Origin of the sequence: Amaricoccus sp. (assembly GCF_017993425.1) — a bacterium.
In the GTDB taxonomy this organism is placed as follows: Bacteria; Pseudomonadota; Alphaproteobacteria; order Rhodobacterales; family Rhodobacteraceae; genus Amaricoccus.
Genome location: NZ_JAGOMQ010000031.1, coordinates 1 through 51,878 on the forward strand (window position 1 = coordinate 1; position 51,878 = coordinate 51,878).

Sequence of the window (51,878 nt, forward strand, 5' to 3'; positions counted from 1 at the left end):
TGGTGATGCCGCGCGCCTTCTCCTCCGGAGCCGCGTCGATCTGGTCGTAGGCCTTGTACTCGCCGAAGTACTTGGTGATCGCCGCCGTCAGCGACGTCTTGCCGTGGTCGACGTGCCCGATCGTCCCCACGTTAACATGCGGCTTCGTCCGCTCGAATTTCGCCTTCGCCATCCTTCGGCTTTCCCTTCCTCGGGGCCGGCCATGGGCCGGCCTCCTCCGCGAATGCGCGCGGAGATAGTGTCAAACGCCCCGGAGCGCAAGCGGCGCGTGCCGGCCGCCCGGGGCTCGGGGGCGGTTCCGAAGGAGCGACGGAGCGCCCTTGCGCTCCGGGAGTCGGTCTCCCCGCCCGCGAGCGCAGGCGGGGCCCCGGCGCGCCGTTGCGCGCGTTCTCCTCCGCTTTCCCTGCAACCCCCAAGCGGCGGGGAACCTGCACGAGACGGGAGGGGAGAAAGAAGAAGGAGAGGTTGGATTGGTAGCGCGGGCGCCGACGGGCGGGCGTTCCAGCGATTGCCGCCCCGGCCCCCGCCGGCGGGCGGGGCGGCCGGAGCGGGTCAGGCGGCCGCGGCGCGGCCGCCGGAGAACTGGTCGTAGGCGCGCAGGGCGTCGGCGGCGTACATCAGGGCCGGGCCGCCGCCCATGTAGACGCACATGCCGAGCGTCTCGGCGACCTCCTGGCGGCCGACGCCGAGCTCGACCAGCGCCTTGGCGTGGAAGCCGATGCAGCCGTCGCAGCGCTGGGTGACCCCGATCGCCAGCGCGATCAGCTCCTTGGTGCGCTCGTCCACCGTGCCGGCGGCCGTCGCCGCCTTGGACAGGGCGCCGAAGCCCTGCATCGTCGCGGGCACGGCGCGGCGCAGCTCGGCGGCGTAGGCCGAGATGCCGGCGGTGATCTCGCGATAGTCCTTGGGGTTCGCCACGATTTTCACTCCATGGGCTTGTGATTTCACGAAAGCATAATATGATAGAAATGCGAAATGTAAAGGGCCGGCCGCGATGGACGTGGAGACGATGGCGACGGGGATGACGGAGCGGGCGGGCGTGGTGGCCGCGTTCCTGAAGGGGTTGGCCAATCCGCACCGGCTGCTGGTGCTCTGCGCGCTCGCGGAGGGCGAGAAGAGCGTGGGCGCGCTGGTGGCGGCCACCGGCGCCGGCCAGACCTCGATGTCGCAGCACCTCGCCCGCCTGCGGGAGGAGGGGATCGTGGCGGTCCGGCGCGACCATCGCACGCTTTACTACCGCATCGACCATCCGGCCGTTCTGGAGCTGATGGCGGTGCTCTACCGCAACTTCTGCGCTGAAAGGAAAGAGCAATGAATGCAACCCCGGTTTCCGCCCGCGAGGCGGCGCGGTGGATCGCGGACGGCGAGGCCGTCCTCGTCGACGTGCGCTCGGCCGAGGAGTTTCGCGCCGGTCATGTCGCGGCGGCGCTGTCGCTGCCGCTCGACACGCTGCCCGGGGCGCTCGACGCCTTGCAGCTGCCGGCCGGGCGGAAGCTGGTGTTCCAGTGCCAGCGCGGCGCCCGCGGCGAGGCGGCCTGCGTCGCCACGGAGGGGACGGGGCGGGCGCGCTACAACCTCGAGGGCGGGCTCGACGCCTGGCGCGCCGCCGGGTTGCCGGTGATCGGGGAGGGGGCGGCGGCGCTGCCGCTGTTCCGGCAGGTGCAGATCGCCGTCGGGTCGATCGTGCTGGCGCTGGTGCTGGCGGGCTTCCTCGTGGCGCCGGCGTTCTTCGCGCTCGCGGGCGCGATCGGGTTCATGCTGGCGCTGGCCGGCGTGACCGGGTGGTGCGGGATGGCGCTGCTGCTGCAGCGGGCGCCGTGGAACCGGCCGGCCTGAGCGGGTCGCGGGGCGGGGTTGACTGCACGAAACTGCACGAATATGCACGATCCTGCACGAAATCTCCCGAGTCGTCCCCATGCTGACTTCCGAACGACTGGCCGACATCGAGCGGCGGCTGACCGTGCACGGGCGGGTGGTCGCCGCCGATCTGGCGCGGCTCTACGAGACCTCCGAGGACACGGTCCGCCGCGACCTGCGGGCGCTGGCCGCGCAGGGGCGGTGCCGGCGGGTACATGGCGGGGCGCTGCCGCCGATGCCGGCGCGGGGGCCGGTCAGCGTGCGGGCGGGAATCGCCTCGGCGGCCAAGGCGGCGCTCGGCGAGGCGATGGCGCGGCTGGTCGAGCCGGGCTCGACGGTGTTCGTGGACGCGGGCTCGACGACGCTCGCCTGCGCGGAGCGGATGCGGGTCGCGGCGACGGTGATCACCCATGCGCCGGCGATCGCGGCGGCGCTGGTCGAGAATCCGGCGGTGCGGCTGGTGACGCTCGGCGGGCAGGTCGATCGGGAGGTGGGCGCCGCCACGGGCGCGGGGGTGCTGGCGGCGATCGAGACGATCCGCCCCGACCTGCTGCTGCTCGGCGCCTGCGGGGTCGACGCGGAGGCGGGGATCACCGCGCAGTCGGTGGAGGACGCGGCGGTGAAGCGGGCGCTGGCGGCGCGGGCGGGGCGGGTCGTCGTCGCGGCCGACGCGGGCAAGCTCGGGACCTCGGCGCCGTTCGCGGTGGTCGACCTCGCGGCGATCGACGTGCTGCTGATCGAGGCGGGGACGCCGGCGGAGCGCAAGGCGAGGCTCGCCGCCACCGGGGTGGCGCTGGTCGAGGTGGAGACGGGGCGATGAGCGACGCGGCGACGGAGGGCGGCGCCCTGCCGGGGCTGCTGCCGCGCGAGCGGCTGGCGGTGTCGGGGCTGTTTCTCGCCAACGGGTTCTTCGTGGGCAGCTGGGCGCCGCGGATCCCGTCGTTCAAGGCCGATCTCGGCATCTCGGAGGGCACGCTCGGGCTGATGATCCTCGCCTTCGGGCTGGGCTCGCTCGTGGCGATGCCGCTCGTCGGGATGATCGTGGCGCGGGAGGGATCGCGGCGGGTGGCGGTGGTCGGGGCCTTCGCCACCGCGCCGCTGATGGCTCTCATCTCGCTCGCGCCGGGCATCTGGGCCGCGGCGGCGGCGCTGGCGCTGACCGGGGCGCTGGTGGGCGGCGTGGACGTCGCCATGAACGCCAACGCGGTGGCGGTGGAGCGGCGGATGGGGCGGGCGATCATGTCGTCCTGCCACGGGTTCTGGAGCCTCGGCGGGTTGATCGGGTCGGCCTCGGGCGGGGTGCTGATCGGGCGCGCCGGGGTGTGGGGGCATGCGGCCGTGGTGCTGGTCGCGATCCTCGCGGTGGCGGCGCTCGCCTCGCTCGCGGCGCTTCGCGACGCGCCCGAGGCGGCGGGGCCGGAGAAGGGCGCGCGGTGGGGCGGCGCGGCGCGGGCGGCGTTGCTGCCGGCGGCGCTGCTCGGGATCGTGGCGCTGTTCTCGATGACGCCGGAGGGGGCGGTGCTCGACTGGAGCGCGCTCTACCTGCGGCAGGAGCTCGGGGGCTCGGTCGAGGCGGCGGGGCTCGCCTTCGCCGGCTTCTCGGCGACGATGGCGCTGATGCGGTTCAGCGGCGACCTGATCCGCGACCGGTTCGGGGCGGTGACCACGCTCAGGGTCAGCACGCTGGTCGCCGGCGCGGGGATGCTGCTCGCCGCCTTCGCCGACGGGGTGGCGGGGGCGACGCTCGGGTTCGCGGTGGCGGGGCTCGGGATCGCCAACATGGTGCCGATCGCCTTCTCGGCGGCGGGGAACCTGCCGGGGCTGCCGCCGGGGATCGGCATCTCCATGGTGACGTTCATGGGCTATTCCGGGCTCTTGTTCGCGCCGTCGCTGATCGGGTTCATCGCCGAGCATACCGGGCTTGCCGCGATCTTCGCGGGGCTGCCGGCGCTCTATATCGTGGTGCTGGCGCTGTCGGGGCTCGCGCGCTGGGCGGACCCGGCGGAGCGGTAGCCGGGCGAGGGGCGGCAGGCCCCAGGGGGCGCGCTCAGGCCTCGATGAGGGCGCGCAGACGGGCGACGCCGTGCGCCACGAGGTCGGCGTCGCCGCGGGCCTCGACGTTGAGGCGCAGGAGCGGCTCGGTGTTGGAGGTGCGGAGGTTGAAGCGCCAGTCGGCGAAGGCGAGGCTGAGGCCGTCGGTCTCGTCCATGGAGAGCGCCTCCGGCTCGAGCGCGGCGCGGACGCGGGCGACGGCGGCGGCGGGGTCGCCGAGGCGGAAGTTGATCTCGCCGGAGGAGGGAAAGGCGGCCATGCGGGCGGCGAGGATCTCGCCGAGGGAGCGGCCCCGGCGGCTGACCAGCCCGGCGACGAGGAGGAGCGGGATCATGCCGCTGTCGCAGCAGACGAAGTCGCGGAAGTAGTGGTGCGCCGACATCTCGCCGCCGTAGACGGCGCCGGTGTCGCGCAGCGCCTGCTTGACGAAGGCGTGGCCGGTGCGGGCCTGGTGGGCCGCCCCGCCGGCGGCGGCTACGGCGTCGACGACGTTCCAGACGACGCGGGGGTCGTGGACGATGGTCGCGCCGGGGTCGCGGGCGAGGAATGCCTCGGCGAGGAGGCCGACGACGTATTCGCCGGGGACGAAGCGGCCGGTCTCGTCGAAGAAGAAGCAGCGGTCGAAGTCGCCGTCCCAGGCCGCGCCGAAATCCGCGCCGGCGGCGACGACGGCGGCGGCGGTGGCGGGCCGGTTCTCGGGCAGGAGCGGGTTCGGGATGCCGTTCGGGAAGCTGCCGTCGGGCTCGTGGTGCATCCGCACGAGCTCGAGCGGCGCGCCGCGGGCGGCGAGGGCCGCCGCGATGGCGTCGAGGGTCGGGCCGGCGGCGCCGTTGCCGGCGTTGACGAGGATGCGGAGCGGGCGGAGCGTGGCCACGTCGACGAAGGAGAGCACGCGCTCGACGTAGGCCGCGCGGGCGTCCTCCGCCGATCGGGCCGTCCCGCGGCGCGTGCCGGCGGGGACGGGGGCGCCGGCCTCGGCCAGCGCGCGGATGCGGGCGAGGCCGGTCGCGGCGTCGAGCGGGGCCGAGCCGCGGCGGACGAGCTTCATGCCGTTGTAGTCGATCGGGTTGTGGGAGGCGGTGACCTCGACGCCGCCGTCGGCGTCGAGGTGGGTGGTGGCGAAGTACATCTCCTCGGCGCCGCAGAGGCCGAGGTCGAGCACGTCGGCGCCCGCCTCGGTCAGGCCGTCGACGAGCGCGTCGAGGAGGGCCCGCGAGGAGGCGCGGACGTCGCGGCCGACGACCACCCGGCGGGCGCCGAGCGCGGCGACGAAGGCGCGGCCGATGCGGCGGGCCACGTCCTGGTCGAGCTCGGTCCCGAGCCGGCCGCGGATGTCGTAGGCCTTGAAGCAGGTGAGGGATCGCATGCGCTCGTCTCCGGCCGGAACGTTTCGCGTTCCCCGGGAGTCGGAGCAACCCCATGGTGCAAATTAACCGTTCGGGGAGGGGCCTGGAGGTCGAGTTCGGCGATCGCCCTGGACGCGGGCACGGGTTCGATGCGGCGCACGGCTTCTATCGGGAGCGGGGCAAGGGGGGTCTTCGATCTCGTCCGCGGCTCGCTTACGCTGCTGGCGGCCGCGCCGCTACTCCTGCTGACGGGGCCTGTGGCGCTCGACGGGGGGCAGACGATCTTCGCCGATGTGCGGGATGGGGCAGGGGGGCAGGCGGTTCCGGTGTCTGAAGATCCGAACCCTGCGCCACGATGTGGAGGAGCCGCTCAAGACGATCCTCGGGGGTCGCCGCGGCGGAATGGGCCGAGGGTGCGAAGCTGACGAACGACCGTCGCCCGCACCGCCGCGGCGCTGAAGACGGCGTGGCGGGCGCAAGTGACCGGCGCCGGCCACGGCCGGCGGCTGGCGAACGCGATCCGCGCCAACCGCTGCCCGCGGTCGGGGGAGTCGATCTCGCGCGGGGCGACCGTCTCCAGACGGTCTTCAAGGTCGAAGGCCGCTTCGAGGAGGATGGCGAGACCTGCTTCCGCGTGCCCTCGATGCCCAAGGGAGACGATAACGCTGGCATCCGGCGGCGCGAGCCGCATCATCTCCGAAGTCACTCGAGAGGAGGCGCGCCGTGCATTCGTGGCAATTCTGGGCCGTGCTCTCGGCATTCTTCGCGGCGCTGACGGCGGTGCTCGCCAAGGTCGGCGTGGGCCCGATCAACCCCGACCTCGCAACCCTCATTCGAACCGGCGTGATCCTGGCGCTCGTCGCCGCCCTGGTCGCATGCACCGGCCAGTGGCAGGCGCCGCAGGCCATTCCGGCGCGCACCTACCTGTTCCTCGTGCTCTCCGGGTTCGCGACGGGCGCCTCGTGGCTCTGCTACTTCCGGGCGCTGAAACTCGGTGACGCCTCGCGGGTGGCGCCGATCGACAAGCTTAGCGTCGTCATGGTCGCGGTGATCGCGGCAGTCGTGCTCGGGGAGCGGCTGTCGGCGGTAAACTGGCTCGGCGTCGCGCTGATCGGCACCGGAGCGGTGCTGGTCGCCCTGAAGGTCTGATACCGGACTCGCTTGATCTGTTCCGTTTGGCCGACGGATCGACAGGCCCGGGCGTGTCGACGTTGATCGGGTGGAGAATGACGGCATAAAGAAAATTGCGGGCGTGCCTGCCTGTCCTCGGAATTTGCGCGCAAATATATTTCGAAATATTTTGAATATGAACGGTGAAAATCATTGCATCGTTGTCAGCGCCGCATTTCGCGGCGCCGTGTGACTCACTTCGAGGTTCCGCCGTCCCCGCTGGTGCCGCTCCGCGTCGAGCCGGGTGACATGCGCATGTCACCCGGCGGGCGCCGTCGCGGGACGGACCTTGCCGCTCGGCAGGGGGGCGACGCGGGGAGGGAAGGTCGGGATCGTGTCAGGGGGTCTCGATGCGCAGGGCTCCGATGAGACGGTCGCGCTGGCGGAGGGCGGCTCGCGCCGCTTTCGGGTCGGCCGCGGCGCAGGCGTTGATCAGGCATTCGGCGGCGACGACGAAGGCGCCGATGCTGTTCGAGAGGAAGCTCGAATCGTGGTCGACGAGGATCGCCGCCCGCGAGGTGGCGACGAGGGGCGAGGTCGGGCGATCGGTGAGGGCGACGGTGACGAGGCCGCTGCGGCGCGCGACGGCGGCGACCTCGGCGACCTGGGCCGAATAGGGGGCGCAGCTGGTGGAGAGCAGGACGTCGCCCGGCGACAGCGCCGCGAGGCCCTCGGCGACGCCGAGGCCGCCGTTGTCGAGGAGCGCGACATCGGAGCGGATCATGCGCAGGCCGTAGACGAGGAAGCTCGCGACGGAATGGAACTGGCGGATGCCGTGGACGACGACGCGAGGCGCCGAGACGAGAAGCGCCACGGCGGCGTCGAAGGCGGCCTCGTCGAAGCGGTCGATGAAGCGGTCGATGTTGGCCTGGTTCTCGTGGCAGAGCCGCGTCGCCGCCGCCCGGGACGAGGAGTCGCCGCTGAGCGCCGACGCGGCCCGGCGGGAGTAGAAGGCGCCGGGGGCGGTCATCGACGCGGAGAGGAGCACCTGCTGCAGGCCGGGGAAGCCCGGGTAGCCGAGGGCGGTGGCCAGGCGGGTCAGCGTCGAGGGGTTGACCCCGAGCGCCTCGCCGAGCGTGGTGATCGAAAGGAGGGCAGGGTCGCCGACCATGTCGAGCATCCGCCCGAGCGCGTCCCGGGCCTTGGCGCCGAGCGAGACCGCCGTCTCGCCGCGGGCGATGGCGACGGCGAGGGCGCGCAGCTCCTCGACGGTCTCAGGCGGTCGTTCCCGCGTAGGCGGCCGGTCCGTCGGCATCGTCATGGATCCTCCACTCGATCCCACGGTCCTCGACGGTGAAGAGCGCCGTGGCAAGGGTGTTCTCGTGGTCGGGATCGTCCGGCGCGTCGCGGCGGATCGGCAGCCCGGGACCGCCCGTGTCGCGAAGGATCGCGAGCGGCTCGCGGCCCTCCGCGACCAGCGCATCGCCGCGCGCCTGGCGGTCGCCGGAGGACTGCGTGACGATCTGGGCGCCGGCGTGGCGCAGCGCGTGGTTGGCGTGGAGCGCCGGGGTCGTGACCTCGGCGATGACGGTCTCGCCGCCGCCGAACTCGACGGAGAGGATGCGCCGGTCGCGGCGGTGGGTCAGGGCGAAGTGGAAGCCGCCCGAGGCGGGCGCGTCGCGCAGGAAGCTCTCGGCGGCGTCGAGGGTCTCGCGCGCGAGGAGGGCGCGGCCGATCGCCATGCGCGGGACCTCCGGGTCGACGCCGGTCAGGCGGATGTTGTTGACCGTCTGCACGAGGCCCGCGTCGGTCCAGGCGAAGGTGTGGCCGGGGATCGAGCCCGGGTAGCAGAAGCCGCGGAAGCCGGGCGCGCCTTCCGGGGCGACCTCGGCGATGAAGCAGGCGCCGCGGAAGAAGGGCAGGCCGTCCTCGTTGTGGGCGAGGACGGGCGCCGGGCCAGGCAGCATCACGGTGGTGCAGCCGTCGGGCGCCGTGGCGCGCAGGTCGCCGCGGCTGTTCCAGGCCATCACCTGCGCGAAGGGCAGGCCGAGGCCCTCGGCCAACCCCTCGATCTCGGCGTGGACGGAGGGGAAGCGGGCGCGCGTCGCCTCGGCGAGGCGGGCGACGCGGGCGGCGTGGCGCGGCGCGGTGATCTCGGCCCAGGGGGCCGAGGGCAGGAGATGGCGGTGGACGGCGTCGCGGCCGGCCCGGCCGAGGGCGCGGCCGATCTCCCGGGGCGCGCCGCCGAGGCGGACCCAGCCGAGGCTGCGCTCACTCGACATGCTGGAGGAAGTCCTTCAGGCGGTCGCTCGGCGGGCGGGAGAGGATCTCCACGGGGTGGCCGTCGACGGAGATCTTGCCGTGCTCCATGAAGATGAGCCGGGTGCCGACCTGCCGGGCGAAGGACATCTCGTGGGTGACGACCACCATCGTCATGCCCTCCTGCGCGAGGCTGCGCATGACGTTCAGCACCTCCTGCTTCAGCTCGGGGTCGAGCGCCGAGGTCGGCTCGTCGAAGAGCATGACCTTGGGCCGGATCGCAAGCGCCCGGGCGATGGCGACGCGCTGCTGCTGGCCGCCGGAGAGCGCCGAGGGCACGTGGTTCGCCCGCTCGGCGAGGCCGACCTTGCGCAGGAGCTCCAGCGCCTGCGCCTCGGCCTCGGCCTTGCCGAGGCCGCGGACCTTGCGGGGGCCGAAGGCGACGTTCTCGAGCGCGGTCATCTGCGGGAAGAGGTTGAACTGCTGGAAGACCATGCCGGCCTCCTGGCGGATCTGCCGGAGCTGGCGCGCGCCGGCCTTGACCGAGATCCCGTCGACGACGAGGTCGCCGCCGGTGATCTTCTCCAGCCCGTTGATGCAGCGCAGGAGCGTCGACTTGCCGGAGCCGGAAGGGCCGATCAGCACGACGACCTCGCCGACGTCGATCGAGAGGTCGACCTCGTCGAGCACCGTCAGCGTGCCGAAGTGCTTGGAGGTCTTGTGGAACTCGATGATGCTCACAGGATCCTCATGCGCTTTTCGAGCAGCCGCAGGATCAGCGTCAGCGTGCCGGTCATGACGAGGTAGAGGACGGCGACCGCGGTCCAGATCTCGACCGCGCGGAAGTTCGACGCCATGATCTCCTGGCCGGTCCGGGTCAGCTCGCCGACGCCGATGACGATGAAGAGCGAGGTGTCCTTGAGGCTGACGATGAACTGGTTGCCGAGGGGCGGGATCAGCCGGCGGAAGGCGAGCGGGCCGACGATGTAAGCGAGCACCTTCCACTGCGGCAGGCCGATGGCGAGGCCCGCCTCGGTCAGTCCCTTGGGGATCGAGAGGAAGGCGCCGCGGACGATCTCGGCGATGTAGGCGCCGGCGTTGACGACGATGGCGAGCACCGCCGCCGTCATCGGATCCATGCGCACGCCCGCCAGCACCGGCAGGGCGAAGTAGAGGAACATCACCTGCACGACGATCGGCGTGCCGCGGATCAGCTCGATATAGGCGAAGGCGATCGCGTTCAGGACCGGCCCGCCATAGGCGCGCATCAGGCCGGCGATCAGGCCGAGGATCGTGCCGCCGACGAGGCCGGCGGCGGCGATGAAGATGGTGATCCTCGCGCCGGCCATGAGCTGCGGCATGAAGGACGGGATGACGGACCAGTCGATCTCCAAGGGGCGGGCCTCCGTGGCATTGGAAACAGGGGGCGGCCCGGCCGCCCCCGGGGAGGCGTCAGCTCGCCGGCTTCACGCCGAACCACTTCTCGTAGATCGCGTCGTAGCGGCCGTCGGCCTTCATGGCGGCGAGCGCCTCGTTGACCTTGGCGGTCAGCTCGCTGCCCTTGGGAAAGCCGATGCCGTATTCATGCGCCATCATCTGCTCGCCCACGGCCTTCACCGCGCCGCCGCCGGCGGTGGCGATGTAGTAGAGGACGTTCGGCGTGTCGTGCATCGCCGCGTCGACGCCGCCGGTGCGCAGCTCGAGATAGGCGTTGTCGATGTTGGGGAACTTGCGGAGCTCGGTGTCCTTGAAGTTCTCCTCGGCGTAGTCCGACGACGAGGTGCCGGTCTTCAGCGCGAGCTTCTTGCCGGCGAGGTCGGCGTAGCCGGTGATCTCGCTGTCGGCCGGGACCATGAGGAGGAGGCCGCTGTCATAGTAGCCGTCGGAGAAGTCGATGACCTCCTGGCGCTCGGGCTTGATGGTGATCCCGGCCAGCGCGACGTCGACCTGGCCGGTCTGGAGCGCCGGGATGATGCCGGCGAAGTCCATCGGGCGGAGTTCGTAGGTGACGCCGATCTCCTGGGCGATGGCGTCCCACATGTCGATGTCGAAGCCGACGTACTTGTCGCCTTCCTTGAACTCGAAGGGCACGAAGGCGGTGTCGATGGCGACGACGAGATCCTGGGCGCGGGCGGTCCCGACGCCGAGGGCGAGCACGGCGGCTCCGACGAGTGTCACGAGGCTTTTCATCGCGGGGTTCCCTGTTGCTGTGCGGTCTGATGCGGGCGCAAATCGTGTCCGGCGAGCGCAAATAAGTTTGCATGAATCGCCCATTCGTGCAAGTTATTTTGCGAGACCTTCCTGCTGCGCAAGAGGATGACAGCCGTGCCCGACCACGTCTTCGGCCGTTCCACCAAGGGCGTCCTGCCGACCGCCGTTCGGGGCGACGGCTGCTACATCGTCGATTCCGCGGGCAAGCGGTATCTCGACGGCTCCGGCGGCGCGGCGGTGTCCTGTCTCGGGCATTCCGACGCGAAGGTCCGCGCGGCGATCCGCGGCCAGCTCGATGCGCTCGCCTTCGCGCATACCGGCTTCTTCACCACGGAGGCCGCCGAGTCGCTGGCCGACCGCCTCGCCGCCGAGGCGCCGGCGGGGCTGGAGCGGGTCTATCTCGTCTCCGGCGGGTCGGAGGCGATGGAGGCGGCGCTGAAGCTCGCGCGGCAATACATGGTCGAGACCGGCCAGCCCGGCCGCCACCGGGTGATCGCCCGCCGCCAGAGCTACCACGGCAACACGCTCGGCGCGCTCGCCGCCGGCGGCAACGCCTGGCGGCGCGCGCCCTTCGCGCCCTTGCTCGTCGAGACGAGCCATATTTCCCCCTGCTATGCGTATCGCGAGCGCCGCGAGGGCGAGAGCGTCGAGGCCTACGGCCTCCGCGCCGCCGACGAGCTCGAGGCCGAGATCCTGCGCCTCGGGCCGGAGACGGTGATGGCCTTCCTCTGCGAGCCGGTGGTCGGCGCCACCGCCGGCGCCGTGCCGGCCGTCCCGGGCTACCTCAGGCGCATCCGCGAGATCTGCGACCGGCACGGCGTCCTGCTGATCCTCGACGAGGTGATGTGCGGCATGGGCCGCACCGGCCACCTCTTCGCCTGCGCCGAGGACGGCGTCGCGCCCGATATCCTCGCCATCGCCAAGGGGCTCGGCGCGGGCTACCAGCCGATCGGCGCCATGCTTTGCACCGGCGCGATCTACGACGCCATCGCGGCCGGCAGCGGGTTCTTCCAGCACGGCCACACCTATATGGGCCATCCGATGGCCGCCGCCGCCGCCGGGGCCGTGCTCTCGCGCCTCCTCGACGACGGCGTGCTCGCGCGCGTCCTGCCGCAGGGCGAGAAGCTCGACGCCGCGCTGCGGGCCGAGCTGGGCCAGCATCCGCACGTGGGCGACATCCGCGGCCGCGGGCTCTTCCGCGGCGTCGAGATCGTCGCCGACCGCGAGACCAGGGCCCCCTTGGACCCGGCCCGCGGCGTGAACAAGAAGATCAAGGCCCTCGCCTTCGAGGCCGGCCTCATCTGCTACCCGATGGGCGGCACCGTCGACGGCGTGCAGGGCGACCACGTCCTCCTCGCGCCGCCCTTCATCATCGAGGATTCCCAGATCGACGAGCTGGTGACGAAGCTCTCCGGCGCCATCCGCGGCGCGCTCGCCGCATGACGCCGCTCGCCCGCATCATGGTGGCGCCGAACGGGGCGCGCAAGACCAAGGCCGACCATCCGGCGCTGCCGGTCACCATCCCCGAGATCGTCGCCTGCGCGAGCGCCTGCCACGCCGCGGGGGCCGACGGCCTGCACGCCCATGTCCGCGACGCCGAGGGCGGCCACGTTCTCGACGCCGGCCTCTACGCCGAGCTTCTGGTCGAGCTCGCCCGCGTCGTCCCTGCGATGCAGGTGCAGGTCACCACCGAGGCCGTCGGCCGCTACACGCCCGCCGAGCAGCGCCGCCTCGTCGAGACGCTGCGTCCGCCCGCGGTCTCCATCGCGCTGCGCGAGATCACGGCCGAGCCGGACATGCGCGTCACCACACGCTTCTTCCGCTTCTGCGCGGAGGCGGGCATCGCCGTGCAGCATATTCTCTACGATCCGGACGAGGTCGATCGCCTGGCGTCGCTCGTGCGGGACGGCGTCGTTCCCGCCGACGGCCTCCAGCTCATCCATGTCCTCGGCCGCTACACGCCGGGACAGGTGTCCTCGCCGGCCGACCTCGCGGCGCCGGTCGCGCGGCTCGCCGCGACCGGCCTTTCGGCCGACTGGGCGGTCTGCGCCTTCGGCCCGGCCGAGACCGCCATCCTTGTCGAAGCCTGTCGCCTGGGCGGCAAGGCCCGGATCGGCTTCGAGAACAACCTCCTGAACGCCAACGGCGTCGTCGCCACGGACAATGCCGAGCGCGTGGCCGAACTCGCCGATCGAGTTGGAGGGCGCGATCCTTCGTGATCAACGGGGCGGAAACGATCGCTGGAGTGGGGCGCTGCCAGGGAGCTGCCCGCCAGCCGGCCGGCGCACGATCAGCGGCTGCCTGCGAGGCGGGCTTCCGCGACACCGCCCACTTTTCAGGACGTTCCGGAGCTACGAGGGCGTAACGCCCGGGCATTGCAGGCTGGCGCTCCGCGGCGAAGTGGGACGTCCTGGATCGACCGTCGGCCCCTCTGGCGGGATCGTTGCTCGGTGGAAGGGCTTGCCGCGTGGGTTGCGGGCGCGCGTCGTCCCGCGGATCAGACGCGCTCGGCGAGGGTGGCGAGGGCTCGCGTCCGGTCTAGCGAACCGACCTGACGCCCGCCATCCAGCACCGGAAGCATACCGGTGGCCGCGACCAGCTCGGGCGCGATCTCGGAGATCGTGGCGTCGGCGCGGATCCCGCTGGTCGCCGTTCCGTCGTCCACCGGAGTCATCAGCGAGGAGACGCGGATGACGCGCGCCGGCGACACCTTGGCGACGAAGCGGCGGACGTAGTCGGTCGCCGGCCTTGTCACCAACTCCTCGGGGGTGCCGATCTGCACGATGCGGCCGCCCTCCATGATGACGATGCGGTCGGCGAGGCGGATCGCCTCGTCGAGGTCGTGGGTGACGAAGATCACCGTGCGGTTGTGCAGCTCCTGGAGCCGCAGCACCTCGGCCTGGAGGTCGGCGCGGATCAGCGGGTCGAGGGCGGAGAACGGCTCGTCGAGGAACCAGAAGTCGGGGTTGGTTGTCAGCGAGCGTGCGATGCCGACCCGCTGCTGCTGGCCGCCGGAGAGCTCGGCCGGGAAGCGGCCCTCGCGGCCCTGGAGCCCGACGGTCTCGATCAGCTCGCGGGCGCTGGCGCGGGCCTCGGCGCGGGGCACGCCCTGGACCTCGAGCGGGAAGGCGACGTTGTCGAGCGCGGTGCGGTTCGGGAGCAGCGCGAAGTGCTGGAAGACCATGCCCATGCGCCTGCGGCGGAGCTCGACCAACGCCTTTGGCCCGAGGGTCAGTATGTCCTCGCCGTCGTAGAGGACCTGCCCGGCGGTGGGCTCGATCAGGCGGGTCAGGCAGCGGAGCAGCGTCGACTTGCCGGAGCCCGAAAGCCCCATGATGACGAAGACCTCGCCGCGGAGGATGCGGAAGGCCGCGTCCTGGACCGCTCCGACGAGGCCGGCCGCCGCCAGCGCGTCCTGGGTGCGCGCGGGGGAAGGGAGCTGCCCGAAGGCGGCGGCGCCGGGGCCGAAGACCTTCCAGACGCCGCGCGCCTCGAGCGCGACCGGGCGCGGGGCGAGATCGGTCTCAGACATGAAGCGTCCCTTCGTGCCGGGCCGCGCGCGTGGCGGCGGCCTTGAGGAGTGCGTCGAAGACGAGGGCGATGCAGGCGACGCAGAGGCCGGCGACGATGCCCGGTCCGGTCTGTCCGCGGGAGAGGGCGGTGAAGACGTCCTGCCCGAGCTCGCGCGTGCCGACGAGCGCTGCGATGACCAGCATGGAGAGCGCCATCATCGTCGTCTGGTTCACCCCGAGGAGGAGCGTCGGAAGGGCCGCGGGCAGGCGCACGAAGCGGAAGGTCTGCCAGGGCGTGCAGCCGGACATCGCTGCGGCCTCGATGCGCTCCGAGGGCACGTGCGCCATGCAGGCCATCCCGTAGCGCACCGCCGGAGCGATCGCGTAGGAGGTGATGGCGATCAGCGCCGAGAAGTCGCCGTTGCGGAAGAGCATGACGGCGGGAAGGAGGTACACGAGGGTCGGGAGAGTCTGGAGGGTGTCGAGCACGAGCTGGACCGGTCCGTGCAGCTTCGGGCGTCCCGCGGCCCAGATGCCGAAGGGCATCCCGATCGCGAGCGCGATCGCGACCGACAGGATCGTCAGGTAGAGCGACCCCATCGCGGCCGTCCAGTAGCCGGTGACGACGATGAAGAGGAGGAGGAGCGCGACGTAGAGGCCGGTCCGGACGCCGCCGAGCACGTAGCCGGCCAAGCCCGTGAGCGCGATAAGGATGGCCCACGGGATGGCGAGCAGCAGGTCGCGGAACGGGTTCATCACCGAGAGCAGCAGCGCGGTGCGGATCGCCTCGAGGGGGCCGTAGAAGTTCTGGTTGATGAAGCTGACGGCGCCGTTCCAGAACGGCGCCGTGGTCAGCGCCCACTTTTCCGGCCAGGCGGCGAGGGCGGGGATCGCGAGGCTCGCCAGCGTCGGGACGAGGAGGAGGGCGAGGGCCATGACGGTGTCGCGGCGGGTCCAGAGGCCATGGCGGCCGGTCGACTGGTTGCGCGCGGCCGCCTGGGTCAGCCGGTCGAGGACGACGGCGAGGGCGACGATGGCCATGCCGGCCTCGAAGCCCGCGCCGAAGTCGAGGCGCCGGAGCGCCCGCAGCACGTCGTAGCCGAGCCCGCCCGCGCCGATCATCGAGGCGATGATGACCATGTTGAGCGTCATCATCACCACCTGGTTGAGGCCGATGGCGAGCCGCGGCACCGCGACCGGGAGCTCGACCTTCCAGAGCGTCTGCGCGCGGCTGCACCCGGTCATGCGGGCGAGCTCGAGGGTCTCGGCCGGCACCGAGCGCAGCGCGAGGACGGTGGCGTGGACCATCGGCGGCAGGGCGTAGACGACGGTCGCGAAGACGGCGGCGCTCGGGCCGTAGCCGAAGAGGAGCAAGGTCGGCAGCAGGTAGGAGAAGATCGGCACGGTCTGCATGACGTTCATGACCGCGCGCAGCACGCCCTCCGCCCCGGGCGAGCGGTAGGCCCAGATGCCGAGGGCGAGGCCGATGGCGAGCGCCGCGACGACGCAGAGCGCCACCGAGGCGAGCGTGGTCATCGCCGAGATCCAGAGGCCGAAGAAGACGAGGTAGGCGCCGGCGGCGAGCGTCATGAGCGCGAGGCCGCGGCCGGAGAGCCGCAGCGCGAGGAGCGCCGTCGCCAGGATGACGCCGAGCCAGCTCAGGGGCGGCACGAGCTGGGTCTTGTTGAAGCCCGCGCCCTTCACCACGCCGTCGGCGAGCAGGACCTTCAGCCAGTCGATGGGGGCTTCCGCGGCGGCGGCGAGGGCGCGCGAGAGGTCGGCGACCTTGACGCCGCCGATCGACGCGTCGCGGGCGAACCAGTTGAGCCCGCCGCCGACCCAATCGGCGATCGGCAGCGGCGGCTGCTCCGGCAGATAGCCGAGCGACGCCGGGAAGGCGAAGCCGAGCGTCGCCACCAGGACGAGGAAGACCGGGACGGTCCAGTCGCGCTTCCAGCGCACCGTGTCGCTCGACATTGCCATGAGACCGCCGCTCGCTCGCCGTCGGGGGATGGCGCGGGCCGCCGGCCCGCGCCAATGCCTCACTTCTCGGCGCAGGCCGCCCAGGAGCGCCAGGTGGCCTCGTTGTCCTTCGCCCACTGCATGGCGACGTCCTCGACGGTGCGCCCGTTCACGTCGACTTCGTAGACGAGCTTGCCGAGCTCCTCGCCGTCCATCTTGAAGTTGCGGACGATCTCGTAGGCGCAGGGCCAGACGGTCTCGCCGCCCGCCCAGGCCATCTTCTTGATCCAGCCCTCCGGCTTGCCGCAGTCATAGGCCGCGTCGGGGTTCTCGCCCCAGGCCGGATCGTCGTAGCAGGCGGGTTCGTAGGGCGGGAACTCGATGAAGGACCCCTCGTAGAAGGTGGTCGCCCAGTGCGGGGTGTAGGCCCAGAGGATGATCGGCGCCTTGCGCTCGTAGGCGGCCCGCAGCTCGGCGAACATCGCCGCGTCGGTGCCGGCGTGAACCACCTCGAAGGGGAGGTCGAGCGCCTTCACCCGCTCCTCGTCGTAGCCGCCCCAGCTCACCGGCGCGCCGAGGTAGCGCCCCTTGGGCGCGGTCTCCGGCGCCGCGAAGGCTTCCGCGCAGTCGCGCAGCGCGTGCCAGTCGGGGAGGCCCGGGCAGGTCTCCTCCATGTAGGCGGGATACCACCATTCTTCCTTGGCGTGCGGCCCGAGCTCGCCCATGTCGAGGATCCTGCCCGTGGCGAGCGACGCGCTGAAGACGGCGTCCTGGGTCGTCTGCCAGGTCTCGAGCGCGATCGTCAGGTCGCCCGCCTCGAAGCCCGGATAGCGGGCGGTGTCGTCGGCGACGACGGTCTCGACGTCGTAGCCGTAGGTCGAGAGGATGATGTTGAGGATCTCGGTGTCGATGAGCATCGACGACCAGTCGGCGATCATGAGCTTGATCGTCTGGTCGGACTCGGGCTCGAAGGCCATCGCTCCGCCCGGATTGGTCACGGCCAGGGCCAGCGCGGCCGATGCCAGAAGTCGTTTCATGTCAGCTCCCTGTTCCTACGGATTTAGCCCTTGGCGTACCAGCCGTTGTCGACGTAGAGCGCCGTGCCGTTCACGAAGCTCGCCTCGTCCGACGCCAGCCACAGCGCGGCGGCGGCCACCTCGTGCGGCTCGCAGAGCCGGCCCTGCACGGTGTTGAGGTCGGCCTGGTCCCATTGCTGCCCGAGGCCGTCGAGCTCGTCGATCTCGCGCAGGCCGTGCGCGGTCTTGACGAAGCCCGGGCAGACGGCGTTGGCGCGGATGCCGCGGTCGCGGTACTCGATCGCGATCGAGCGGGCGAGCTGGAGCACTGCGCCCTTGGTCATGCAGTAGAGGCTCTCGAGCCCGAAGCCCTTCTCGCCGCCGATCGACGAGGTGATGACGATCGACCCGCCGCCGTGGGCGAGCATGTGCGCGACGACCTCGCGGCAGACCACGAAGGCCGACCGGACGTTGACGTCCATCAGCCGGTCGTAGTCCGCGTCCGTCGTCTCGACGAGCGGCTTGACGATGATCGTTCCGGCATGACTGAACAGCGTGTCGACCCGCCCCCAGCGGCTGACGATCTCCTGGAGAGCGCTGCGGACGGCATCGGCATCGGAGACGTCAGTGCGGAGGAAGAGCGCCTCTCCGCCGTTCTCCGCGATGCCGGCCCGGGCCTCCTCTCCGGCCCCGCCGTCGAGGTCGAGAATCGCGACCTTCGCTCCCGCCGTCGCGAACATTTCCGAAGCTGCCCGGCCGATGCCGTTCGCCCCTCCGGTGATGATCGCCGTCCGGCCTGCGAGCCGTCCGGCGAGCGCTACGTTGCGGGGGGCTTCCAGAGTGATCATCGCACCTCCGCGAATGGTCTATTGGTATGCTCTTAATACCATTGACGGTCGCGATCAACCTTCCTGTGGCCGAACAGCGTCAAGCCGCGTTTTTGCTTGTCTTTCGGACGGTTTCCCACAGCAGCGCATGCAAATCGCCGGCTGCCGACTCCGACGCCGTGACGTCGGAGCTGGCCAGCGCCTGAAGCAAGCTCTCGAAGATCATCGGCGCCGGCGAATCTGCGGGCGGTCGTTCGAATGGCAGGAACAGCTCCGCCAGCCCGTCCTCGATCGCCTTGGCGAGCAGCGCATTCTGCGACGCATTGCCGAGCGCGAGGAGGAACATCGCCTCCGCCTGCTTGTGCTCGGGCGCCGTCGTAGCCCGCCGCATCAGCTCGACGGCGGCCTGAAGACGCTTGAGGTCGGCCGCACTGCGCCGGACGGCCGCGAGCCGGGCCGCGGCGGTCTGGTTCACCTCGAGGAACTCGACGACCCGCATCGTCGCCGCCGGGGCGCGCGCGATGCGACGGCGCGCGAGCCGGCCGAGCTGGCGCTCGTCGGTCACGAAGGCCCCGCCCTGCGCGCCGCGGCGGATGCTGATGTACTGGCCGGTCTCAAGCACGCGAAGCGCCTCGCGCAGGGTCACCCGGCTGATGCCGAAGCTGTCGGAGAGCTGCCGCTCGGCCGGAAGCCGCTCCGCCGGCAGGAGCAGGCCCGAGTGGATCTGGCGCCGCAGCGAATCCACCGCGAGCCAATGCGCCGCCTTGGGTTCGACGGGTCGCAATCCCCAGAGCACGTCACACCGCGGTAAAGGTGTTGTCGACGAAGATCTCGGCTCCGTTGATAAAGCTCGACGCGTCCGACGCCAGGAACAGCGCGACCTCGGCGACCTCCTCGGGTTCGCAGATCCGCCCCTGCATCACGTTCACATCGCCTTCCGACGCCAGGACGCCGTAGCTCCGCAGCTGGTCGATCTCGTGCTCGCCATGGTGCGTCCGCACGAAGCTCGGGCAGATCATGTTGCACCGGATCCCCTGGTCACGATACTCGACCGCGAGCGCGCGCCCGAGCGCGTGCATCGCTGACTTCGACGCGCAGTAGAGCGCCTCGAGGTGGGTGGCGGCGCGGACCCCCGTCGTCGAGGTGAAGATCAGCGTGCCGCGGCCCCGCTCGAGCATCTCCGGGATGACGAGGCGGCTCATCAGGAACGCCGATTTCGCGTTGTTGTCCATCAACTCGTCCCATTCCCTCAGCGTACATTCGAGGAAGGGCTTAACGATGATGATCCCGGCGTGGTTGAAGAGGATGTCCACGCTCCCGAAGGCCTCGCGCGTCGCGAGATAGGCCGCCTCCGCCTCCTCCGCGCGCGACACGTCCGCACGAACCGCACGTCGAGCCCCTGCGCGGCGAGGCCGCGAACCAGCTCTTCCGCCGCCCTCACGTCGCGGTCGGCAATCATGACCCGCGCGCCCTCCGCGGCGAAGAGCCGCGCGCTCGCCGCGCCGGCGCCGTTCGCGCCGCCGGTGATGAGCACCGACCTGTTCTGAAGTCGCCCGGAGTCGGCCAGACTCATCCAAAGAATTCCTCTTCGTCCTTGGCGCGCGAACGGCGATCCTCGCCTCCTTCCGTCGCAGCCACAGGGCCTGACCCCCAGCAGCAGATCGTTACTTGTTCCAGCAGGAACGGCAAGAGCAGCCCGTACTCTACGATCAGCGCTTCGGAAGACCCGCTGCACCTCCGGCAAGGAGCGCCGGGCGGTTCCGGTTCGCGGTGTGCGCGTGGCACAATGAACCATTCTAGCCAACGAACGAGGACACGACCTCTACAGATCGAAGATCCGGCCCCTGCTCAGGCGGTTCTCCGGATCGAGGGCGCGCTTCACGCGGCGGACGAGATCGAGCGTCACTGGATCGGCACGTTGCAGGAAGGCCCGCTTCTTCGACCTGCCGATCCCGTGCTCGGCGCTGATGCTGCCGCCGAACCGGTCCACCACGCCGAAGATCAGCTCCTCGGCCCGGGCGAAGAGCGCCTTGCGCCGCTCCGTGCTCCAATCCGCCGGCGGCACGACGTTGAGATGGATGTTGCCGTCGCCCACATGGCCGTAGGTGATCGGCCGCCCGTCCGGCAGGGACCGCGCCAGCGCGTCGAGCGCCGCTTGCAGGAAGGCCGGGATCGCGGCGATCGGCACCGAGACGTCGGTGCGGTAGTAGGGGCCGCCGCCGCTCTGCGCCTCGACCATCGCCTCGCGGCAGGCCCAGAGCCGCTCCTTCTGCGCGCCGCTCATGGCGATCACGCCGTCCATCAGCAGCTCGCCCGCGCCCTCGAGGCAGCTCTCGAGCAGGGCGCGGAGATCGATCGCGCCGCCGCCCGAAAGCTCCATGAGGATGTAGACCGGGCAGGGGGTCTCGAGCGGGTCGGCGAGTTCGGGCCGGTGCGCGAGGCCGAGCTCCAGCCCGGGCCGCAGCATGATCTCGAAGGCCGAGAGCAGGTCGCTGCAACTGCGGCGCGCCTGCGCGTAGAGCGCCATCGCGTCCTCGACCGAGGCGAGGCCGACGAGCGCCGTCTCGACCTGCGTCGGCCTGGGGAAGAGCTTCAACGCTGCGGCGGTGACAATGCCGAGCGTGCCTTCGGCGCCGATGAAGAGCTGCTTGAGGTCGTAGCCGCGGTTGTCCTTGCGCAGGGTCCTGAGACCGTTCCAGATCCGCCCGTCGGGCAGCACCACCTCGAGACCGAGCACCAGGTCGCGGGTCATGCCGTAGCGCAGCACGTTGAAGCCGCCGGCGTTGGTCGCGACGTTGCCGCCGATCCGGCAGGAGCCCTGCGCGCCGAAGGTGATCGGCAGCAGGCAGTCCACGGCCTCGGCGGCCTCCTTGGCGGTCTCGAGCACGCAACCCGCCTCGACCACCATCGCGAAGCCGACGGGGTCGACCGAGCGGACGGCGCTCATCCGGTCGAGGAGGACGACGAGTTCCGGCGTGTCGGGGTCCGAGACCGCGGCGCCGACGAGGCCGGTGAGCCCGCCCTGCGGCACGACGCCGATCCCGAGCTCGGCCGTGCGCGCCATGATCGCCGACAGTTCCCCGGTCGAGCGGGGCCGGGCGACCGCGAGCGGCAGGCCGAAATAGGCGCGGGTGCGGTCGCGGGCGTAGGAGGCGGTGATCTCGGGATCGGTCAGGTAGAGGTCGGGCTCGAAGCCGGCGCGGAGCGCGTCGAGGACCGCGGGCGTGGTCGAGGCGGCTGTCATCGGAGATCCCTTTCGCGAACGGAGGCGGTCGGTGGAGGCTCGATCAGGAACCGGCCCGGGCGCGGCCGCCCGGCGCCGTGACGACCCGCTTGAACGGCCCGCCGGAAGTCCTCAGCCCGGCGAGGGCGTCGGGAAGCCGCTCGAAGGTCTCCGTGCGGATTTCGGGAAGCCGCAGCTCTCCGCCGGCCAGAAGCTCGAAGAGCGTCCGCCCCGCCCGGCGCCAGGCCAGCCAGTCCTCGGCAGTGGCGTGGAGATGGGCGCTGTTCAGCGCCACCTCATGCAGCGAGATCGCCGTGGAGAAGGCCGGCAGCGGCGCTTCCTCCTGCCGGTCCTGGATGCAGACCAGATGGCCGTTGTAGCCGAGCAGCGGCGCGAGCGAACGGGCATGGGCGCCGCTGACCGTATCGAACGCCGCATGCAGGCGGCGCGGGCCGAGCGCGGCGGCGAGACGCTCGCGCCAGTCGGCGGCGCGGTAGTCGAAGGCGCCGCAGACGCCGAGCGCCATCAGGCCCGCGTGATGCGCCGGCGACGCGGTCGCCCAGACGCGCCAGCCGGCGCGCAGGGCAAGCTGCGTCAGGATCAGGCCCACGGCTCCGCCGGCGCCGCTGACGAGGACGTCGCGACCGCCGTCGCCGGGAAGCTTCGCCAGCGCCTGCCACGCCGTCAGGCCGGGACAGGGCAGCGCGGCGGCGGCGATGTCGTCGATCTCCGCGGGGACCGGGAGCAGGCAGTCGGCCGGAACGAGCGTATGGCTCGCGAAGCTCCCGTCACGCCCAAGGCTCTGATGATAGGCGAAGCGCCGGCCGACGGGCAGGCGCAGCCCTTCGCCCGCGGCGGCGACGACGCCGCAGCCGTCGACGCCCGGGATCCGCCCCGGCCCCCAGGCCGCGGGTCCCCACTCGATCATCTTCCAGTCGACGGGATTCAGCCCGATCGCGAGATTGCGCAGCAGAACTTCCCCGGGGCCGGGAGCCGGGAGCGGAGGTTCGCAGAGGCGCAGCCCGGAGGGATCGCCCCGCTCATGCCAGCTCCAGGCCAGGCAGGTCTCGCTCGTCATGCCGGTTCTCTCCGTTTGCGCAACCGCGGCGCCGCCTCAGAAGCCGCCGCTGACGAAGCCGCCGTCGATGGCGATATCCGTGCCGGTCACGTAGGCCGCCGCCGGCGAGGCCAGGAACACGGCCGCGCCGACCACGTCCTCCGGCGTGCCCCAGCGCTTGATCGCGCAGCGATGCAGGATGCGCGCGGTCAGATCGCCGTCGGCCTGAAGGCCCGTCGTCATGTCCGTGGCGATGTAGCCGGGGGTGACGGCGTTGACCCGGATGCCCTCGGCGGCGAAGGCGTGGGCGAGATGACGGGTCAGCCCCAGGACGCCGGCCTTGCTCGCGCCATAGGCGGGGACGGCCACGTCGGTCAGATAGCTGAGCATCGAGGCGGTGTTGATGATCGAGCCGCCCCGGACCGCGAGCAGCGGGCGCGCGGCCATGCTCAGGCCCATGACGCTGTTGAGGTTGACCTCCATGACCTCGAGGAAGGTGTCGGTCTCGTACTCCTTGACCGGCCGCGCGATGCCGGCCGCATTGACGAGAACGTCGAGCCGCTCGAAATCGGCGAAGGCCCGCGCGACCGCGTCGCGGTCGGTCACGTCGAGCCGGGCGAAGCGCATGCCGGGCTCGGGCCGGTTCGCGGTCAGCGCCGCCACCTTGGCTTCCGAACTGCCCATGGCGACCACCTCGGCGCCGAGGCGGGCGAAGGCTGTGGCGATATCGAGGCCGATGCCGCTGGTGCCGCCGCTGACGCAGACGGTCTGCCCCGCGAAGAGGCCGGGGGTGAAGCAGGCGATGGGGGTGGTCATGCTCGGTGGTCTCCTGCGAGAACGAAGGGGGAGATCAGGTGCCCTGGGAGGCCTGGCGATACGGCGCGAGAGCGCCAGCGAGCCTGCGCTGCTGGTCTGCCGCGACGCGATAGGCGGAGAGCCCGGCCGCATAGGCCGCGCGGTTCGCCGCCCGGGGCGCGTGGGTCGAGACCGGCCTGTGGATGGCGCGGACGGGCTCGAAATCCGGCCAGATCTCCAGCGCCCGGAAGGCGATCGCGGCGGCGCCGAGGGTGGCGGCCTCCTGATCGACCGAGGTCTTGACCACCTCGATGTCAAGGATGTCGGCGAGGATCTGGCGCCAGAAGGCGCTGCGCGCGCCGCCGCCGACCGCGACCAGGGAGCCGCCGATCGGCGTCATGCGGCGCAGCTCGTCCAGCGCCGCCCGCAATCCGTAGGCGACGCCCTCGTAGGCCGCGCGCAGAAGATCGCCCCGGTCGTGCCGCAACGACAGGCCGAGATAGCCGCCGCGGACTTCGGCCCCGCCCTCGAGCGAGGTGCCGCCGCCGAGCGCGGGCAGCATCAGGAGCCCGTGCGCCCCGGGCGGCGAGGCGTTCGCCAGCGCCTCCATCGCGGCATGCGACAGCTCGGCCCCCTGTGGCCCGAGCATCGCGCGGACCCAGTCCATCGTGGTGCCGGACGAGAAGATCGAGGTTGCCGAGATGAACTGGCCCTCCGCCAGATGCGCGAAGGCGTAGGAGCGCACCCGGGCGTCGAGCACCGGCCGCGAGGCCGAGATGGTCAGCCAGCTCGACGAGCCCATCGAGGAGAAGAGATCGCCGTCGCGGAAGGTCCGGGCGCCGAGCGCCATGCAGGAATTGTCGACGCCGCCGGCGATGACCGCCGTTCCGGGCTGCAGGCCGAGCTCGCGGGCGGCGGGGTCGCTCAGGCCGCCGACGACAGAGGCCGAGGGCAGGATCTCGGGGAGGAGGGAGGGGTCCAGCCCGGCCGCGGCGAGGATCTCCGCATCGTAGCGCCCGGCCATCAGGTCGTAGGCGCCCGATCCCGAGGCATAGGAGGGATCGGTGGCCATGCGTCCGGTCATCCGGAAGTTCAGGTAGTCCTTGGTTCCGAGGATGCGGCGGGTGCGGGCGAAGACGTCCGGCAGGTTCTCGCGCAGCCAGAGGATCTTGAACAGCGTGTAGAGCGGCGCGGGAAAGCCGTTGCCGGTGCGCATGTACCATGCATTCTCGTCGAACCCGCCGAAGAAGCCTTCCGCCTCCCTCTGCGCCCGCCCGTCGGACCAGATCGGGGTGGAGTCCTGCAGGAGGCCGCCCTGCGCGTCCACGGGAACGCAGCCGAGGCTGTGGCCGGAGAGGCTGATCGCCCGGATGTCGCGGGCCGCGAAGCCGGCGGCCTCGCCGCCTTCGAGCAGCGCGCGCGTGGCCGAGACCAGCGCCTGCCACCAGTCGTCCGGGCGCTGCTCGTGCCGCGCGTCGCCGGGGTAGAGCGTCCGATACTGGCCCATGGCCTGGGCGAGGACGCTCCCGTCGGGGGCGAAGACCGAGCCCTTCAGCCCGCCCGTGCCCAGATCGCAGGCCAGAACCAGATCCTTCATCGCCCCGGAGCTCTCCCCATCTCGAAGCCCGCCGCCCGTCCGGGCCTCAGCCGGCGATCCTCAGGCCGCCCCCGTCCAGGCGTCCGCATTCCGCGATCAGCTCCCGCGCCATCTGGGTGTTGATGCCGAAGCGGGTGACGCCGGCCGCGACCATCCGTGCGACCGTGTCCAGATCCCGGATGCCGCCCGAGGCCTTGATGCCGATGTCCGGTCCCGCCGCCTCGCGGATGAGCCGCACGTGATGCAGCGTCGTCGGCAGGCCCGTCCAGCCAGTGCCGGTCTTGACGAAGGCCGCGCCTGCCTCGGCCACGAGCGCCGCGGCGCGCCGGATCTCGTCGTCGGTCAGGCGCGAGACCTCGATGATGACCTTGACCGGCACGGGCGAGGCGGCCTCGATCACGGCGCCGAGGTCGGCCGCGACCCAGGCGTCGTCGCCGGACTTCAGCCGGCCGATGTTCATCATCATGTCGACCTCGGCGGCGCCGTCGGCCACGAGCCCCCGCGCCTCGGCGACCTTGGTCGAGGTCAGGCTGCCGCCCGAGGGAAATCCGATCGGCCCGCCGACCAGGACCCCGGCCTCCGGCGGAAGCAGCTCGGCGAGAAGCGCGGTGAAGTTGGGCAGGGCGTGGACGGCGACGAACCCTTCGGCCCGCGCGACCGCGGCCACGTCGCGCACGTCCGCTTCCGTATGGAACGCCTGGACGGCGCTGATGTCGATCATCTGCGCCAGATCGCGCGGCGACAGCATCCTGCTTGACGGCACTTGCGCCATTCTTCTCTCCTGATCGGAAACCGGGCTCCCGCGCCTACCTCAGCTCGCGCGAGCGGAAGTAGGCCAGGTGCTGCTTCATGTCCTTGAAGCGATTGGCATGTTCGGAATCGCGGCGGAGCGCCACCGCGGTGGAAAGGATGTCCATCGTGACGAGCGCCGCAAGCCGCGAGATCGTCGGCGTGTAGGCGTTCGTGTTGTCGAGCGTCTCGACCACCAGGGCCACGTCGCAATGCGCGGCCACGGGACCGGCCGAGCCGAGCAGCCCCAGCACCTTCGCCCCGTTCTTGCGCGCCAGCGCCGCCACCTCGATCAGCGAGGTGGTGATCCCGGTGTTCGAGATCACGACGGCGACGTCGCCCGGGTGCATCATTCCCGCCTGCATCACCATCTGATGCAGGTCGCGCTCCGCGCCGCAGGGCAGGTCGAAGAGCGGAAACTTCTGCTGGGCGTCCTGGGCGACGATCCCCGAGGCGCCGAAGCCGAAGAACTCGAGCCGCGTCGCGTCGGCGAGCAACCCGACCGCCTGCTCGAGCCGCTCGATGTCGAGGCGCCGCCGCGCCCAGTCGAGGCTGGTGATCGTGTAGTCGAAGATCTTGCCGGCGATGACTTGCACGGAGTCCTGGTCGAGGATCACCGAATGCGTCGCAGGCGTGCCGAGCGCCAGGCTCTGCGCGAGCCGCAGCTTGAAATCGTTGAATCCCTCGCAACCGACGGCGACGCAGAAGCGGATCACCGTGGGCTGGCTGACCTGCGCCAGATCGGCGGTCTCGGCCACGGTCGCCGCCATGAAGCGCGACGGATCGGCCAGCACGAGATCGGCCACCTTGCGATCCGAGCGGCGCAGATCGGGAAGAGCGCGGCGGATCGCGGTCAGAACATCCGATGAATGGATGTTTCGGGGCTGGTTCGGGGCGTCGCTGCCCATGGGGTCGTCCCTCGCGATGACTGTATCGTCAAACACGATAGACGACCCCCGTCATCGCGCGCGAGACGACAATGCCGGCCTCGCGCGCGCTCGCCGCGTCGATCTCCTCCGGCGCGCAGGTGTTGAAGGCGAACATGCCGTAGTGATGCGCGACGAGCTGCCGCGCCCCGACCTCGCGCGCGACGGCGATCGCCTCGTCGAGGGTGAAGTTGCCCGGCACGCCCGCGGCCCGCAGCACCGGATCGCGACCGTTCACCGGAAGGAGCGCCACGTCTGGGGCGAAGCGGCCGACCGGCGCCGCGAGGCCGGGGAAGGGGACGCAGTCCCCGGAATGCCAGAGCCTCAGGTCCGGGGCGGCGAGGCCGTAGCCGAGAAAGCGGTGCCGTCCGGCCTCGTCGGTCTCGGGCTCCTCGTGCGCCGCGGCGAAGACCGTCAGCGCAAGCTCCGGCGCAAGGTCGATCCGCGCCCCGGCGTCGACGCCCGCGAGGCGCGGGTCGTCCGCCGGGAGCCCGCTGCGCCGCGCGGCCTCGGCCCGCTCGGCCTCGGGGAAGATGAAGCGCGCCTCGGGGAACCGCCGCGCAAGATCCGGCAGCGTCCCCGGATCCATGTGATCGCTGTGGCGATGGGTGAGCAGCACGTGGTCGAGCCGGGGCAGGTCGCCGGCCTGGATCGGCGCCGGCATCATCCGCTCGTGCGGGTAGGTCGCGCCGCGATACTTCTCGGCGAGGCTGTCGGACAGGTAGGGGTCGATCAGGATGACCCGGCCCCCGGCCAGGACGGCGAATCCGGCCTGCCCGAGCCAGAAGAGCGCGGTCCCGCCGCCGGTCGCGTTGCGCCGGTGCTCGGTCGCGAGCGATGCGGGCAGAGGGGCGACGGGGCTGGGGGCGAGGATCCGCGGCATGGGGTCAGAGCGTCGGCTTCTGGCGCCCGGCGGCGTCGGCTATGCGCGAGATCTCGTCGAAGCCGGGGCCGGAGGCGGGGATGTCGATGGCGAAGACCTCGGCGATGACCTGGGTCCAGCCGTGCAGGAAGTAGGTCCAGCCGTCCTCGATCTGGAGGCGCTTCGCCTGCTTCTGGCGGTTGGCCTGCTGGAGGAAGACCAGATCGCCGCGATAGTTCAGATCCCAGGCGATGCCGCTCTCGGGGAAGCTCGCCGCGTCGGTCAGGGGCGAGCCGGGCGCATCCTTGCCGAGGCCGGTGGCGTTGACGACGACCGATCCGGGCCTCAGCCCGGCGAGCAGCTCGTCGTTGCGGCTCGGGCGGTCGGCCAGCACGTAGTCGAGCCGCGCCGTCGTCTCGATGCCGGCATGGACCTTGGCGATCTCGTCGAGCCGCGGCTGCGAGCGGTTCGAGACGATGATCCGCGAGGGGACGTTCGCGCCGCGGGCGCGGCGCATAAGATGCCAGGTGATCGCGATGGTGGACCCGCCGGCGCCGAGCATCAGCAGCTCGGCGCCCGTCTTCGCGAAGTGGTCGGGCGGCAGGAACCCGTCGAGCGCGAGGCCCGAGGAAATCGGATCCTTCGCATGGCAACGCAGCCTGCCGTCGCGCTTCGAGATGCAGCTCGTCTCGTGCATGAGCTGCGCATGGGGGTCGATCTCGTCGAAGAGGTCGCGGCAGGCCGCGAAGAGATCGAGCTTGTGCGTGGTGACGAGAGCGCCGAGCGAAAGCGGGTCGTCGCGAATGAACTCCACCGCCTCGCGATAAGCGGCCGGGTCGGCGTGGAGCGGGAAATCCATGCCCTTGATGCAGGCGTCCTTCAGGCCGAGGAACTCGGCCCAGGCGGGAAAGACCCGCATGATGGACGAGGCGCCGGTGGTGACGCCGATGAAGTAGAACGTCGGCCGGGCGGCGGGCTGATAGCGGCTCATCCGGATTTCCCTCAGCGCGCCGTGGCCATGACGGCGGCGACCTCGTCGGTGCTGCGCGGGCGATAGAGATCGTTCTCACGCGCGACCCAGCCGCCGCCTTCGCCGGCCACGATCCGGCTGCGCATGCCGGCCGAACGGGCGATGATCTCGTAGTCCTGGCCGGAATCCGACGGATAGCAGAAGAACATCACGAACGGCTCGGCTCCGGTGTTGACCGAGCGGTGGATCCAGAACGGCGGGACGTAGCAGACCGTCTGCGGCGTGATCTCGACGATGCGGGTCTCGCCCTCGGGCGATTCCATCAGCATCAGGCCCTCGCCCGACATGCCCTGATAGATCTCGGGGCGGTTGGCGACCCGGTGGATATGGCCGCGGGTCATGAAGTACTCGTCGCCGATCCGGCCCGGCTCCATGTGGGTCACGCCGAAGATCAGGTCGCCCGGCGTCTCGGTCGGCCGGAATTCCTCGACCGCGTAGACGATGCGGTCGCCCTCGGCGGCGACGGCTCGCTCGAAAGCCGCCTCGTCGCGATAGAGTCCGCCGAGATCGGCCAGTCGCTTCTCGTAGCGGCCGGTGCTGTTGCCGAGCGCCCCGGTCAGCGGCCCGATCTGGCAGGCCGCGGGATCGTAGAGTTTCAAGCTCCTGCTCCTTCGTCGTCTGTCAGCGGATCGTGTAACCGCCGTCGATCGCCAGGTTGGCGCCCGTGACCATCGCCGCCTGCGGGCTGGCGAGGTAGAGGACGGCCTCGGCCACCTCCCGAGGCGTGGCGAAGCGTCCGACCGGAATCGCGGCGCGGGTCTCGACCCCTTTCTGGCCGCCCCAGCTCATCAGGCCGAGCTCGGTCTCGGTGACGGTGGGTGACAGCGCATTCACGGTGACGCCGCGCTTGCCCCATTCCAGCGCCATGCAGCGCGTCATGCCGAGGATCCCGGCCTTGCTGGCGCAATAGGCGACATGGCCCTCGATGCCGATCGTCGCCGCCTGCGAGGACATGTTGACGATCCGTCCGTAGCCCTGCGCCAGCATCGGCGCGGCGGCCGCCTTCGCGAAGAGAAACGCCGCGCGCAGATTGACCGACAGGGTCGCGTCCCAGAGATCGAGCGGATAGTCCTCGGCCGGGGCGAGCGGGCCGATGCCGACGTTGTTGACCAGGACGTCGATCCGGCCGAAGGCGCTCAGCGCCGCCGCCACGGCGCGCTCGCCGCAGTCGTCCTCGCGCACGTCGAGCTGCATGCCGCGGTGCCGGGCCCCGAGGGCCGCGGCGACGCCGGCGATCTTCTCGTCACGGTCGACGAGGAAGAGCCGCGCGCCGCGCGCGGCGAAGGTCTGCGCCAGGGCGAGGCCGATGCCGGCCGCCGCGCCCGTGACGAGAACGGGGCTGTCCTGAAATCCGGTTTTGGGCGTCAGGTTCATGGCGCGACTCCGCGGGCAAAGACGTCGAGGGCTAGGATGGCGTCGCGCACCGACTCGACGGTCAGCTCGACCGGCGTCGCATAGGTGCATTCGCCGGGCACGAGCGCCGCTTCGGCGACGCGGGTGATCTGGTCGCGATCGGCGTCGCCAAGACCGAGGTCGACCAGCGTGACCGGCAGGCCGAGACCGCGGCAGAAGCGGATCGCCTCGACGATCTCCGCCGCGTCGCGGTTCTCCAGCATCAGCAGGCAGAGCGTGCCGAAGGCGACCTTCTCCCCGTGCAGCAGGCCATGGGTCTCGGACAGGACCGTCAGCCCGTCATGGATGCCGTGCGCCGCCGAGCAGCCGCAGTTCTCGAAGCCGAGCCCGCTCATCAGGATGTTCGCCTCGATGATCCGCTCGAGCGAGGCGGTGATCAGCCCTTCGCGCGCGGCGGCGACCGCCTTCCCCGCCTCGGCCATCAGCACGTCGTGGCAGCGCCGGGCGATGGCGATGCCGACCTCGGTGGGAGGAAAGCCGCCAGCGACGTAGTTCGGGGTGCGCGATTCGATGTTCGAGCGAGCCTCGAACCAGGTCGAGAGCGCGTCCCCGATCCCGGCGATCAGGAAGCGCACCGGCGCTGCGGCGATCACCTCGACGTCGACGAGAACCAGATCCGGATTGCGCGGCAGGCGCAGCGATTCTTCGTAGATGCCGGCCTCGGAATAGCGCACCGCCACGGCGGAGCAGGGGGCGTCGGTCGAGGCGATGGTCGGGACGACCACGATCCGCGCCCCGGTCTCGATCGCCGCGATCTTCGCGGTGTCGATCGCCTTGCCGCCCCCGGCCCCGATGATCACCTGCGCGCCGATCTCGCGGCTCCGCGCGACGACGCGGGCGATCTCGGCGGCCGAGCATTCGCCGCCGAAGGCCATGACCTCGAGTCCCGGGATCGTTGCCGTGAGGCGGTCGAGGACGGCGCGGTCGACCAGCATGAGGCAGCGATCGCCCAGAGGGGCGAGGTGCTGCCGGAGGCGCGCGATTTCCCCGCGGCGCTGGATATATTTTCCAGGCCCACCGAATGCCCGCGCCATGGCTTCCTCCTCGCATTTTTGTAGTGTCATTACTGACTGACTCGCGCCAAGTCTGTCAATCCTGAATTTTTTCCCCATAATCAGCTATCAGACAGCGGTTGACACGAGAAGATATGTAGCTTTATAACGTGAATCGCGGCATGGTAGACGAGCGTCAGACTCGGAGAATGCCTGCACGCCGCGCGGAGGAGGCATGGCAAACAACCTTCAGATGGCCTCGATCACCAAGCGCTTCGGCGGGGTCGCCGCCCTGTCGAACGTGACGTTCGAGGCGCGTGGCGGAGAGGTTCACGCGCTCCTCGGCGAGAACGGCGCCGGGAAGTCCACGCTGATGCGCGTGCTTTCGGGCGACCATCAGCCCGACGGCGGCCATGTCACCCTGGATGGGGAACGGCTCGCGCTCGCCGATCCGCGCACGGCCCGCGATCACGGGATCGCGGTGATCTACCAGGAGTTCGCCCTCTGCCCACACCTGAGCGTGGCCGAGAACATCTTCATCGGCGACCTCGGCTTCGGCAGGCGCATCGTCGACTGGAATGCGCTCTACCGCGAGGCCGCCGCCCTGGTCGCCAGCCTCGGGCTGGCGCAGCTCGACGTGCGCCGCCCGGTCTCCGACCTGTCGGTCGCCGAACAGCAGATCGTCGAGATCTGCAAGGCGCTGCGCCGCGACTCGCGCGTCATCGTCTTCGACGAGCCCTCGGCGGTGCTGACCGAGCGCGAGACGCGCCAGCTCTTCCAGCTGATCCGCCGCCTGCGCGAGAGCGGCGTCTGCGTGATCTACATCTCGCACCGGCTCGAGGAGATCTTCGAGATCTGCGACCGGGCGACGATCATGAAGGACGGAACCTACGTCGCCACGGTGAACATCTCGGACATCGACCAGACCCGCCTCGTCGAGCTGATGGTGGGCCGCGAGCTGACCCATGTCTTCCCGCCGCGCCATGCGACCATCGGCGAGCTCGTCCTCGAGGTCGAGCGCCTCCGCCTCGCCGACCTGGTCGAGGACGTGAGCTTCACGGTGCGCGCCGGCGAGGTGCTGGGCTTCTACGGCCTGATCGGCTCCGGCCGCACCGAGACGATGCGGGCCATCTTCGGCGCCGACCGGGCGGTCGGGGGCGAGGTCCGCCTGAACGGCAGGCTGGTCCTCAACGCGAGCCCCGGGGCCGGCGTGGAGAGCGGCTTCGGCATGGTGCCCGAGGATCGCAAGGGGCAGGGCGTGCTGCTCGACCTCTCGATCGCGACCAACATCATGCTGCGCCGGACCAATCCGACGGCCGGCCCCGGGGGCGTGCTGAACCTCGCGGCCGAGAAGGAGCAGGTCGACCGCATGATCCGCGCCCTGCGGATCAAGACGCCGGACGGAACGCCGGCCGTCTCGACGCTCTCCGGCGGCAACCAGCAGAAGGTGGCGCTGGCCAGGTGGCTCGCCGCCGACCTGAAGGTGCTGATCCTCGACGAGCCGACGCGCGGCGTCGATGTCGGCGCGAAATCCGAGATCTACCAGATCATCAACGATGTCGCGGAACGCGGCCTCGCCGTCATCGTCATCTCTTCCGACCTGCCGGAGCTCATCGGCATCGCCGACCGCATCGCAGTCATGCGCCTGGGAGAGATCACGGGAGAGCTGGCGGGCGGGGAGATGAACGAAAAGGCGCTGGTCGCGCTGGCGATGGGGGTGAAGGAATGACGCGAGCCACGACTCAGACCGCGAGCGGCCAGCTCGGCAACCTGCTGATGCGCAACAGCTCGATCGTGATGCTCGTGGTGCTGGTGGTGGTCTCGGCGCTGCTGTCGGACGCCTTCCTGTCGCGCGGTAATGTCTTCAACCTCCTGCGCCAGCTCACGCCGCTGCTCCTCGTCAGCATCGGGATGCTGCTGGTGATCAATACCGGCGGGATCGACCTCTCGGTCGGCGCGGTCGCGGGCGCCGGCGGCCTCGCGGTCGCCATGCTGCTGCCGCACCTGCCCTTCGACGGACCCGTCGCGGTGCTGCTCGCGGTCGCGGCGATGCTGGTCTTCGGGGGGCTCCTCGGCGCGTTCAATGGTGCGCTGATCGCCTGGTTCACGCTAGCGCCCTTCGTCGTGACGCTGGCGATGATGACCATCGCCCGCGGCATGACCTACATGATGTCGAACGGGCAGCCGGTGCGCCTGCCCTACGAGCTGCGCTCGACCGAGATCCTCGACGCGTTCGGCAGCGCCGGGTTGCCCTGGCTGAAGCTGCCGTGGCCGGTCGTCCTCTCCGTCGCCGTCATCGCCTTCTTCTGGTTCCTGATGCACCGCACCGTCTTCGGCCGGATGGTGATCGCGACCGGCAGCAACGAGACCGCGGTGCGCCTCGCCGGCATTCCGCATCGCCGCTACATCTTCGCCGTCTACGTGATCTGCGGCGCGCTGTCGGCGCTCGCCGGGGTCGTGGTGACCTCGCGCACCGCCGTGGGCACGCCCGTCGCGGGGCTCGGCCTCGAGCTCGACGCCATCGCGGCCTGCGTGATCGGCGGAGCGCGTCTCTCGGGCGGCAAGGGCACGGTCATCAACACCGTGATCGGCGTCCTCGTCCTCGGGTTGATCGGCAACATCATGAACCTGATGAGCGTGCCGTCCTACCCGCAGCAGATCATCAAGGGCTTCATCATCGTCGCCGCGGTCATGCTCCAGCGCTTCGGCCGCGACACCCGCTAGACCCCGGGCCCCCTCGGAGCGTCGCCTTCCGCGGCGTTCCCGACCGCATCGTCGGGCGATCCCCTCGCCCGGTTCCCTTCGACACGCCGTTTCAACAGGAGGAGCTATGATGAAACCCGCGAACACCCGGCTGGCGCTGCTGCTGGCGACCGCCATGACCTTGCCGGCGGGCCTCGTGCTGGCCCAGGACGCCGACAAGCCCGAGATCTACAAGCTGATGCCCGATACCGCCCTTGCCGGGCTGATCGATCCCTACATGCCTGACCGCACCGACATCGAGAAGGCATGGCCCAAGACCCCGGCCGACCCGTCGAGCATCCAGGTCGGCTGGACCGAGATCACGATGGGCAATCCCTTCTTCGTCGAGCTGATAAAGGGCGCCGAACGCACCGCGAAAGGCACCAATATCACCCTCGACGTTCAGGTGGCCGATGGCGACCTGCAACGCCAGTGCGGGCAGATCGACACCTTCATCACCCAGGGCAAGGACGTGATCGTCGTCGATCCGACCGACACGCTCGGCGTGGCCTCGTGCATCAACCGCGCCGTCGAGGCCGGCATCCCCGTCGTCGCCATCGGCACCGTTCCCTCGGATCGCGCCCAGGTCCTGACCACGATCACGCCGAACCCCTATGAGAACGGCTTCGGCGCCGGCGCGTACATCGCCAAGGACGCGGGCACCGAGCCGATCGTCGGCGCGCTGATCATCGGCGTCGTCGGCAACTCGACCTCGGAGAGCCGCCTGAACGGCATGGTCTCGGGCATCGTCTGGCAGCGCGTCCAGGATCTCGGGCTCGACATGACCCGCGAGGAGGCCATGCTGCGCGGCTACGAGCTGTTCCAGCAGGCCAAGCAGAGCGGCGGCTTCAACGACGAGGAGCTGCGCTTCCAGGTCGTCGCCATGGGTGAAGGCAACTGGACCGAGGAAGGCGGCCTCGCCGCGGCCGAGGACATCCTGACCGCCCACGGCAGCAAGCTGACCCACATCATCGCCGACAACGACTGGATGGGCATCGGCTCGCTCCGGGCGCTGCGCAACAGCGGGATCGAGGGCGTCAAGGTCGCGACCTCGGCGGACGGGTCGCGCCTCGCGCTCGAGGAGATCAAGAAGGGGAACCTGCTGGTGACGGGCACCTTCTCCGGCGAGCAGATGGGCGTCTCGACGGTGGCCTTCATCGACCAGATCTTCAACAAGGGGCTCGATGCGCAGAACCTGCCCCTCGGCAGCTATTTCCCCGCCTATGCCATCACCAAGGAAAACGTGGACGAGTTCATCGACCCGAACCCCGAGAACCAGTTCTACAAGTACGAGGTCTCTCCGGTGCTGAACATCGAGCAGATCCGCGCCCAGCTCGCGGCGAACTGAGCCCGTCGGGCGCGAGGAGGGGCCGCCGGCCCCTCCATTCCTTCCGCCGGTCGGAGACCGCGGAACAGTCCTTCATGCGGAGCATGCCGTGACCGAGCCTTCAACGAGAGCCACGAAGCCCCTGGTCATGATCACCGGCGCGAGCGCCGGGATCGGGGCGGAGATCGCCCGGACCTTCGCCGAGGCGGGTCATCCGCTGCTGCTGCTGGCGCGCCGGCGGGAGAAGCTCCTCGACCTCGGGCTCCCCGACGCCGTCTGCTGCGAGGCCGACGTGCGCGACCGCGACAGGATCGCCGCCGCCATCGCCGAGGGCGAGGCGCGCTTCGGCCCGGTCGATCTGCTGGTCAACAACGCCGGCGTCTCGCGCCTCGCCCGGCTCGACGACCAGGATCCTGCCGAGTGGCGCGACCTGATCGACATCAACGTGATCGGCGTCCTGAACTGCATGCACGCCGTCCTGCCCGCCATGAAGGCGCGCCGCCACGGGACGATCGTCAACGTGTCCTCGATCGCGGGCCGCAAGGTCTATCCGTTCCACGACGTCTACGGCGGCACCAAGCATTTCGTTCATGCCGTCAGCGAGGGCGTGCGCGGCGCCTCGGCGGAGCACGACGTGCGGGTGATGACGATCTCGCCCGGCATCACCAAGTCCGAGATCGACAAGACCATCACCGACCCGGCCGCCTTCGCCGTCTGGTCGGCGGATCGCGACCGGATGGAGGGCGGCATCGACGCGGAGCACGTCGCCCGCACGATCCTCTTCGCCTATAAGCTGCCGCAATCGGTAAACCTTCAGGAAATGACCATCACCGCGACCGCACAGCGTTACTAAGCGCACGTCGGCCGCGTCCGAAGCGGGCGACCTGCGGGAGCACCTATTACCAACGGCCCGTCTGTCTGACTCCCGCAGGGGATTTCCCCCGCCGTCTTCGACGCGGTGTTTGGGGGACGCTGGATTGCAATCAATTGCAAAGTCGCGCGTCTGCACCACGGTGAGGGCGGGAATACCGATCCTCTTTCGTCGTCTAGCCAGTTCCCATTTTCAGATTCCAATCAATTCAATAATGCTTTTCTTAGGGCCGGTTGACAAACTTCAACCAGGTCGTGCCCCCGGAAGTGGTGTAGCTCACCACGGTCACTACGCGCCTCCGGCTTAGGCCGGGGCGGTCAGCGCGTGGCGGCCGGCGGCTGGATCATGGCGCAGGGGAGGCAAGGCTTTGCCCACCGACGCCGTGATTCGGCGGGGGCAGCGCGAGACCGGGCCCTCAGCGGGCGATGGCGGCCCGGGCGATGGCGTCGATCGTCGCGCCCGCTCGGAGTCGCCTCGCTCAATAGCGGCAATCGTGAACGGAGCGGCCGAGGCCAGTGCTTGACGCGAGTCAATCGGCAGGGGAGTCGTGGTGATCATCCCGAAACGGAGCCGCCGTGCGCCTTCTGCTGATCGAAGACGACATCACCCTGGGCGGGGCGCTTGCGGACTACCTGCGCGGCCAGGGTCACGCCGTCGATTGGGCGCAGGGGCTGGCGGACGCCGATGCCGCGGCGGAGACGGTGCGCTACGACCAGATCCTCCTCGACCTGAACCTGCCCGACGGCCGTGGGCTGGCGTTTCTCGCCCGTCTGCGCACCAGTCGGGACGCCACGCCGGTGATCATCCTGACCGCCCGCGACCAGATCAGCGACCGGCTGGCGGGCCTGAACAGCGGGGCGGACGACTACATGGTCAAGCCGTTCGATCTGTCAGAGCTTTCGGCGCGGATCGCCGCCGTCGCGCGGCGATATGGCGGCCTTGCCGGCCCGGAAATCGTCCTGGACGCTCTCTCGATCAACCTCGCGCTGCGGGAGGTGCGGCAGGGCGGCAAGGCCGTCGACCTGACCGGCCGTGAATGGGCCGTGCTCGCCCGTCTCGCGGCGCGGCCCGGCGTCATCGTCCCCAAGGCCGAGATCGAGGACGCGCTCTATTCCTTCGGCGCGGAGATCGAGAGCAACGCCGTCGAGGTGTTCGTCAGCCGGCTGCGGCGCAAGATCGGGGCCGGGGCGATCACCACCCATCGCGGCCTCGGCTACCGCCTGGAGCGCCCCTGATGGCGGCGCGCAGCCTCGCCGGGCGGCTGCTGCGCGGGCTGGGCCTCGCCGTCGTGGCGGCCTGGATCGCCTCGACGATCCTCGCCGGCCTTGCGCTGAAGGACGAGCTCGACGAGGCTTGGGACATCGCGCTGCGCCAGATGGCGAAAGGCCTCGCGCCTTTCGCCGTCGAGGCGGTCGCGCCCGGCCTGGACGCGGCGCCCCCGGCGCCCGGCTTGCTCCGGTTCGACGGCGCGACGCTCGCCTATCAGATCCGCGCCGCGAACGGCGATCTGCTGATGCGCAGCGCCGATGCGCCGACGGAGGCTTTCGCCGTGCCGCTGCATCGCGGCTTCGGCCGGGCGGACGGCTTCAGGATCCACACGGTCGCCTTCGACGGCGGCTTCCTGCATGTCGCCCAGCCGCAGGCCTATCGCCGCGATGAGGCGTTCGAGGCCTTCCTCGGATTGCTCTGGCCGCTGGCGCTGCTGCTGCCGGTGGTCCTGCTGCTGGTCCGGTCGATCACCCGGCGCAGCCTCGCGCCGCTCGACGACCTGCGCCGGGAGATCGAGCGCCGGGGCGGCGATAACCTGACGCCCATGCCGGATGCGGGGCTGCCGAGCGAGCTCAGGCCCATCGTCCTGGCCGCGAACCGCCTCCTCGACCGCCTGCGCCGGACGCTCGACGCCGAGCGCGGCTTCTCGGCGAACGCAGCGCACGAGCTGCGCACGCCGGTCGCGGGCGCCATCGCCGAGGCGCAGCTCCTCGCCGACGACCTGCCCGACGGTCCCGCGCAGGATCGCCTCGCCCGCATCGAGCGCTCGCTGAAGCGGGTGGGGCGCCTCTCCGAGAAGCTGCTCGACCTTGCGCGGGCCGAGGCGACCGCATATCGGCTGGAGGGCCGCGTCGACCTGGTCCCGGCGCTGCGCCTCGTGCTCGACGAGTTCCGGGCGGCGCCGATCGACCTCGAGCCGGCGGCGCCCCGGATGGAGGGCCGGATCGACCGGGACGCCTTCGCCGTCGTCGCGCGCAACCTGATCGAGAACGCGCTGCGTCATGGACTTGCGGACGAGCGGGTGCGCGTCCGGGTGGAGGATGCGGCGCTCGTCGTGACCAACGGCGGCCCGGCCGTGGATGCCGGCTCCATAGAGACGCTGACGGAGCGCTTCCGACACGGCGCGGCGGCGTCCGCGGGCAGCGGCCTCGGCCTCGCCATCGCCGACACGATCGCGCGACGCTCCGGCGCGGTCCTGTCGTTGCGCTCGCCCGCGCCCGGGCGAGCCGACGGCTTCGAGGCGCGCTTCGACCTCGGCGACTGAGCGCGTTCAGCCTGGCGTAAGCTTGGCCGGGAAGAAGCGGCCGTCGGCTCGAGGGCCGGCGATTCCGCAACCGGGTCCCGCGTCCAATGACCGTCTCCGCCTTCTGGCTCGCCATCGGCTTTCTCGGCCAGATGCTGTTCACCGCGCGCTTCCTGGTGCAGTGGATCGCCAGCGAGCGCGCCCGCCGCAGCCTCGTGCCCGACGCCTTCTGGTGGCTGAGCCTCGCGGGCGGCGGTGCCCTGCTCGCCTATGCGATCTGGCGGCGCGACCCGGTCTTCATCCTCGGACAGGGCGCCGGCCTGATCGTCTATCTGCGCAACCTCGCGCTGATCCGGCGGGCCCGGACGGGCGCGGCATGAGGGCCGGCCGGACCTGGCTCGCCATGGCGGGCTTCGCGCTGGTCGCGGCCTTCGGCGTGCTCGCCCGACCGCTGCTGCCGGTCGACGAGACGCGCTACCTCGCCGTCGCCTGGGAGATGCGGACGAGCGGCGACTGGCTGGTGCCGCACCTGAACGGCGCGACCTATTCCCACAAGCCGCCGCTCCTCTTCTGGCTGATCAACCTCGTGTGGTCGGTCACGGGCGTCTCGGAGATCGCCGCGCGCCTGATCGGGCCGGCCTTCGCGGTCGCCACGATCTGGGCGACGGGCCGGCTCGCGCGGCGGCTGTGGCCGCAGGACGACGGCGCCGGCGGCCGGGCGGCGATGATCCTCGCCGGCTTCGGCGTCTTCGTCGCCTATGCCGGGCTGACCATGTTCGACGCCATGCTGGCCCTCGCCGTCGTCCTCGGCGTGCTGGCGCTGGTCGCCGCCGGCGACACGCGGCGAGGCTGGGCGGCCTTCGGGGCGGCGCTCGCCTTCGGCGGGCTCGCCAAGGGGCCGGTCGTCCTCGTTCACCTGCTGCCGATCGCGGTTCTCGCCCCGCTTTGGAAGGGCCTGCCGCTGCGGCGGACGGCGGCCGGGCTTGCGCTCGCGCTCGGCGTGGGGCTCGCGCTGGTCGGCCTCTGGCTCGTCCCCGCGATCGTCGCCGGCGGCCCGGAGTATCGCGAGGCCGTGCTCTGGACCCAGAGCGCCGGGCGCATGACCGACGCCTTCGCCCATGCCCGGCCATGGTGGTGGTTCCTCGCGCTCCTGCCGGTCGTGCTCTGGCCCTGGGCCTGGTCGCCTTCACTCCTGAGGCGGATCGCCGCGCTCGACCTGCGCGCCGACCGGGGCCTGCGCCTCGCCGCCGTCTGGGCCGGGTCCGCCCTCGCGCTCTTCAGCCTGATGAGCGGCAAGCAGATCCACTACCTGATCCCGACCCTGCCGGCGGCCGCGCTCTTGATGGCGCGGGCCATGGGCGGCGACGGGGTCCGGGCGCTCCCCGCGGTCCTGCCGCCCGCCCTTCTCGGCCTCGCCTTCCTCGGCGCGGCGGTCGGCCTCGTCGCCGACGAGCGGGCGGCCCGGCTGCTGGCGCCCGGCTGGGTCATGGCGCTGGTCGGCCTCGGTTGCCTCGGCCTCTCGGCTCTGGGAACGCGCTTGCGCGGGCCGGCGCTGGCGTTCCTCGGGCTGGGGCTGGTCGCCGCCCTCGACCTCGCGTTCCTGTTCGGCGCGCCCGGGCGCATCTACGACGCGGGCGAGATCGCCGGCCTGATCGCGCCCTCCGACGCCGCCGGCGTCGGCGTGCTGGGAGACAGCTACGACGGCATGTTCACTTTCGCCGCCCGCCTTCGCAACCCGGTGACGGCGCTGGACCGGAAGGAGGCGGCGGGCTGGCTGGCGGAGAACCCCGACAGGGTCCTCGTGACGCGGCTCGACCGCGACCACACGGACGATCCGCCGCGCGCCGTCGTCGTCTACCGCAACCGCCCGTATGGCGTCTGGGGCGGGTCGCCCGCGCCCGATGCGGGAGACGGTCGATGATTGCCCCGACGGAGACGATCAGCGTCGTGATCCCCGTGCTCGACGAGGCGGAGGGGCTGGAGCGCGTCCTCGGGGAGGTGCTCGCCGCCCTCGGCGACACGGCGGCCGAGGTGATCGTCGTCGACGATGGCTCGACCGACGCAACCCCGGGCCTGCTGGCCGACCTGGCAGCGCGGGAGCGCCGGCTGCGGGTGCTGACGCACGCCCGTCCGGCCGGCCAGTCAAGCGCGATCCGCACAGGCGTGCGGGCGGCGCGATGCTCCTGGGTGGCCACGCTGGACGGCGACGGCCAGAACCCGCCCGACCAGATCCTCGTCCTGCTCGAGGCGCTCCACGCGGCGCCCTCCTCCCGGGTCGGGCTGGTCCAGGGCGAGCGCCGGCAGCGTCGCGACCGCTCCAGCCGGCGCTGGGGCTCGCGCGCCGCCAATGCGATCCGCGCGACAGTGCTCGGGGACGGCGTGCGCGACTCCGCCTGCGGCCTCAAGGTCTTCCGCCGGAGCGCCTTCCTGGAGCTTCCGTATTTCGAGCACATGCATCGCTTCGTCCCCGCGCTGATGCGCCGCGAGGGCTGGGACGTGGTCCTCGTGCCGGTCGAGCATCGCCCGCGGCTCGCCGGCCGGTCGCACTACTCGAACCTGCGGCGGGCCTTGGTCGGCATTGTCGACCTGGCGGGCGTAGCCTGGTTGCTGCGGCGGCGCACCCATACCGTCGTGCCCGGACGAACTATTTCTGGCGCGAAGGGCACGGGCTGTGTAGCTGATGCCCATACCATGTTCGTAGCACGCCGCACGTCGAACCGGTGACGACGGTGGACGGCCCCGACGACTGGCGCGACCGAGAACGTCTCCGTCTGAGTTGATCTGAGGGTCTTGATAGATCGCCGCGCCAATCAGGCCGCCGCGCTCGCCGACCTTCCGAAGCCCTCGGACAGGCTCTCGATCAGCTCTAGATCGGACGCTTCATCCGGTTTCGAAGTCTCCGGGCTGAGGCGGCGCGATCGGGCGGAACTCGGCCCGGTCCGGCTTGAGATCGAGGAGGGGCGTGCCGTCGATGCAGTCGAGCCCCTGCACGGACAGGGTGTGACCTCCCTCGATCCCGACCATCCGGACGATCGAGGTGCCGATCGGGTTCGGACGCACGGGCGAGCGGAGCGCGAAGGTGCCGCGCACCCGGCCATCGCTGGCCGGGCTCTGCAGAACGAGGTCGCGCCGCGATAGGTGCAGCCAGTAGAGGACCTCGAGCTGCTGGAAGGCCTCGATGCCGCGCAGCGCCTCCCGCCAGGGCGGGAAGATCTCGATCTGGCAGACAGGTCCGTCCGGCCGGCCTTGCCGCGGCGTCGCCATCCGCGACGTCCAGGGAGTCCGAATGCGGCCGATGAAGCCGATCGTCGCGTCCGCCGGCGGCGGGCTCGCTGCGACCTCGCCCGCCCGGATCTCGTTCTCGCGCACCATGGCCGCCTCGTCGACGTCGATCGTCCCAGACATATCGCGGACCTGGCATGGTAGCCAGAATCTTGCGATCGGCCGTTCATGCGATATAGTTGCCTAAAAATATCGGAGGTCCCGCGGAATGCCGATCGAGGCCGCAGCGCTGTCGACCTGCCGGGTAGTCGACGGAGGCGAACGGATCGCCCTGAGGTTCGTGGACGCGGCCGGGAAGCCGAACGAGGTCCTGCTCTCGACGGAAGACGCCTCGGCGGTCGCCATGACGCTGCCGCGGCTGCTCCGGGCGGCGCTCGGCAGCCGCTTCGGCGACGATACGCTGCGCTACGTCTTTCCGCTCGACAGCTGGCGGATCGAGGCGGCCGGGGACGGCCGGAACCTGATCCTCACCTTGGCGACGAACGGCGGCTTCGAGGTCTCGTTCGCAACCGAGCCAGCAGGTGTCGCGTCGCTCGGCTCGGCGCTGACGGACCGGCTTCCAGACTATGCGCAGGCGTGCGCCCGGATCCGGAACTGACCTTGGCAAAGCCCGAGAACCTGGCGGAGGCGCTGGCGTTCTTCGCCGCGACCTTTTCGTTCGTGGTCGGGCGGGAGAGGGTCGCGGTCGAGACGAGCTTGGGCCGGCGGCTTGCGGAGGGGGTGCTCGCGCCGGTGGACCTGCCGCGCTTCGACGCCGCGGCCATGGACGGCTTCGCGCTCAGGGCGGACGACCTGGCGCCGGGATCGCCCAGCCGCCTCCGGATCGCCGAGACCATCGCCGCCGGTCGCCCGCCGGCCCATGAGGTCCTGCGCGGCGAGGCCTCGCGGATTTTCACCGGCGCGATGATGCCCGCCGGCGCCGAGCGCGTGGTAATCTAGGATCTGTGCGCGGAGGTCGGCGGCGACGTTGTCGTCACCGCGCCGGAGGGCGCCAAGCCCCATGTCCGCCGCCGCGCCGAGGACGTGCGCCGGGGCGACATCGTGCTCTGGCCCGGCCAGCGCATCGGCGCGGCGCAGCTCGCCCTGCTTTACGCGCTGCAGGCGCCTGCGGTGACGGTCCACGCCCGCCTGCGGGTGGCGCTCGTCTCGGTCGGCGACGAGCTCCGGGGACGGCTTCGGCCGCCTCGGCCCCGGCGAGATCGCCGACAGCAACCGCCCGATGCTGCGCGCGATGCTCGCCGCCGCCGGCTGCGCCGTGCAGGACCTCGGCGTGCTGCCGGACGACCCCGACCGCATCCTCTCCGTGCTGATCGCCGCCGCGCAGGAGAACGACCTGATCGTGACCAGTGGCGGCGCGTCGGCCGGCGGCGCCGACCACCTGCAGCGGTTGATCTCCCGGCGCGGCTGCCTCGAGTTCTGGAGGCTCGCGCTGCGGCCGGGCCGGCCGGTCGGCTTCGGCGACATCGACGACTGCCCGATCCTCGCGCTGCCCCGATGGCGGCGGCCGTCGCCTTCGCGCTTCTCGGCCGGCCGCTGGTGGCGAAGCTCTCCGGCGATCCCGCGGCGGATCCCGGCCGGACCGCCCTGCCGCTCGCGCGAACCGTCCGCAAGGCGGTGGCCATGTCCAGGTTCTGGCGGGGCGGCTGGAGCGGAACGGCGACGCCGGGATGGTCGCGCCGCTGCCAATCCAGGGATCCGCCAGCGTGATGGCTCTTGCGGGCGCCGACGGGTTCGTCGTTCTGCCGGAAGAGGCGACGGTGGTCGCGCGCGGCGATCCGGTCGATTTCGCGCCGTTCTGAGATCGACGACGGTCGCCGCGGCGCGCGCTGCGCAGGTGACGACGCTATACAGTCCGGACAGCCATCGTTATGTTTGGTCGGCGCTAACGACGCGCGGCCCGCGACCTTTCCGAGACGGGCCGGACGATGTTGGAGCCGCCACGGCCGGGGCCGGTGGCGCACCCGCTCCGGCGGGGGCGCGAACAGCCTGCTTCGAGCCCGAGCCAAAAAAGCCGAAAGAGAACCAGGAGGAAGCCCGTGAACAAGATCGAATTCTTCCGAGAAGCGAAGGTCCCCTACGAGACGCGCTACGACAACTTCATCGGCGGCAAGCGCGTTGCGCCAAAGTCCGGCCGCTACTTCGAGAACACCTCGCCCATCAACGGTCAGGTGATCTGCGAGGTCGCGCGCTCCGACGCGGCCGACGTCGAGGCGGCCCTCGACGCCGCCCATGCCGCCAAGGACGCCTGGGGCCGGACCAGCGCCGCCGAGCGGGCGCTGATCCTGAACCGGATCGCCGACCGCATGGAGGAGAATCTCGAGCTGCTGGCCCGGGCCGAGACCTGGGATAACGGCAAGCCGATCCGCGAGTCGACCGCGGCCGACATCCCGCTCGCCATCGACCACTTCCGCTACTTCGCCGGGGCGATCCGGGCGCAGGAAGGCTCGATGTCGGAGATCGACCACGACACCGTCGCCTACCACTTCCACGAGCCGCTCGGGGTGGTCGGGCAGATCATCCCGTGGAATTTCCCGATCCTGATGGCGGTCTGGAAGCTCGCCCCGGCGCTCGCCGCCGGCAACTGTGTGGTGCTGAAGCCAGCGGAGCAGACCCCCGCCTCGATCCAGGTCTTCGCCGACCTGATCGCGGATACCCTGCCGCCGGGCGTCTTCAACATGGTGAACGGCTTCGGGCTCGAGGCCGGCAAGCCGCTGGCGTCGTCGAACCGGATCGCCAAGATCGCCTTCACCGGCGAGACCACCACCGGGCGGCTGATCATGCAGTACGCCAGCCAGAACCTGATCCCGGTGACGCTGGAGCTCGGCGGCAAGAGCCCGAACATCTTCTTCGCCGACGTCGCCGCCGAGGACGACGACTTCCTCGACAAGGCGATCGAGGGCTTCGTGATGTTCGCGCTCAACCAGGGCGAGGTCTGCACCTGCCCGAGCCGGGCGCTGATCCACGAGTCGATCTACGATCGCTTCATCGAGCGCGCCATCGCCCGCACGGAAGCGATCGTCCAGGGCGATCCCTTCGACCCGGCGACGATGATCGGCGCGCAGGCCTCCTCCGAGCAGTTCGAGAAGATCCTCTCCTACCTCGACATCGGCCGGCAGGAGGGCGCCGAGGTGCTGACGGGCGGCGGGCGCAAGGAGATGACCGGAGACCTCGCCGGCGGCTACTACGTCAAGCCGACGATCTTCAAGGGCCACAACAAGATGCGGATCTTCCAGGAGGAGATCTTCGGGCCCGTGGTGTCGGTGACGACCTTCAAGGACGACGACGAGGCGCTCTCGATCGCCAACGACACGCTCTACGGGCTCGGCGCCGGGGTCTGGACCCGCGACGGGACCCGGGCCTACCGCTTCGGCCGGGCGATCAAGGCGGGGCGGGTCTGGACCAACTGCTACCACGCCTATCCGGCGCATGCGGCCTTCGGCGGCTACAAGCAGTCCGGCATCGGGCGCGAGAACCACAAGATGATGCTCGACCACTACCAGCAGACCAAGAACATGCTGGTCAGCTACAGCCCGAAGAAGCTCGGATTCTTCTGATCGCGATCAGGGCCGGCCCGAGCGGCCGGTCCCTTCCGGGAGGTTGTCATGGACAAGGTCACCGCGACACCCGCAGCGCTCGAGCTGCTCGCCGAGATCGTCGCCGAGCACGGGCCGGTGCTCTTCCACCAGTCCGGCGGCTGCTGCGACGGCTCGTCGCCGATGTGCTACCCGCAGGGCGAGTTCCTCGTCGGCGACGCCGACGTGAAGCTGGGCGAGATCGGCGGGATGCCGGTCTACATCAGCGGCCCGCAATACGAGGCCTGGAAGCACACCGACCTGATCATCGACGTGGTGCCGGGGCGCGGCGGCATGTTCTCGCTCGACAACGGCCGCGAGCGGCGGTTCCTGACCCGCTCGACGATCTGCGCCCTGCCGACGACGGCCGGGCGGTAGCGGCTCATGCGCCGCCGGCGACGGGAGCCATCCCGAAGTCGGCCGGACGCAGCGCCAGATCGTGGAGGCTGTGGGCGTCGAGCTCCTTCAGGAAGGCGAACATGGCGCCGGCAAGGATGCCGCGGAGGCGGCAGCGGGCGGTGATCCGGCAGCGGTTGTCCGAACCGAAGCATTCGACGATCGCGAAATCGGGCTCGGTGGCACGCACGATGTCACCGAGCCGGATCTCCTGGACGGGCCGCGCGATCCTCAGCCCGCCCGACCTGCCGCGGACCGACGTCAGGAAACCACTCCGGCTGAGTAGGTTCGCCACCTTCATCAGGTGTGTCCGGGAGATGCCATAGGCCTCCGCCACCTCCTCGATCGTGACCAGCCGGTCGCCGTGGGCGGCCGCGTACATCATCATCCGGAGCGCGTAGTCCGTGAACTGGGTCAGGCGCATGGCTTGGCGCTCCGCGTAGGTCTCGTGTTCCCGATGCCGGCACCGGTCGCCGGCCCGCCAGCCGCCGCCATCGGTCCCTCCGATTGACACCCCGACCGCGATATGATGACTTCAATATGTATCATTGGATACATCGGGGAGGGGTTGCATGGACACGATCACACAGCCTGTCACGCTCACCAAGCGCTGCAAGATCCACGGCATCGACCTCCCGAGAGAAGGCGCGCGGACGGCGCGGTTCCTTGAGGCCTTCCCGGAGGCCTTCTACGACGAGGAAGCCGGCGAGTGGCGGATCGTCTGGGAGAAGGGGCATTTCGCCGAGTCGAACGCCCGCATCGAGGCCTTCTTCGCCGACAACGGTGTGAGCACCGTCCAAGTCGACCGATGCTGACCCGCGCCGCCGCGGCCGATACGCCGCGGCGGCCGGCCCGGGGGCGGGGGCAGGAACGGATCGTGCTCGTCGCCCTGCTGGGCGCGCTCGCCGCAGTGGCGGTGCTGTCGCTCGGCATGGGCCGGGTGTCGATCCCGCCTGGAACCGTGCTCGCGATCCTCGCCTCGCGCGTCGTCCCGATCGAGCCAACCTGGGATTCCTCGGCCGAGTTGATCGTCCTCAACGTGCGCCTGCCGCGCATCTGCGCCGCCGTCATGGTCGGCGCCGCGCTCGCGGCGGCCGGGGCCGCGTACCAGAACCTCTTCCGCAACCCGATCGTCTCGCCCGACATCCTCGGGGTATCCGCCGGCGCCGGCTTCGGGGCGTCGCTCGCGGTCATGCTCAACCTCGGCGGCCTCGGCATCCAGGGCCTGGCCTTCGCCTCGGGCCTCGTGGCCGTCGCGCTCTGCTTCTCGATCGGGCAGGCGATCAACCGGCATTCCCTGATCGTGCTGGTGCTGGTGGGCGTGGTGATCGCCGCCTTCTTCCAGGCGCTGATCTCGATCCTGAAGATCATCGCCGACCCGGTGAACGTGCTGCCGGTCATCACCTTCTGGCTGCTCGGCGGGCTGAACAAGATCACCCCGGGCGACCTGCCGCTGGCCGGCGGCGTCATCGCCGCGAGCCTCGGCCTGCTCTTCGCGCTGCGCTGGCAGATCAACGTGATGAGCCTCGGCGCCGAGGAGGCGCGCGCGCTCGGCGTCAACGTCGCGGCGACGCGGCTCATGCTCGTGCTCGCCGCCACGCTGATGACGGCGGCGGCGGTCTCGATCTCCGGCATCATCGGCTGGGTCGGCCTGGTGGTGCCGCACATCGGCCGCATCCTGGTCGGGCCGAGCTTCGACCGCCTGCTGCCGGTCACCATCGTGACCGGCGGCCTCTTCCTGCTCGTGGTCGACGACTTCTCCCGCGCCGTCGCGTCGATGGAGATCCCGCTCGGCATCACCACCAGCGTGATCGGGGCGCCGCTCTTCATCTTCCTCCTGCTCAGGACGCGAGCGGCATGGGCGTGATGCTCCGCGTCGAGGACCTCGCCTTCGCCTTCCCCGACCAGGGCCGGCGGCTGGAGCAGATCGGCTTCGAGCTCGCGTGCGGCGACGTCCTCTGCGTGCTCGGCCCGAACGGCGCGGGCAAGACGACGCTCCTGCGCTGCCTCTTCGGCAACCTGACGCCGTCCGCCGGCGCGATCACCATCGACGGCGCGGCCGTCGGCGCGCTCAGCGCACGCGAGCTCGCCCGCAAGGTCGCCTATGTCCCGCAATCGAGCCAGTCCGTCTTCGGCCATCTGGTGCTTGACATGGTACTGATGGGCCGCTCGGCGCACCTGCCGATGTTCGAGACGCCGGCCACCGGCGACGTCGCCGTCGCCGAGCAGGCGCTGGAGCGGGTCGGCATCGGCCATCTCGCCGGGCGGCAGTTCGCCACGGTCAGCGGCGGCGAGCGCCAGCTCTGCCTGCTCGCCCGGGCGCTGGCGCAGGAGGCGCCGGTGCTGATCCTCGACGAGCCGGCGGCGAGCCTCGACTTCGGCAACCAGATCCGCATCCTCGACATCGTCGCCGAGCTCGCGGGCAGCGGCTACGCGGTGCTGATGACCACCCACCATCCCGACCACGCGCTGCTGGTCGGCAGCCGGGTGCTCGCGCTCAAGGAGGGCCGTGTCTTCGGCAGCGGCGCGCCGGACCTCCTGCTCTCGGCCGACTTCCTGTCCGGCCTCTACGACGCGCCCGTCCGCATCATCCGCGACCGCGACGGGACACCGGCCTGCATCCCCGCCCTCGCCAGCCGTTCAATGGAGCCTCGACCATGTCTCAGCGCATCCTGACCCTCCTTGCCGGCGCCTGCCTGCTGGCCACCGCCCAGGCTGCGCCCGCGGGCGAGATCACCGACATGACCGGCCGCAGCGTGACCGTGCCCGACGAGATCGGGCGGGTGATCACCCTCGGCTCGGTGCCGGTGATCAACAGCTTCGTCTTCACGGCCGGCAAGGCCGACACGGTCGTAAGCGGGCTGCCGCAGCGCTTCGTCGACGCCGGGCGCTGGACCTACCAGTACGTCTTCGCGCCGCAGCTCGCGGATGCGCCCGACCTGCAGGACGCCAACTACGCCCCCGACATCGAGCGCATCCTGCAGGCGAAGCCCGACGTCGCGCTGTCCTTCGAGACCGACACCGCCGAGATCCTCGAGGCCAACGGCGTGCCGACGGTGCTCCTGCGCATCCAGAAGCCCGAGGACGTCAAGGCCGGCGTCGCGCTCGTGGGCGAGGTGCTCGGCAACCCAGAGATCGGCGAGAAGTACGCCGCCTTCTTCGACGCCACCCTCGCCCGCGTCGAGGAGAAGGTGACGGCGATCCCGCCGGAGGAACGGCCGCGCGTCCTCTACATCAACCCGGCCAACATGACCCAGCCGCATCTCGTCGCCGAATGGTGGATCACCGCGGCAGGCGGCGACAGCGTCACCGATGACGGCCGCACCCAGGAGGTGCTGTCACTCTCGACCGAGGTGGTCGTCGGCGCCGATCCCGACGTCATCATTCTCGGCGACCCGAAGCATCTCGACGCGCTGACGTCGGACGCCACGCTGTCCCAGCTCCGGGCCGTACAGGAGGGCGCCATCCTGGTCACCCCTATCGGCGCCCATATCTGGGGCAACCGCACGGTCGAGCAGCCGCTGACCGTGCTCTGGGCGGCGACCAGGCTTCACCCTGACGTCTTCCCGGAGGCCGAGCTGATCGAGGAGGTGCGGAACTTCTACGCGACGTTCTTCCGCATCGAGTTGACCGACGAGCAGATCGCCAGGATGCTCAGTGGAACGATGTGAGGCGCCCCGTCGACGGAGGAGCGGCCGTGGCGAACGCCATCCTGACGAAGACGGTCGAGATCGTGCGGGCCGAGCTCGGGGCCATGCTCGACGACATCGTGGTGGAGCGGGCCGTCATCGGCCTGTTCTTCACCGGGGTGAAGCTCTCGACCGGCCACGCCGGCGCCTGCGCCACGCCGATCAAGGAGATCCCCCAGGCGGTCTGCTGCCCGAGCTCGGCCATGGCGATGCCCTTCCCCGGAAAGCTCCGAGGCCGCCGCGCCGCCGGCCTGCTCGACGAGACGACGGCGTCGGTCGGCATCCGCCGCGCCGTCGGCATCGCGACGCTGAACGCGCTGGCCGAGATCGCCGCGGAGCGCCGGGGACGCGAGGACTTCGACCTCGTCGAGCGGCTCGACGCCTTTGACGCGGCCGGGATCGCGTCCCACGAGACCGTGGTCGTGGTTGGGGCCTTTGTCCCCTTCCTGCGCGAGCTGCGCAAGCTCGGCGCCCGGCACTTCGTGCTCGAGAAGGATCCCGCGACGCTGAAGCCGCACGAGTTGCCGCATTTCCGTCCGGCCGAGGAGGCCCCGGCGGTGGTTCCCGAGGCCGACGTGCTGATCGTCACCGGAACCACGCTGGTCAACGACACCCTCGGCGAGCTGCTCGCCCTGGCGCGGCCGGAGGCGCGGATCGTGGTCGTCGGCCCGACGGTCACGATGATCCCGGACGCCTTCTTCGAGGCTCGCTGCAACGTCCTCGGCGGCGTCCGGGTGACCGACCCCGACACCTTCCTCGACATCCTGGCCGAGGGCGGCTCGGGCTACCACTTCTTCGGCCGCTCGGCGACGAAGATCGTCCTGCGCCGACAGCCGGCGCTGCGCACGGCGGACGAGACGTCGGCCCTCTCCGCGTGAGACGACCACATCCCGAACCGCAGCGCGGCGTTGATGTCCTTCCCCTTGTCTGCGGACACCGTCTCGGCCATGAAACGATGAGCCCGGCGGCGCGTCCGAAGGCCGGCCCATGCGACACGGGCCGGCCTTCGGATGTCCCTGGAACTGGATAAGCCCGATGATCGAGAAGCGCGCGTTCTACATCGATGGCGGCTGGGCTGCACCGACGGCGCGCCGCGACTGCCTGGTGATCGATCCGACCACCGAGGAGCCCTGCGCGGTCATCTCGCTCGGCGACCAGGCCGACACCGACGCCGTCGTCGCCGCCGCCAGCCGTGCCTTCCCGGCCTAGGCGTCGACGCCGCCCGCCGAGCGCAAGCGGCTGGTCGCGGGCATCCTCGCGCAGTACGAGAAGCGGACGGACGAGATAGCCGAGGCGATCAGCCTCGAGATGGGCGCGCCGATCGACCTCGCGCGGAACACTAGGCGTCCTGTCTGCCGTGGCATTTCAAGGGCTTCCTCGACGCCTTCGACCGGATCGAGTGGTTCCGCCCGCTGCGCGCCGACACGCCCGGCGACCGGATCGCGCTGGAGCCAATCGGGGTCGTCGGCCTGATCACGCCCTGAAACTGGCCGATGAACCAGGTGACGCTGAAGGTGATCCCGGCGCTCCTGGCCGGCTGCACCTGCGTGCTGAAGCCCTCGGAGGAGGCGCCACTCTCCTCGCTGCTCTTCGCCGAGTTCGTTCGCGACGCCGGCCTGCCGCCCGGCGTCTTCAACCTCGTCAACGGCGACGGCCCCCGGGGTCGGCACGCAGCCCTCGACCCATCCGGACGTGGAGATGATCTCCTTCACCGGCTCGACCCGCGCCGGCCGGGCGATCTCGAAGAACGCGGCCGACACGCTGAAGCGGGTGACGCTGGAGCTCGGCGGCAAGGGGGCGAACCTCGTCTTCTCCGACGCTGGCGGGGCCGCGGTGGTGCGCGGCGTGAAGCACATGTTCAACAACTCCGGCCAGTCCTGCAACGCGCCCTCGCGCATGCTGGTCGAGCGGCCGTTCTACGATCAGGCCGTCGAGATCGCCCGCGGCGTGGCGGAGGCGACGCGCGTCGGCTCGCCGCGCGAGGCGGGCGGCCACATCGGCCCGGTGGTGAGCGAGCGGCAGTGGACCCAGATCCAAGACTACATCCAGAAGGGTCTGGACGAGGGGGCGCGGCTGGTTGCCGGCGGCCTCGGCCGGCCCGAGGGCCTGAACCGCGGCTTCTACGTCAAGCCCACGGTCTTCGCCGACGTCGTGCCGGGGATGACGATCGAGCGCGAGGAGATCTTCGGCCCGGTGCTCTCGATGCTGCCCTTCGACAGCGAGGACGAGGCGGTGGCGATCGCCAACGACACCCCCTACGGCCTGACCAACTACGTGCAGAGCGCCGACGTCGCCCGCCGCAACCGGCTGGCGCGGCGGCTACGCTCGGGCATGGTCGAGATGAACGGCCAGTCGCGCGCCTCGGGCGCGCCCTTCGGCGGAGTCAAAGCCTCCGGCCGGGCGCGCGAGGGCGGGATCTGGGGATCGAGGAGTTCACCGAGGTCAAGGCGATCTCCGGCTGGGACGTCGGTCTGGACTTCGCTGCTGAATAGCGAGGGCTGCACCCGCCTCGCGGAGGGACTAGTCTAGAGCGATAGCCGATCATTCTGGATCGTATCCGCAGGCGGCGAAATAGTTGGCGAACTCGGCTTGGCGGAAGGCGTCGAGGCCACGCCCGATGGCGCTCCATAATCCGTCGACGGTGCGCTCGG

General features: G+C 70.9%; 52 protein-coding genes and 5 pseudogenes. 28 read left to right on the forward strand and 29 right to left on the reverse strand.

All coding sequences use genetic code 11. The features are described 5' to 3' along the window. Nucleotides 1–172: GTP-binding protein (locus KBB57_RS14480; RefSeq protein WP_290751646.1), on the reverse strand; the 172-nt coding region annotated here is incomplete at its 3' end. A 380-nt stretch (nucleotides 173–552) separates the two neighbouring features. Further along, a complete protein-coding gene (locus tag KBB57_RS14485; RefSeq protein ID WP_290751532.1) occupies nucleotides 553–918 on the reverse strand; it encodes a carboxymuconolactone decarboxylase family protein in 366 nt (121 codons plus the stop codon). A gap of 76 nt (nucleotides 919–994) precedes the next feature. Between KBB57_RS14485 and KBB57_RS14490 the strand changes: the two genes are divergently transcribed. The 4 genes from KBB57_RS14490 to KBB57_RS14505 all read left to right on the forward strand — a co-directional run bounded on the left by KBB57_RS14490 (nucleotide 995) and on the right by KBB57_RS14505 (nucleotide 3,870). Next, complete coding sequence (locus tag KBB57_RS14490; RefSeq protein WP_290751535.1) at nucleotides 995–1,315, forward strand: helix-turn-helix transcriptional regulator; 321 nt, start codon at nucleotides 995–997, stop codon at nucleotides 1,313–1,315. Then, complete coding sequence (locus tag KBB57_RS14495; protein WP_290751538.1) at nucleotides 1,312–1,836, forward strand: rhodanese-like domain-containing protein; 525 nt, start codon at nucleotides 1,312–1,314, stop codon at nucleotides 1,834–1,836. Before KBB57_RS14490 ends, KBB57_RS14495 begins: the two co-directional genes overlap by 4 nt. A gap of 79 nt (nucleotides 1,837–1,915) precedes the next feature. Continuing rightward, complete coding sequence (locus KBB57_RS14500) at nucleotides 1,916–2,677, forward strand: DeoR/GlpR family DNA-binding transcription regulator (RefSeq protein WP_290751540.1); 762 nt, start codon at nucleotides 1,916–1,918, stop codon at nucleotides 2,675–2,677. After that, nucleotides 2,674–3,870 carry an MFS transporter gene (locus tag KBB57_RS14505; protein WP_290751543.1) on the forward strand — a complete coding sequence of 399 codons (1,197 nt, stop codon included), beginning with the start codon at nucleotides 2,674–2,676 and terminating at the stop codon, nucleotides 3,868–3,870. Before KBB57_RS14500 ends, KBB57_RS14505 begins: the two co-directional genes overlap by 4 nt. A gap of 34 nt (nucleotides 3,871–3,904) precedes the next feature. Here KBB57_RS14505 and KBB57_RS14510 read toward each other — a convergent pair whose 3' ends face one another. Both KBB57_RS14510 and KBB57_RS14515 read right to left on the reverse strand, forming a co-directional pair. Beyond that, nucleotides 3,905–5,275, reverse strand: coding sequence for a phosphomannomutase (locus tag KBB57_RS14510; RefSeq protein WP_290751546.1), 1,371 nt, complete (start codon nucleotides 5,273–5,275; stop codon nucleotides 3,905–3,907). 350 nt (nucleotides 5,276–5,625) lie between these two features. Then, nucleotides 5,626–5,949: a hypothetical protein gene (locus tag KBB57_RS14515; protein WP_290751548.1), complete on the reverse strand. Its 324-nt coding sequence runs from the start codon at nucleotides 5,947–5,949 to the stop codon at nucleotides 5,626–5,628. Between the two features lie 29 nt (nucleotides 5,950–5,978). Between KBB57_RS14515 and KBB57_RS14520 the strand changes: the two genes are divergently transcribed. Continuing rightward, on the forward strand, nucleotides 5,979–6,404 hold the full coding sequence (locus tag KBB57_RS14520) for an EamA family transporter (protein ID WP_290751550.1): 426 nt from the start codon (nucleotides 5,979–5,981) through the stop codon (nucleotides 6,402–6,404). 358 nt (nucleotides 6,405–6,762) lie between these two features. Here the strand turns inward: KBB57_RS14520 and KBB57_RS14525 are convergent, their stop codons facing one another. From KBB57_RS14525 to glnH, 5 genes are read right to left on the reverse strand one after another with little or no spacing between them, the layout of a single operon-like run. Beyond that, on the reverse strand, nucleotides 6,763–7,686 hold the full coding sequence (locus KBB57_RS14525; RefSeq protein ID WP_290751553.1) for a MurR/RpiR family transcriptional regulator: 924 nt from the start codon (nucleotides 7,684–7,686) through the stop codon (nucleotides 6,763–6,765). After that, nucleotides 7,640–8,647, reverse strand: coding sequence for a C45 family peptidase (locus KBB57_RS14530; RefSeq protein WP_290751556.1), 1,008 nt, complete (start codon nucleotides 8,645–8,647; stop codon nucleotides 7,640–7,642). Before KBB57_RS14530 ends, KBB57_RS14525 begins: the two co-directional genes overlap by 47 nt. Beyond that, a complete protein-coding gene (gene glnQ, locus KBB57_RS14535) occupies nucleotides 8,637–9,365 on the reverse strand; it encodes a glutamine ABC transporter ATP-binding protein GlnQ (protein WP_290751558.1) in 729 nt (242 codons plus the stop codon). The genes KBB57_RS14530 and glnQ overlap by 11 nt, the downstream gene beginning before the upstream one ends. Continuing rightward, complete coding sequence (gene glnP / locus KBB57_RS14540; protein WP_290751561.1) at nucleotides 9,362–10,018, reverse strand: glutamine ABC transporter permease GlnP; 657 nt, start codon at nucleotides 10,016–10,018, stop codon at nucleotides 9,362–9,364. The genes glnQ and glnP overlap by 4 nt, the downstream gene beginning before the upstream one ends. 58 nt (nucleotides 10,019–10,076) lie before the next feature. After that, nucleotides 10,077–10,802, reverse strand: coding sequence for a glutamine ABC transporter substrate-binding protein GlnH (glnH, locus tag KBB57_RS14545; protein ID WP_290751563.1), 726 nt, complete (start codon nucleotides 10,800–10,802; stop codon nucleotides 10,077–10,079). 147 nt (nucleotides 10,803–10,949) lie between these two features. Here glnH and KBB57_RS14550 point away from each other — a divergent pair, with 147 nt between their 5' ends. After that, entirely contained in the window at nucleotides 10,950–12,278 is a 1,329-nt protein-coding gene (locus KBB57_RS14550) for an aspartate aminotransferase family protein (protein WP_290751565.1), read from the forward strand. Further along, the gene (locus tag KBB57_RS14555; protein WP_290751568.1) at nucleotides 12,275–13,054 is read left to right on the forward strand and encodes a 3-keto-5-aminohexanoate cleavage protein; all 780 of its coding nucleotides are present in this window, start codon (nucleotides 12,275–12,277) and stop codon (nucleotides 13,052–13,054) included. The genes KBB57_RS14550 and KBB57_RS14555 overlap by 4 nt, the downstream gene beginning before the upstream one ends. A 278-nt stretch (nucleotides 13,055–13,332) precedes the next feature. Here KBB57_RS14555 and KBB57_RS14560 read toward each other — a convergent pair whose 3' ends face one another. The 17 genes and pseudogenes from KBB57_RS14560 to KBB57_RS14640 form a co-directional block, all read right to left on the reverse strand. Continuing rightward, nucleotides 13,333–14,367 carry a glycine betaine/L-proline ABC transporter ATP-binding protein gene (locus KBB57_RS14560; protein WP_290751571.1) on the reverse strand — a complete coding sequence of 345 codons (1,035 nt, stop codon included), beginning with the start codon at nucleotides 14,365–14,367 and terminating at the stop codon, nucleotides 13,333–13,335. Further along, nucleotides 14,360–16,330: a proline/glycine betaine ABC transporter permease gene (locus tag KBB57_RS14565; protein ID WP_290751573.1), complete on the reverse strand. Its 1,971-nt coding sequence runs from the start codon at nucleotides 16,328–16,330 to the stop codon at nucleotides 14,360–14,362. Before KBB57_RS14565 ends, KBB57_RS14560 begins: the two co-directional genes overlap by 8 nt. 59 nt (nucleotides 16,331–16,389) lie before the next feature. Further along, nucleotides 16,390–17,346 (reverse strand): ABC transporter substrate-binding protein, encoded by a 957-nt coding sequence (locus KBB57_RS14570; RefSeq protein ID WP_290751574.1) that lies wholly within the window; start codon nucleotides 17,344–17,346, stop codon nucleotides 16,390–16,392. A gap of 23 nt (nucleotides 17,347–17,369) precedes the next feature. After that, nucleotides 17,370–18,173 (reverse strand): SDR family NAD(P)-dependent oxidoreductase, encoded by an 804-nt coding sequence (locus KBB57_RS14575; RefSeq protein WP_290751575.1) that lies wholly within the window; start codon nucleotides 18,171–18,173, stop codon nucleotides 17,370–17,372. Between the two features lie 79 nt (nucleotides 18,174–18,252). Continuing rightward, nucleotides 18,253–18,948, reverse strand: a complete 696-nt coding sequence (locus KBB57_RS14580; RefSeq protein ID WP_290751576.1) for a GntR family transcriptional regulator — start codon at nucleotides 18,946–18,948, stop codon at nucleotides 18,253–18,255. Between the two features lies 1 nt (nucleotide 18,949). Next, a pseudogene (locus tag KBB57_RS14585) lies at nucleotides 18,950–19,546 on the reverse strand (SDR family NAD(P)-dependent oxidoreductase); the annotation flags it as partial. Between the two features lie 428 nt (nucleotides 19,547–19,974). After that, on the reverse strand, nucleotides 19,975–21,396 hold the full coding sequence (locus KBB57_RS14590; RefSeq protein ID WP_290751578.1) for an FAD-binding oxidoreductase: 1,422 nt from the start codon (nucleotides 21,394–21,396) through the stop codon (nucleotides 19,975–19,977). A gap of 43 nt (nucleotides 21,397–21,439) precedes the next feature. After that, on the reverse strand, nucleotides 21,440–22,453 hold the full coding sequence (locus KBB57_RS14595) for a zinc-binding dehydrogenase (protein WP_290751580.1): 1,014 nt from the start codon (nucleotides 22,451–22,453) through the stop codon (nucleotides 21,440–21,442). 36 nt (nucleotides 22,454–22,489) lie between these two features. Continuing rightward, on the reverse strand, nucleotides 22,490–23,248 hold the full coding sequence (locus KBB57_RS14600) for an SDR family oxidoreductase (RefSeq protein ID WP_290751582.1): 759 nt from the start codon (nucleotides 23,246–23,248) through the stop codon (nucleotides 22,490–22,492). A gap of 34 nt (nucleotides 23,249–23,282) precedes the next feature. Further along, nucleotides 23,283–24,824 carry an FGGY family carbohydrate kinase gene (locus KBB57_RS14605; RefSeq protein ID WP_290751584.1) on the reverse strand — a complete coding sequence of 514 codons (1,542 nt, stop codon included), beginning with the start codon at nucleotides 24,822–24,824 and terminating at the stop codon, nucleotides 23,283–23,285. A 46-nt stretch (nucleotides 24,825–24,870) separates the two neighbouring features. After that, entirely contained in the window at nucleotides 24,871–25,596 is a 726-nt protein-coding gene (deoC, locus tag KBB57_RS14610) for a deoxyribose-phosphate aldolase (RefSeq protein WP_290751587.1), read from the reverse strand. Between the two features lie 34 nt (nucleotides 25,597–25,630). Then, nucleotides 25,631–26,521, reverse strand: a complete 891-nt coding sequence (locus KBB57_RS14615) for an SIS domain-containing protein (protein ID WP_290751589.1) — start codon at nucleotides 26,519–26,521, stop codon at nucleotides 25,631–25,633. 28 nt (nucleotides 26,522–26,549) lie between these two features. Next, nucleotides 26,550–27,422 (reverse strand): MBL fold metallo-hydrolase, encoded by an 873-nt coding sequence (locus KBB57_RS14620; RefSeq protein WP_290751591.1) that lies wholly within the window; start codon nucleotides 27,420–27,422, stop codon nucleotides 26,550–26,552. A gap of 4 nt (nucleotides 27,423–27,426) precedes the next feature. Then, nucleotides 27,427–28,392 (reverse strand): shikimate dehydrogenase, encoded by a 966-nt coding sequence (locus KBB57_RS14625; protein ID WP_290751593.1) that lies wholly within the window; start codon nucleotides 28,390–28,392, stop codon nucleotides 27,427–27,429. 11 nt (nucleotides 28,393–28,403) lie between these two features. Continuing rightward, nucleotides 28,404–29,030 carry a glucose-6-phosphate isomerase gene (locus KBB57_RS14630; protein WP_290751595.1) on the reverse strand — a complete coding sequence of 209 codons (627 nt, stop codon included), beginning with the start codon at nucleotides 29,028–29,030 and terminating at the stop codon, nucleotides 28,404–28,406. 22 nt (nucleotides 29,031–29,052) lie between these two features. Beyond that, nucleotides 29,053–29,805 (reverse strand): GolD/DthD family dehydrogenase, encoded by a 753-nt coding sequence (locus tag KBB57_RS14635; protein WP_290751597.1) that lies wholly within the window; start codon nucleotides 29,803–29,805, stop codon nucleotides 29,053–29,055. Beyond that, nucleotides 29,802–30,956, reverse strand: a complete 1,155-nt coding sequence (locus KBB57_RS14640; protein WP_367272704.1) for a glycerol dehydrogenase — start codon at nucleotides 30,954–30,956, stop codon at nucleotides 29,802–29,804. The genes KBB57_RS14635 and KBB57_RS14640 overlap by 4 nt, the downstream gene beginning before the upstream one ends. 115 nt (nucleotides 30,957–31,071) lie before the next feature. On the opposite strand from KBB57_RS14640, the gene KBB57_RS14645 reads away from it, so the two are divergent. The 9 genes from KBB57_RS14645 to KBB57_RS14685 all read left to right on the forward strand — a co-directional run bounded on the left by KBB57_RS14645 (nucleotide 31,072) and on the right by KBB57_RS14685 (nucleotide 41,012). Further along, entirely contained in the window at nucleotides 31,072–32,565 is a 1,494-nt protein-coding gene (locus KBB57_RS14645) for a sugar ABC transporter ATP-binding protein (RefSeq protein ID WP_290751603.1), read from the forward strand. Further along, nucleotides 32,562–33,560: an ABC transporter permease gene (locus KBB57_RS14650; RefSeq protein ID WP_290751605.1), complete on the forward strand. Its 999-nt coding sequence runs from the start codon at nucleotides 32,562–32,564 to the stop codon at nucleotides 33,558–33,560. Before KBB57_RS14645 ends, KBB57_RS14650 begins: the two co-directional genes overlap by 4 nt. 106 nt (nucleotides 33,561–33,666) lie before the next feature. Continuing rightward, entirely contained in the window at nucleotides 33,667–34,926 is a 1,260-nt protein-coding gene (locus KBB57_RS14655; RefSeq protein ID WP_290751607.1) for a sugar ABC transporter substrate-binding protein, read from the forward strand. A gap of 127 nt (nucleotides 34,927–35,053) precedes the next feature. After that, nucleotides 35,054–35,758, forward strand: coding sequence for an SDR family oxidoreductase (locus KBB57_RS14660; RefSeq protein ID WP_290751610.1), 705 nt, complete (start codon nucleotides 35,054–35,056; stop codon nucleotides 35,756–35,758). A 593-nt stretch (nucleotides 35,759–36,351) separates the two neighbouring features. After that, entirely contained in the window at nucleotides 36,352–37,011 is a 660-nt protein-coding gene (locus tag KBB57_RS14665; RefSeq protein ID WP_290751612.1) for a response regulator, read from the forward strand. After that, on the forward strand, nucleotides 37,011–38,309 hold the full coding sequence (locus tag KBB57_RS14670; RefSeq protein WP_290751615.1) for a HAMP domain-containing sensor histidine kinase: 1,299 nt from the start codon (nucleotides 37,011–37,013) through the stop codon (nucleotides 38,307–38,309). Before KBB57_RS14665 ends, KBB57_RS14670 begins: the two co-directional genes overlap by 1 nt. Before the next feature lie 86 nt (nucleotides 38,310–38,395). Then, on the forward strand, nucleotides 38,396–38,668 hold the full coding sequence (locus KBB57_RS14675; protein ID WP_290751617.1) for a lipid-A-disaccharide synthase N-terminal domain-containing protein: 273 nt from the start codon (nucleotides 38,396–38,398) through the stop codon (nucleotides 38,666–38,668). Next, the gene (locus KBB57_RS14680) at nucleotides 38,665–40,209 is read left to right on the forward strand and encodes a glycosyltransferase family 39 protein (RefSeq protein WP_290751619.1); all 1,545 of its coding nucleotides are present in this window, start codon (nucleotides 38,665–38,667) and stop codon (nucleotides 40,207–40,209) included. The genes KBB57_RS14675 and KBB57_RS14680 overlap by 4 nt, the downstream gene beginning before the upstream one ends. Further along, entirely contained in the window at nucleotides 40,206–41,012 is an 807-nt protein-coding gene (locus KBB57_RS14685) for a glycosyltransferase family 2 protein (protein ID WP_290751621.1), read from the forward strand. Before KBB57_RS14680 ends, KBB57_RS14685 begins: the two co-directional genes overlap by 4 nt. Before the next feature lie 156 nt (nucleotides 41,013–41,168). On the opposite strand, the gene tsaA is transcribed toward KBB57_RS14685, so the two are convergent. Further along, nucleotides 41,169–41,693 carry a tRNA (N6-threonylcarbamoyladenosine(37)-N6)-methyltransferase TrmO gene (gene tsaA, locus KBB57_RS14690; protein WP_290751623.1) on the reverse strand — a complete coding sequence of 175 codons (525 nt, stop codon included), beginning with the start codon at nucleotides 41,691–41,693 and terminating at the stop codon, nucleotides 41,169–41,171. Nucleotides 41,694–41,778: 85 nt separating this feature from the next. Here tsaA and KBB57_RS14695 point away from each other — a divergent pair, with 85 nt between their 5' ends. From KBB57_RS14695 to KBB57_RS14715, 6 genes and pseudogenes are all read left to right on the forward strand, one after another. Continuing rightward, nucleotides 41,779–42,168: a hypothetical protein gene (locus KBB57_RS14695; protein WP_290751624.1), complete on the forward strand. Its 390-nt coding sequence runs from the start codon at nucleotides 41,779–41,781 to the stop codon at nucleotides 42,166–42,168. Next, nucleotides 42,147–42,509: a hypothetical protein gene (locus KBB57_RS14700; protein ID WP_290751627.1), complete on the forward strand. Its 363-nt coding sequence runs from the start codon at nucleotides 42,147–42,149 to the stop codon at nucleotides 42,507–42,509. Before KBB57_RS14695 ends, KBB57_RS14700 begins: the two co-directional genes overlap by 22 nt. A gap of 256 nt (nucleotides 42,510–42,765) precedes the next feature. Beyond that, nucleotides 42,766–43,050: pseudogene (locus tag KBB57_RS20140) on the forward strand (molybdopterin-binding protein); the annotation flags it as partial. A 130-nt stretch (nucleotides 43,051–43,180) separates the two neighbouring features. Next, nucleotides 43,181–43,369, forward strand: a pseudogene (locus KBB57_RS14705) (hypothetical protein); the annotation flags it as partial. 237 nt (nucleotides 43,370–43,606) lie between these two features. After that, entirely contained in the window at nucleotides 43,607–45,124 is a 1,518-nt protein-coding gene (gene adh / locus KBB57_RS14710; RefSeq protein WP_290751629.1) for an aldehyde dehydrogenase, read from the forward strand. A 48-nt stretch (nucleotides 45,125–45,172) separates the two neighbouring features. Next, complete coding sequence (locus tag KBB57_RS14715) at nucleotides 45,173–45,520, forward strand: DUF779 domain-containing protein (protein WP_290751631.1); 348 nt, start codon at nucleotides 45,173–45,175, stop codon at nucleotides 45,518–45,520. 4 nt (nucleotides 45,521–45,524) lie between these two features. Here the strand turns inward: KBB57_RS14715 and KBB57_RS14720 are convergent, their stop codons facing one another. Further along, nucleotides 45,525–45,962: an Rrf2 family transcriptional regulator gene (locus KBB57_RS14720; RefSeq protein ID WP_290751633.1), complete on the reverse strand. Its 438-nt coding sequence runs from the start codon at nucleotides 45,960–45,962 to the stop codon at nucleotides 45,525–45,527. Between the two features lie 148 nt (nucleotides 45,963–46,110). Here KBB57_RS14720 and KBB57_RS14725 point away from each other — a divergent pair, with 148 nt between their 5' ends. The 6 genes and pseudogenes from KBB57_RS14725 (at nucleotide 46,111) to KBB57_RS14750 (ending at nucleotide 51,719) form a co-directional block, all read left to right on the forward strand. After that, the gene (locus KBB57_RS14725; RefSeq protein WP_290751635.1) at nucleotides 46,111–46,353 is read left to right on the forward strand and encodes a hypothetical protein; all 243 of its coding nucleotides are present in this window, start codon (nucleotides 46,111–46,113) and stop codon (nucleotides 46,351–46,353) included. After that, nucleotides 46,347–47,405: an iron ABC transporter permease gene (locus KBB57_RS14730; protein ID WP_290751638.1), complete on the forward strand. Its 1,059-nt coding sequence runs from the start codon at nucleotides 46,347–46,349 to the stop codon at nucleotides 47,403–47,405. Before KBB57_RS14725 ends, KBB57_RS14730 begins: the two co-directional genes overlap by 7 nt. After that, nucleotides 47,396–48,214 (forward strand): ABC transporter ATP-binding protein, encoded by an 819-nt coding sequence (locus KBB57_RS14735; RefSeq protein WP_290751640.1) that lies wholly within the window; start codon nucleotides 47,396–47,398, stop codon nucleotides 48,212–48,214. Before KBB57_RS14730 ends, KBB57_RS14735 begins: the two co-directional genes overlap by 10 nt. Further along, entirely contained in the window at nucleotides 48,196–49,209 is a 1,014-nt protein-coding gene (locus KBB57_RS14740) for an ABC transporter substrate-binding protein (protein ID WP_290751642.1), read from the forward strand. The genes KBB57_RS14735 and KBB57_RS14740 overlap by 19 nt, the downstream gene beginning before the upstream one ends. A 26-nt stretch (nucleotides 49,210–49,235) precedes the next feature. Next, the gene (locus tag KBB57_RS14745; protein WP_290751644.1) at nucleotides 49,236–50,105 is read left to right on the forward strand and encodes a DUF364 domain-containing protein; all 870 of its coding nucleotides are present in this window, start codon (nucleotides 49,236–49,238) and stop codon (nucleotides 50,103–50,105) included. Between the two features lie 157 nt (nucleotides 50,106–50,262). Then, nucleotides 50,263–51,719: pseudogene (locus KBB57_RS14750) on the forward strand (aldehyde dehydrogenase family protein). 49 nt (nucleotides 51,720–51,768) lie between these two features. Here the strand turns inward: KBB57_RS14750 and KBB57_RS14755 are convergent. Further along, a pseudogene (locus tag KBB57_RS14755) lies at nucleotides 51,769–51,878 on the reverse strand (IS630 family transposase); the annotation flags it as partial.

Bases quoted from the DNA above. Each gene is read 5' to 3' on its own strand.
- KBB57_RS14490 (WP_290751535.1), top strand. From the start codon at position 995: ATGGACGTGGAGACGATGGCGACGGGGATGACGGAGCGGGCGGGCGTG.
- KBB57_RS14495 (WP_290751538.1), top strand. From the start codon at position 1,312: ATGAATGCAACCCCGGTTTCCGCCCGCGAGGCGGCGCGGTGGATCGCG.
- KBB57_RS14500 (WP_290751540.1), top strand. From the start codon at position 1,916: ATGCTGACTTCCGAACGACTGGCCGACATCGAGCGGCGGCTGACCGTG.
- KBB57_RS14505 (WP_290751543.1), top strand. From the start codon at position 2,674: ATGAGCGACGCGGCGACGGAGGGCGGCGCCCTGCCGGGGCTGCTGCCG.
- KBB57_RS14510 (WP_290751546.1), bottom strand. From the start codon at position 5,275: ATGCGATCCCTCACCTGCTTCAAGGCCTACGACATCCGCGGCCGGCTC.
- KBB57_RS14515 (WP_290751548.1), bottom strand. From the start codon at position 5,949: ATGATGCGGCTCGCGCCGCCGGATGCCAGCGTTATCGTCTCCCTTGGG.
- KBB57_RS14525 (WP_290751553.1), bottom strand. From the start codon at position 7,686: ATGACGATGCCGACGGACCGGCCGCCTACGCGGGAACGACCGCCTGAG.
- KBB57_RS14530 (WP_290751556.1), bottom strand. From the start codon at position 8,647: ATGTCGAGTGAGCGCAGCCTCGGCTGGGTCCGCCTCGGCGGCGCGCCC.
- KBB57_RS14555 (WP_290751568.1), top strand. From the start codon at position 12,275: ATGACGCCGCTCGCCCGCATCATGGTGGCGCCGAACGGGGCGCGCAAG.
- KBB57_RS14560 (WP_290751571.1), bottom strand. From the start codon at position 14,367: ATGTCTGAGACCGATCTCGCCCCGCGCCCGGTCGCGCTCGAGGCGCGC.
- KBB57_RS14565 (WP_290751573.1), bottom strand. From the start codon at position 16,330: ATGGCAATGTCGAGCGACACGGTGCGCTGGAAGCGCGACTGGACCGTC.
- KBB57_RS14570 (WP_290751574.1), bottom strand. From the start codon at position 17,346: ATGAAACGACTTCTGGCATCGGCCGCGCTGGCCCTGGCCGTGACCAAT.
- KBB57_RS14575 (WP_290751575.1), bottom strand. From the start codon at position 18,173: ATGATCACTCTGGAAGCCCCCCGCAACGTAGCGCTCGCCGGACGGCTC.
- KBB57_RS14590 (WP_290751578.1), bottom strand. From the start codon at position 21,396: ATGACAGCCGCCTCGACCACGCCCGCGGTCCTCGACGCGCTCCGCGCC.
- KBB57_RS14595 (WP_290751580.1), bottom strand. From the start codon at position 22,453: ATGACGAGCGAGACCTGCCTGGCCTGGAGCTGGCATGAGCGGGGCGAT.
- KBB57_RS14600 (WP_290751582.1), bottom strand. From the start codon at position 23,248: ATGACCACCCCCATCGCCTGCTTCACCCCCGGCCTCTTCGCGGGGCAG.
- KBB57_RS14605 (WP_290751584.1), bottom strand. From the start codon at position 24,824: ATGAAGGATCTGGTTCTGGCCTGCGATCTGGGCACGGGCGGGCTGAAG.
- deoC (WP_290751587.1), bottom strand. From the start codon at position 25,596: ATGGCGCAAGTGCCGTCAAGCAGGATGCTGTCGCCGCGCGATCTGGCG.
- KBB57_RS14615 (WP_290751589.1), bottom strand. From the start codon at position 26,521: ATGGGCAGCGACGCCCCGAACCAGCCCCGAAACATCCATTCATCGGAT.
- KBB57_RS14620 (WP_290751591.1), bottom strand. From the start codon at position 27,422: ATGCCGCGGATCCTCGCCCCCAGCCCCGTCGCCCCTCTGCCCGCATCG.
- KBB57_RS14625 (WP_290751593.1), bottom strand. From the start codon at position 28,392: ATGAGCCGCTATCAGCCCGCCGCCCGGCCGACGTTCTACTTCATCGGC.
- KBB57_RS14635 (WP_290751597.1), bottom strand. From the start codon at position 29,805: ATGAACCTGACGCCCAAAACCGGATTTCAGGACAGCCCCGTTCTCGTC.
- KBB57_RS14640 (WP_367272704.1), bottom strand. From the start codon at position 30,956: ATGGGGAAAAAATTCAGGATTGACAGACTTGGCGCGAGTCAGTCAGTA.
- KBB57_RS14645 (WP_290751603.1), top strand. From the start codon at position 31,072: ATGGCAAACAACCTTCAGATGGCCTCGATCACCAAGCGCTTCGGCGGG.
- KBB57_RS14650 (WP_290751605.1), top strand. From the start codon at position 32,562: ATGACGCGAGCCACGACTCAGACCGCGAGCGGCCAGCTCGGCAACCTG.
- KBB57_RS14655 (WP_290751607.1), top strand. From the start codon at position 33,667: ATGATGAAACCCGCGAACACCCGGCTGGCGCTGCTGCTGGCGACCGCC.
- KBB57_RS14660 (WP_290751610.1), top strand. From the start codon at position 35,054: ATGATCACCGGCGCGAGCGCCGGGATCGGGGCGGAGATCGCCCGGACC.
- KBB57_RS14670 (WP_290751615.1), top strand. From the start codon at position 37,011: ATGGCGGCGCGCAGCCTCGCCGGGCGGCTGCTGCGCGGGCTGGGCCTC.
- KBB57_RS14675 (WP_290751617.1), top strand. From the start codon at position 38,396: ATGACCGTCTCCGCCTTCTGGCTCGCCATCGGCTTTCTCGGCCAGATG.
- KBB57_RS14680 (WP_290751619.1), top strand. From the start codon at position 38,665: ATGAGGGCCGGCCGGACCTGGCTCGCCATGGCGGGCTTCGCGCTGGTC.
- KBB57_RS14685 (WP_290751621.1), top strand. From the start codon at position 40,206: ATGATTGCCCCGACGGAGACGATCAGCGTCGTGATCCCCGTGCTCGAC.
- tsaA (WP_290751623.1), bottom strand. From the start codon at position 41,693: ATGTCTGGGACGATCGACGTCGACGAGGCGGCCATGGTGCGCGAGAAC.
- KBB57_RS14695 (WP_290751624.1), top strand. From the start codon at position 41,779: ATGCCGATCGAGGCCGCAGCGCTGTCGACCTGCCGGGTAGTCGACGGA.
- KBB57_RS14715 (WP_290751631.1), top strand. From the start codon at position 45,173: ATGGACAAGGTCACCGCGACACCCGCAGCGCTCGAGCTGCTCGCCGAG.
- KBB57_RS14720 (WP_290751633.1), bottom strand. From the start codon at position 45,962: ATGCGCCTGACCCAGTTCACGGACTACGCGCTCCGGATGATGATGTAC.
- KBB57_RS14725 (WP_290751635.1), top strand. From the start codon at position 46,111: ATGGACACGATCACACAGCCTGTCACGCTCACCAAGCGCTGCAAGATC.
- KBB57_RS14730 (WP_290751638.1), top strand. From the start codon at position 46,347: ATGCTGACCCGCGCCGCCGCGGCCGATACGCCGCGGCGGCCGGCCCGG.
- KBB57_RS14735 (WP_290751640.1), top strand. From the start codon at position 47,396: ATGGGCGTGATGCTCCGCGTCGAGGACCTCGCCTTCGCCTTCCCCGAC.
- KBB57_RS14740 (WP_290751642.1), top strand. From the start codon at position 48,196: ATGTCTCAGCGCATCCTGACCCTCCTTGCCGGCGCCTGCCTGCTGGCC.